Origin of the sequence: Nostoc sp. NOS(2021), assembly GCF_017115025.1 — a bacterium.
In the GTDB taxonomy this organism is placed as follows: Bacteria; Cyanobacteriota; Cyanobacteriia; order Cyanobacteriales; family Nostocaceae; genus Nostoc.
In genome coordinates this window covers 1-44,485 of sequence record NZ_JABXKM010000141.1, presented here as the reverse complement: position 1 = coordinate 44,485, position 44,485 = coordinate 1, and the positions used below count along the sequence as shown (strand labels likewise).

Below are 44,485 nucleotides of genomic sequence, written 5' to 3'. Positions count from 1 at the left end.
GACTCTCAGTGTCCACCCACTACTGTTAACAGAAATCCTGGCTACAATTGTCCTCCCGGTTATCTTCCTCTGAATCCTTCTGATTCAACTGGTGGTGAGGTTTCCTCCGTTTGTTATCTTATACCCCCAGAAGACGTGCAATTTACCTCAATCTCAGTCCCAGTTTTTGCTAGATGTAACGTTAATGGCTTTCCTGAAAATGACCCGGAAATTGTCAGCGTCATTGCCGGTACCGAAGCCTGTGAATTATTAAAATTTTTCCAATTAGCCGAAATTCAAGGAAACGCAACTTGTAATCAAGATGTCGCTGCTATTCCTGATAGTTGGCTGATTCGGCCGGAATATCACCGCCCTCAAGTAATTTATCAATTTGCTGAAGTTGATCAATCTGGAAATATCACAGGCGCTCCAAAATATCCAATCACGGTACCGCATCACCTTGCAGCTAAACCCACTGTGGCGCTACCAAATTATAAACGTGGAAATTGGGAAATTATCTTTGTCCTTAAAGATAATTCAAAAGTTACGATTCATTCCCTAGATGAAGAGAATGGAATGTCTATTTTGAATGCAATTAAATTGAGAATAATTCCAAGTTATTTAGTGGGTGCATATTTAAGTAAATCATGCCTAGTTGTCACCGATACTTCAATTTCTCAGATAACCGTTAAAAATCGCATGGCGAAATACTATTCAACTGGAACCAAGAATGTCCTACCTAATTGGATTGCCAAATGGTAATCTTTTGATTCCCAAGAAATGCTGGCAGATTCCCGATGATCTGTCTACCGCAATCTCACTTAAAGAAGCTTGCAAAGTTTATTTTTATTCTCGCAATAGTTTAATCAGGCAGATTAAAAAGGGTTATCTTCAGGGTTTTAAAATGAATCATCGATGGTATTTATTGCCGGCTGGCTTAAAAAAGCGAAAAAAGGTACTAGGGACTAGCACTTAATCGAGGGTTAAGGCTCGACATACAAAATGTATTGAAAAGCTTGTGGTAAACGAAGTCGTAAGCGTATATTTGGAGGATATCTTGACCTAAACTCAGCGTTAAAATGCCTACACAAATTCCCAAGGCTAGTTTCGTGGTTGGTACCAACAAAATTGTAACTCTAGAGGATGTCTACGACGAGATTGGTGATGTTTGTGGAGTGGTGAAGGCTGACGCCGCCGCCCTTCCCGACGATAGCGAATCTATTTCTGTCCGCCAATTAGTTTCATCTGGCGTTGGTCGCAGAGCGCTTGTAAGACTTAAGGATAAGACAACGAAGACAGTTTATTTCGCTGCCGCGAATTGTACAAAGATAGGTGCATTGGTCGGATTGGACTATGTTCCTGGGAATGTAATCCTAAGCGCAAGGTTTCCTCAGCACATCAAAATGTATTAAGGCTTTGTCACTGGTATTTTTTAGCTTTCTTATCCCTTAAACAACTTTTTTTAAATAGGAAATATGCCACCAAAACTTGATAGATGCAAACTGACTATTGCAGCTGTAGCTGCGGCTGGATCGACTCCCGCAACCCCAGCGCAGGATTTTTATTTTCTTACTAGTTATGGGGTCTACACAGGAGATTTAGAAAGTGATACAGACATTGCAGGCGTAACTGAAATACTAGCAGAAGTACCCGGTACAACGGACTATTCACCTTTTACGTTCTCCGCAATCAAGGAGCTAGTGCGGTCTGGAATAATTACCACAAGGGTGGTTATCGTTACTGATACAAGTGGTACGACCATAAAGAAATATCGGAAGACATTACACGTCAGCAGAGACGCAAAAGATGATTTCGATGACCTGATCACCCAATGTACTTGGCCTATCGGCAAGGGTGCCGGACAGCCGATTACTAACGCGACTAATGTCCGACATATCAAGAGCCGCCAGTAATCGATAACGACATGGACTTATCTCTTTCAAGTAATTGGAGCCTGATATTTGAGCAAAATTTATCAGGCTCCAATCTTTCTAATTTTTTGATTCCTGATACTTTTTCTAGCGGAGTTTTGGGAATTTATATCATCACTCCAGGCGCTAAAAAGACTTAGTACACAGGCGGATATGTAAACCAACTTGTTGAGACGAATTTAGTTGACGATTCAACCCAGTGGACTAGCTTCTCTCAGCGTCTTTCTTTGGGTGGAAATGTTTTGATATTCCCAGTATCTTTTGCTTCATATCAGTTACGATTTTCTTTTCCAGTTTGGTTCCCAAATGCCTTTATTAGCATTTGGACTTATACAGGAGCCATTGATGAATCACCTACTGGTGAGCTAGCAAAAACTGTATCTGATGTGGCATCAATAATTAGTGATGTTGCCACTATTGCCGAGCAACTTAATAATTTGATGACCATCGTCAATACTATCAGACTATTGGTTGGTGGTTAAAAATAATCTAAAAAAATGCAATTCAAAAAAATAAAGTTGACCAGGCGCACTTTATATGACCTGGCGATGACTTGGTTTGTAATTGCAGATATTGTATGTTTTGGCATGTTTTGGCATGTCGAAAAATACAACTCGAATTCCCAGTTACAAAATTCTTTAGGACTTTTGAACAAAATTGAGCAGAATATTAAAGCTCAAAGCAAGCAGTTTCAATCCTTATCAAGCGAACTGGATAAGTTAAAAAAAGATGTCCAGAATCTTAATCAAAAACTATCTAAGGAGCTAGTTTTTCGAGAGGGGTTGAAATTTATCCTGGCTGCTGAAGGCGGAACTTCTAACGATAAAGATGATAAAGGTGGGTTGACTAGTTTAGGAATTACGCATACTGAGTATGCTGTTTACCGCGCTCAGAGGGGACTACCGCCCCGCTCTGTTAGAGAAATTTCTTCAACAGAGGCTACGGACATTTACAAGCATTTTTATTGGCTAAATTCTGGCTGCGATTATCCACCGCGACGAATTGCAATTGCTTGCCTGGATTGGCAAGTTAATAGCGGGCGTGGCTTTGGGACTCTTCAAGAAGCGTTAGGAATTAATGTTGATGGGATTCCCGGACATGAGACTTTTAACGAGCTTAATTACTGGCTTGCTAAGGGCAATGAGAATAAATTATTATCAAACTATTTTGATATTAGAGAGGCTGATTATCGGCGTTGGGGAGTGGGGAATCAAAGAATATTTCTTCAAGGCTGGATGAATCGATTAAGAGCTTTGAAGAAATATCTTCAGGCTTCTTAGATGTCTTTAATAATCGTTGGCGTTGAAGTTGGATAAAGAAACGTCGAAATCAATTGCAATACTATCTCTTTTGAAAAAAGTCACGTTCCCCTCGCCATCGACTCTAGGAACTACCCCCGTAGCTGGGGGATTGATTGCTACTTGTTGATCTCCGTTGGGGTCAATTTCGTCATCGTCCCCGTCTCGATGCGTGGTATCAAGCCCCAGCGCGGCGGCTTGAATCACGACGGCTGCTAGCACCGCCTCTCCATCAATTTCCTCAGCAAAGGTTAACCCCGCATTGTCGGTTAAATCCTGTTTCCAAAGTGTAATCGTTGAGCCGTCTTGGATTGCGTTCGCTCCAAAGACTGCTTGCAGTGAGAAACCTGACATATTTTATTCCTGTTTAACAGTGCCTCAATCATACGAGCCGCGATCGCTATCGGCCCAAATATCTCTCTGGGGATTCAATCAAGAGATTAAAGGTAGATATGACTGCGATCGTCTAGATAATGCAGATTATACTATTGACTAATAACTGCATGTAGGGTTTTCAATAATTCTTGTGTTGTGTAGGGTTTGGTTAAAAAGGCTGTATGTTCATCTGTTTTGTCAACTTGATAGCTCATTGAAGTCACGATCAGATTATTTAAATAACTGAGCAAGCATATAGCTTGATGACTTTAATTATACTAATCTCCTTTAAGAGGATGTTTTAAAAGTTGTTTGTGATGTATCAAAGACTTATAGCTCCTCCTAAATCCCTCTTAAAAAGGGGGACTTTGATTCCGGTTCCCCCCTTTTTTAAGGGGGGTTAGGGGGGATCTTTATACAACTTGATACTTTTCAAACATCGTCTAAGAAGGATGATCGAGAATTTTGGTTATTTTAAGTAAATTTTAGAAGGTCTGCACCCTGATAATTTTTTGGTAACAGATAAAATTATCAACCTAAAAAATCCTGGTTTTGCCCAAAAGCATTAGTAAGAGCAACTAAATATACACCAGCAGTGTTTTGTTCAGAGACAATAGAAAAAGCCCACATAATACCAACGCAGTTATGACGACTACACTTGCCTCTGCTGTTAAACCAAGAGCCGAAGATAGTTTTGCCATTAGCTTTGCACCATTGTCTCTTGAAGAAATCTATGCCAAGTCTGACGATCCAGCCAACGGTGCTGTGGTTGTGATGAGTGGCGTGGTTCGCAATCAAACTGATGGTAAACCTGTAATTGCCCTAGAGTATCAAGCTTACGAACCTATGGCATTGCGGATATTTTATCAAATTGCTGCTGATATTCGCTTATCTATGTCTGATGTGAATCGGGTAGTGATTCATCATCGCACCGGACGTTTACAAGTTGGAGAAATTAGCGTTTTAGTAGCAGTGGGTTGTCCTCATCGGAGGGAGGCGTTTGAAGCTTGCCAGTATGCTATTGATACCCTCAAACACAATGCCCCTATATGGAAGAAAGAACATTGGGAAGATGGTTCTAGCCGCTGGGTGAGTATTGGTGCTTGTGAAACATCAGGAGAAAATTGTTAATATTTATGAGCTATGCGTAATTTGTAATTTGAAATTCCTATACCGCAAGCGTTTCATTGATTTGGAATGGCTAGGCATCGTACTCTAACTGTCTCTCAATTTGAGAAATCGCCAACTTGATCACTGCCTGAACTGCTGCTTCCCCTTCTTGGGTCAATGCGGCTTGCAGGGGTTCTAAGGAAGTGCGATCGCCAATTTTCATCAATGCCAGAGCCGCCGCTTTTCGAGTTTCCCAATCGCTATGATGCAGTAACTTAACGAGGTTAGGAATTGCTGGTTGATAGCTTAGGCTGCCCAAAGCTGCTGCTGCTTCACACCGCACAATTTCAGATGGATCGGTGAGGGCGTTAACTAAAATATTAAATGCTCCTTCTTCGGTGTCTTCTTGAGCAATTTTAGCGATCGCACCCACTACCGCAGCCCGAACTTCAGCCGAGTCGGAGTTAATCTCTCGATATAAATGCTCCTTCGCTTCTGCCCCAATAAATCCCAACGCCCATACCGCATGTCCTTTGGCACTTTCTGGATACTCCGTTGACGCTAAGATTTTCAGCAATGCTGGCACAGCTGCCTCACCTATTTTGGCAAGCGCTCCCACCGACGAGCCTTTTACCACAGTATCTTGATCATTTAACAGGGCGTTGACCAAGGTTGGAACTGCGATCGGGTCAGCGATCAGTGTCAGGGTTTTAGCGCTAGCTCTGCGTACAACTGGGTTTGGGTGATTTGCCACAGCTTCCATCAATAAAGGGGTCGCTGGTTTACCGATTTTACCCAAAGCCTCTGCAAAACTCAACCTAACCATGCCCCGTGAATCCCCCATACTCTCAACCATCCGATTGAGTAGCTCTTGGTCATTGGGGTTGAAGGTGTTTAAGCCTAATTGCTCACTCACCACTTTAAATAAAGCATCGGTTTCAGCATGGGACAGATTTAACGAATCTGCCCCGGATTGAGTTTCGGAGTTGAGCATATAACTTACAGCTAAATTATCAAGATAAATGACTAGTTGCTGACACTCAGGGCAGCCTGTTGATCGCGGAGTTCCTGTAGAGCAGAATCAATCTTGGCAAGCTCAGGCTCCAGTTTTGCCATGACGCTTACTTTCATCAACTTAGCCCGTTTTGCTGTTTCTGTAGTTTCTTGAACTAGACGTTCCCGATATTGCTCAAGTTCTGCAATCACTTCTGCTACATCTTGAGGGGTTACGTTATTGGTTGTTGTGAGTTCTGAGGTTTCATCCATAACTTTTGTTTCCTAAATGCGTGTTTATATGAATAATGTGTGGTCAGTGTTCGACTATCGTTTGTATTTAGTTTCTCGCTAAAAACCAGCACTTAGCTGTTACATATAACTGAACAATTGGCAAGAGGCAACTAACTAATAGCTGACAAATGCATATATTCCGATCTTCTCAGATCGCGTGACCACTGGTAAAGCTTTTTCACGAAAATCTTCAAAAGTCGAACCCTGCTACAGCCTTAGATCCAAGTTCTGATACAGCAAATTGCAACTTGGTGATGTACAGATAATCGTAGGGGCACAACATGTTCATACGTGTCAACTTAAGCTGAAACTCCTTTAAAACCTCTAGGACTTACGCATTGACAATAAATACCAAATGTGAATAAGTTTAAAAACCACATCTTTCGTAAGGGCACAGCATTGCTGTGCCCCTACATTCTGGTCTATTGACGTAGTTTACCGCCGTAGGCATCGCAGGATAATTAAGAAAAGCCTGAAAACTTCCGGGAGCATCGTTAATTCACATCACGAGGCATTTGTATAGTGCGTAAGTCCTAACCTCGTTTCTAGCCTCTGGCTGGAAATGCTGCTCCTGGCGGCTCTGCCGCCAGCAAGAGAGGCGGAGCCTCAAGAACGAGCATTCCCAGTCGGAGACTGGGAACGAGGCAATCTAAAAGCTAGTTCTAGACTTGCTTTCACGTTAAGTTGACACCAATGCAACATGTTGTGCCCCTACCCGTGTACTTCATTTACCTGAAATACGCTGTAAGTCTTTTAGGCTTTTTAGATTGAAAGTGCGTAGGCGTAGCCCGTCGTAGACATCACGCAGCATGATTTAGCACCGTGCAAAAACCGCTCAAGAGGTTTCCTCAAGTGGGAAAATATCTCCCCGTAAGTAGGACTCAAAGTTTTTCTTAAAGTATTGAATGCTCGTCACATTCGGCTCATCACTTTCCGTCGGCGTGAATTCATAAATTGGTACTTTTTCCCTTACCAGCTTGACCAAGCTAGGATGAAGCTGCTCAAAAGAATCTACTCTAAATATTGTGGTTTCAAATCTTAATTTAGCTGGATGAGCATATCCTAACTTCATCCAGGGCAACCAAGGACAGTCCCTTGCCCACTTAGCAGGAGGGACTTCAGTTGCATCAGGTCGGCAAGTATTTGAGATAAAGTACTCAACTCCCTTAAACTTTTCTCCAGGGCAATAATCTGAATATTTGCGATCTCCTGCTAAGGGATGCGGGTATTCTAAAGGAATTTCCATGACAGAGGTAATATATCCGCTGCCTTTGGGGATGACAAATTTCTTTGGTTTGACTGAGCCTTGGACAATGCGGTTAGCAATGTGTACTACTGGTACTGCTTGACTTGCTGTTGGTGACTTCCAAAAATGGAGAATCTCTTGCGTGTCTGGGTCACAAAATAAACCCAACTCTCTATTGATGCGATACCCGACTTCGCCATACTCAGGATCGGGTTTGAGAAATACTTTGGTAGCATTCATGCCAATAATAGAGAACAATTTTTCCTTTGGCAAGTCTGGTGTTTCTTGCCACCAAATTTCCCCAGACCAGTTGTAATAAAGCTGTAACCCATGATTTTTTCGGTAAAAATCGAGGTTGTTAAATTCGTAGTCATCTAAGTAATCACTCATATTTGTTACTCTCATCCTCAAATGGCTGCGTAGACGCTTTTGGTGGTTCAATCCCCAAATAGAATTTACCGCTATTTCCAAATCCCCAGTACCCAGTCCCCAGTCCCTAGTACGATAGTAAACGTGACAATTATCCAAAAGCCATTTACAGATCAATGGATAAACGTTTTTTTAAAATGTTTGGGCTAACAGAAGAACAAGCGATCGCAATTATCGATACACCATTAGAACAACTCGAAGACGCTTCTGATAAATATATTGCTGTTTCCCATCTGATTAATTATCCCACTGAGCAATCGATCGCGGCTTTGGTACGGGCGATTGAAACCAGTAAACCTGATGAGTTAGACCACCGGATTGTTCGACGCAAGGCTGTAGAAAGTCTGGGGCGATTGCAGGCCGAATCAGCTTTACCTGTAATTCGGCAGTGCCTTAAAGATGATGATATTTATACTGTTGAAAATACCGTGTGGGCGATCGGGGAAATCGGGACTAAAGATCCAGAAATTCTCGAAGAGGTGGCGCAACTGCTCGATAAACCAGGTCAAATCTATCGAGTCATTATTCATACCCTAGCTAACGCTGACTATCAGCCGTCCCTAGAACGTGTACGCAAATTTACCCAAGTTGAGGATGAACCTACCCGTAGTGCTGCGATCGCTACACTTTGTCGTTTCACAGGTGACTACTCCCAAATAATTGAGGTGATGGCGCTGCTGCAAAGTTCCAGCGTCAATGCACGGCGCGGTTCCATTCAAGACCTGATTGATTCCCGCTACTACAAAGCCATCCCAGAAATTGCCCGTTGTCCTGTATCTCTGGTGTTTCGGTTGCGAGGATTGCGGATGCTTTTGGATGCAGGTGTCTCCAGTGGTGAAATTACCTTTACAGAAATTCAACCTTACCTAGAGCAAGTACTCTATGATCATCCCAACGACCTTGATTTAGTACATGAGTATGACCTTACCCCTGTACTAGATTTTGTGATTAACGAACTCTACGAAACCGATTTTGGACGCTGCTATTTAGCGACAAAAACCTTACTCGATATCTATGCACAAGAAGCACCAGCAGCACTCCTAGCAACTTATTCGGACAAGGCATATAACGATTATGGCGCTCATTATCATGTCATGAAACTTTTCGGCTGGCTGAAATATGCTCCCGCCTACGATTTGTTAGTAGAAAACCTGCACAACCGCGAACCTCAGTTTCAGAAATCTCGTGCAGCTTGTGCGATCGCTCTTGGTGAATTGGGTGATTCACGAGCAATTCCTGAACTCAAAATTTGCCTAAATACGCCGATTTGGGATTTGAAATATGCTTGTTTATTAGCGCTAGACCGCTTAGGAGACTCGTCTGGTCGGGAAATTTGCGATGTCTACGACGGGCTACGCCTACGCGATGCTGACTGGTTAATTAGGGCGAAAGCGACGAGTACTCAATAGTTAGGAGTTATAAGTTAGAAGTCATTAATCTAAAATTCAAAATTCAACTAAGGAAATGACCGAATTTTAGATTTTAAATTTTGGATAATGGAATTGAAGACTCAAAATCCGTCTTGGAAAGTTTGCCCAAGTCAAGCCACTCCGTTGCGGTGAGGTAGTCGCTCAGAGGGGGTTTCCCCCATGAGGAACTGCCGTTCGCCCTTGGCGTGCCGGAGGCATCACCCGAAGAGGGGTTCCCCCCGTTGTAGGAAGTAGCCCCGCGACTGATTGAAGACCACCAAAAATTCTAGTTTTGTGGGGGTGCAAAAACGCCGATTATTCATCCGCTTTTTCGTTCAGAATACCTTTCCTGTATTCTGACGACTGGCGCCAATATTGCTGTTCGATAATTTTCAACCTATTACCCCACTATTGAGAATGACCACCCTTTCAGCGATCGCGACAAAGCAATGCAAATAAGTATACACAACCAAACCAAGGTCACTAGCGCTGTTTTCTAGCAGTTCCCGCAATTCATCCTCAGCATTCTTTTTGGCGATAATTATTTTAGACTTTTATTAAAACCCCAACTAGGCAGTAGATATATACTTAGGTTAATTATTTTAGACTTTTATTAAAACCCCAACTAGGTAGTAGATATTCGTTGTACATAATATTTATATATCTCGTAATAATACTAGATATATAACTACTTTTACAATCAAATTACTCATACCCTCAGTAAGAGACCATTTATAAAGTAAATCTTAAGTAGGATGTGTTACGGCTTTAGCCTAAAGCACCGCTTATAACATGGTGCGTTAGGCGCTCATGTCATGTTTTTCGTGACAAATCATATCCAAACATGGGCTTAACACACCCTACAGTAATTTAATTTTTACTTTGTAGATGACCTCTAAGTAGGATAGCTCCTAATACTGCTCGGTTAAGGAAAAAAGTAGGCTGAAACTCTTGAAATATCCTTGTCTATAATGCCCAAAATAGGCTGAACCGAGAAGTATTGCGATAGCTCCCTTAAAGGAAAAGTTGTAATTTGAATCAAAAATTTAGGAGATAAAAGATGAATGCTTCAAAATTACACACTTATTTATTACGCAGCAGCTTTACATTAAGCTTGTTGTTTGGAGGACTGATAATTTTTGCCGCGTCGGCAAAAGCACAGGTAGCTGGTAAAAGCTACGATGTCACAATTACTTTACTGAGTACAGGCAATACAGAGCAAGCCTGTTTTCAGTTCGATAATGTTAACACTCTGACCGTTACAGAGCCGGGTGGAAATGTGATTCTCTTCACCTTTGCTCCTAGAACACCTAATACGACTAGTACAAATGAATCTAGGTGGCAAGCTGTCTCAAGAACTCAGAATTTTGGAGTGAGTGGCTTAGAAAAGGTCTCAGGTATTCTCGTTCCGATATCTAACTTGTTAGACGGTAATATTGTTAGTCAAGGGGGCGCAACTTTAACATTCCAGGGACAGGCAAAAGCCGTTTGCACACCATTTAATGCTAATGCAATTAATGGACTTAATGGAGCTAATCCAAATAGTCAAGCTGATATTTTGCAGCAGTTGTAAATCTGTTGCTCAACTTCTATACTCACGCGGAGGATTGCGGAGGTATTGTCAACTAGAGGAAGTGCTGAACTCAAGTTGTTAGTTAGATAAGCCAGCAGAGAAGGAAGAAAATAAAATCCCCTCCGAAGAGAACGTAGTTAAAATCTTGCTTTGAGGTGTGTAGGAGTAGCAGCGATCGCAGTCCATAAGCGAAGCCTGAATTAATTAATTATGACTTCCAGGCTTCGGTTATGCTTGCTGTGCTTTTACCGAACTGTAGTGAGAAAATAAGCTCAAAATTCCCACTACAAAAAATCCTTAACGTCACGAACTCAAACCAGTGGCAGTTTTTAGTCTAAAACAGAGAACAGCGATCGCTCTTGATATATGAAATTTGACAAACTTAAAGAATTTCGTCAAGCTGCTTACAAGCATCTGGGCAAAGCTCACGATGCAACTTTTGAACTGACTGACGCCTTATTGAGGTATAGTACCATGTACATGATCTGCCGCGTCAGGCAATATACAGATAATTATGGACTCACGGAGCGAATATAGTCCTGAGAAATAAACCCTTGAGTTGACAAGTTTCTGAAACAAAAAAACTCATGAGTAGCATCTTCAGGTTAATCTGAATAATGCTCTCACGAGTCACAAAAAGTAGTTATTTAGGCGGCTCAGGGCTTGCTGCTGGTGACTGCTTCGTTTAACACTAACTCTGGTTCTGGTGTCTTCTCTTCTTCTTCTGGCAATCCGTAAATTGACCTATACAATTTCACGTATTGCTTGGCAGATTGATACCAACTAAAATCTTGACTCATGCCGCGTTTTTGTAGTTCTTGCCATTGCGGTTTGAAACGGAAGCCTTCCCAAGCGCGGATCATACAGGTGAAAAGGTCTAGCGGTTCATAGCGGTCAAAGCAATAACCCGTACCTGCGGCATTTTCGGGATCATGATGGGTTACGGTGTCAACTAATCCACCTGTGCGACGGACAATCGGTACAGAACCGTAGCGCAAAGCCATCATTTGGCTAATACCGCATGGTTCAAAACGACTAGGCATCAAGAAGGCATCAGTACCAGCGTAGATGCGGCGAGACAGGGCATCGTTATATAGTAAGTAAGTTGCCATGCGTCCGGGAAAGCGGGATGCTAATTGCCACATCTGAGTTTCATAGTAGCGATCGCCTGTTCCTAACAGCACAAACTGTGCATCTGTATAAGATAGGAAGCGATCGAGGATTTGTAATATCAAATCAATGCCTTTTTGTTCCACTAATCGCGTCACAATCCCAATAAAAAAGGCTTTGGAGTTGACTTCTAACCCTAGTTCTTCTTGCAAAGCAATTTTGTTAGCCTTGCGTTTATCTAAAGTAGCAGTATTGAAGGTTTGGGTAATATATTTGTCATTTTCTGGATTATAAACTTCGGTATCAATACCGTTGATAATCCCAGATAATTTCCCGCTAATAAAGGACAGCAAACCTTCTAATGTTTCACCGTAAGTAGGTGTCTTGATTTGTTCGGCATAGGTGGGCGAAACTGTATTTACCTTATTAGCAAATTGCACTGCCGCTGCCATTACGTTGTGTCCTTGCATATACCAGGGACACCAAGTAATTCTTTCTAAATACCAACGCCACGGCCCTTGATAAGCCAGATTATGAATGGTAAACACTGTGCTGATATCAGGATCTTGGTGCATCCACACGGGAATCATCCCCGTGTGCCAATCGTGGCAATGGATAATTTCTGGCTTCCAGTAATTCCAGGCAAATTCGGCTGCACCATTAGCAAACAAAGTGAACCGCCAGTCTTCATCTTCTCCAGAATAAATGCGGCGGGGCATGAAGGCGGGATGTCCAAATAAATACAAGGGAACATCAGTACCAGGCAGAACACTTTCGTATACTGCAAAGTGCTGGAACATGGCATCTCCCCACCAGATGGGTTCATAGGGAATTTCCATTTTGTCTGGCAGGAAGCCGTAGTAAGGCAAGAATATCCGCACATCATGCCCCATTTCTCTCAGGAATTTGGGTAATGCCCCGACAACATCACCCATTCCTCCTACTTTGGCAATGGGTGCTGCCTCTGCTGCAACAAATAGAATCCGCATGGTAATTTTTGCTTCCCTGAGTCTATATTGTCAAATTAACTCTTTGATCCCGACCAACGCGATTTGTCGCGTCTGGCACATCTTTGGTGCAACGGCGATCAATTCTTATCTAATCATATCGGCTTGCCCAATTGCTTAGGAACCGCGCTGAATCACCGCAAAAATTTCTGACAAAATTTCTTGCGCTCCCTGTTGCCGCAACAATTCTGCTAGTTCTATGCCTAATGCTTCGGCGTTGTTGGCTTTTCCTGTGACGGTATCTTTTACGAACTTTTGACCATCTACACTGGCAACTATCCCTGTTAAGGTCAAATTTTCACCAGATATTTCTGTATTTACACCGATAGGTACTTGACAGCCGCCCTCTAGAGAGCGTAGAAAAGATCGTTCGGCGAGACAGCGATCGCGTGTTTCGGGATGTTCGATCGCTTTGAGTAGAGATAGTAATTCACTATCATCAGCACGGCATTCTATCCCTAAAGCACCTTGTCCAACGGCGTGGAGGGAGATTTCTTTGGGGAGAATTTGATGGACGCGATCGCTCATTCCCAATCTCTCTAACCCTGCTGCTGCCAAAATCAAAGCATCGTATTCGCCGGCATCCAGTTTTGCTAACCGTGTAATCAAGTTTCCCCGGACATCCTTAAAGCTAAAGTGGGGGAAGTGGTGGCGTAACTGTGCTAACCGCCGCAGCGAAGATGTACCGATTACTGCACCCTCTGGCAATGTATCGATTTGTTTATCTTTGTGCTTTTCATGCACCACTAATGCATCTGCTGGGTTTTCCCGTTCCGTAATTGCTGCTAGTGTTAACCCTTCTGGTAAGTGAGTCGGCAGATCCTTGAGGGAATGAACCGCAAAGTCAATCTCCTGATTGAGCATTCCGACTTCAAGTTCTTTAGTAAAAAGTCCTTTATCGCCAATCTTAGCTAATGCTACATCCAAGATTTTATCACCTTGGGTAGACATGGTGTGAACTTCAAAAGTGATATCAGGAAAGCTTTTCTGGAGTTGCTCTTGTACCCAGTAGGTCTGAACCAGAGCAAGTTGGCTTTTGCGTGAACCAATCCGAATAGTGCGTGGGGGACTAGAAACTACTGTAGTCATAAAACAATATATCAAACGAGGCGATAAATTCACTCTCATCTAGACTACCGTAGTCAGGGACTCATACGAATTTTGGATTTTCGATTTGGGATTTTAGATTACAATTCTTTACCAAAAGCTGGTTTCAGGAATTCGCAACCTGGGTAGCAAGTTGCTTCATCAACTCAATTTCCCCAGATTTTCAGATGCGGGTGCGATCGTATCTAAGTCATAAGAAGAATTCAGCTTGTTCAAGATTAGCGATCGCGCGGGTTTTCCCCGATGACATTCTGCGTCACAATATTGAGTAGTTAGTCTCCTTAAGTGGGCTTTATCCATGAATGCTAACTCTGATTATGGTTGGGATTTGTCAGTTTACAACCGTAATGGTCAACTTACTCTTGTCGTCGAGGTTAAAAGTAAACTTAATGCATCACCAGAATGGGCAGCGAGATTTCGACGCAATATTCTTGTACACGGAAGCTTAACTTTTCCAATGGCTCCTTATTTTCTAATGGTGTTTCCTGATCGATTTTATTTATGGACTGATGCTAATGTCCGACTAGATCAGAGTGAGCCAACTTATACCATTGATGCACAACCTATTCTTGATCGTTACTTTGAACAGGCTGGAGTTAAGGCTGATCAAATCAGTGGACAAAGCCTTGAGTTAATTGTTGCATCCTGGCTTGGAGAAATTATTCATTCTGAAAAATCCCCCGAAGATATAAATGAATCTCAGCAGTGGTTAATTGATTCAGGATTATACGCTGCCTTAGCTGGAGGCAAATTTTTGACCATATCATAAGGCGGTTGCGTGAATATTTACGTTGAAACTAACTTCGTCTTAGAATTAGTCTTTGAGCAAGAACAGTGCGTCAGCTGTGAGCAGATTCTGCAATCTTGTGAAATAGGGCAGGCAAAACTTATTATTCCAGCTTATAGCCTTGCTGAACCTCATGAGAAACTAAGTCGTCAGGCAAAGAGTCGCCGGGATTTGCAGCAATTGCTCAATGCTGAGTTGCGGCAGCTTTCACGTACATCATCTTATGTAAGTCGTATCAGAAGTATCCAAGATATTGCTAGTTTAATGGTGCAGAGCAATGAAGAGGAACGGCAACGTTTTGTTAATTATCGAGAGCGGCTTTTTAACATTGCAGAAGTTATTGCACTCACAGCCGATATCTTAATTGAGGCAGCGTCCTGCGAAGCTACTTATGATTTAAGACCGCAAGATGCTTTTGTCTATGCATCGGTCATCAACCATCTGCGTCAGTATCAACCACAATTAGCATGTTTTCTTAACCGAAACTCAAAAGACTTTGATAGTCCTGATATTGTTGATGAACTAAATCGATTTAATTGCAGAATGATCCCACGATTTGATCACGGCTATAGTTTTCTTGAATCTCAAGTTCTTCCGTAGTATTTAGCAGTATAATTGTAAGTTTACTCCATCTTTTAGTAAGAAGAGTACACTAATATTATCATGTTATTTGTCAGTGTTCAACATCAATTTCCTACGGGGTTGTTGCAAAAACAGTACTTTGAAGTTATGACTGAAGCGTTCTTGAGTTATTGTTGTCTATAGGCGATCGCCTTGTTGTATCCAGCCAGTGCCGAACCTTGATAAACTGAATCTAGTACTTTCGGAGTGTCAGAAGTTATGAGTGTTGCAAAATCTGCATTCCTAACCTTAGAGGAGTTTCTGAAGTTACCAGAAACAAAACCTGCAAGTATTTATATTGATGGTGAGATTATCCAGAAACCAATGCCGAAAACCCGCCACTCCCGACTTCAGGCTAAGTTGATTAATGGGATTAATGAAGTTACAGAGAAAAGGCAAATCGCTTATGCTTTTCCAGAGTTGCGTTGTACTTTTGGTGGTCGTTCAATTGTTCCAGATGTGGCGGTTATTCGTTGGCAACAAATTGAGTTTGACCATAACGGAGAACCTGTAGATGATGTGCTAATTACTCCGAACTGGACAATTGAAATTCTTTCTCCAAATCAGAGTTCCAATCGAGTTACAAGCAATATTTTGCACTGCTTAAAATATGGTTGTCAGTTGGGATGGTTAATTGATCCTGATGACCGCTCAGTTCTTGTATTCAAACCACATCAACAACCAGAATTTTGTCATAGAGAAGATAGCTTGACTGTTCTAGATGGTGTTGATTTAGAGTTGACAGTTGAACAGGTATTTGGCTGGTTAAAGATGAAAGCAGAGTGATCAAGCTCTTAAAAGGTTGTTTGCAAAGTGGTAAAGTATACTAAAAATCCCGCTTCCATTCCTCTCCTCCACTCCTGAGAGGCTTTTAAACCCCCACGCTCTTAATTCTGAATTCTGACTTCTTCTTCAAATCTCACCAATTAATGCCACTGCAAAAGAAGCTTATATTAGTCCGAACTTGTCCAACAGTTGATAACCTTTGATAAACTTTAACAAAATCACTGTTAAAAAATCTAAAAATTTTAGATAAATATAGTTTTTTAGATATTTGCAAAGTGTCGGGGAGTATAGTAGATGAAGATATTGGTACTGAGTTGGGAGTTTCCGCCAAGGATTGTTGGGGGAATTGCACGGCATGTAGCGGAGTTGTACCCAGAACTGGTAAAGCTAGGGCATGAAGTCCACCTGATTACGGCGGAGTTTGGTCAGGCATCGATGTATGAGGTAGTTGAGGGAGTAAACGTACATCGGGTGCCAGTCGGCCATAGTAACGACTTTTTCCACTGGATAGTCAATCTCAACCTGAGTATGGGAGATCACGGTGGTAAGTTAATCTTAGAGGAAGGGCCTTTTGATTTAATTCATGCCCATGATTGGTTAGTCGGAGATGCTGCGATCGCTCTCAAGCATAATTTTAAAATACCCCTAATTGCCACAATTCACGCTACGGAATACGGACGCTATAACGGTATTAACACAGACATCCAAGGCTATATAAATGGCAAAGAAAACTTGCTGGCTTTCAACGCTTGGCGGATTATCGTTTGTAGCGACTATATGCGCCAAGAAGTAGAACGAGCGCTACACAGTCCTTGGAACAAAATCGATGTCATTTATAACGGTATCCGAGCCGAAAAGAAACAGCATCACGTAGATTTTCATGCTCTGGATTTTCGCCGCCAATTTGCCACAGACGACGAGAAAATCGTTTACTACCTCGGTCGCATGACCTACGAAAAAGGTGTACCTATATTGCTCAATGCCGCACCCAAGATCCTTTCTCAAATGGGAGGTAAGGTTAAATTTGTCATCGTTGGTGGCGGCAATACTGACCATCTCAAGCGCCAAGCCTGGAATTTGGGAATTTGGCATCATTGCTATTTCACAGGTTTTGTCTCCGATGAATACTTAGATAAATTCCAAACTGTCGCTGACTGTGCCGTTTTTCCCAGTCTTTACGAACCCTTTGGGATTGTGGCTTTAGAAAGCTTTGCTTCTCGTGTTCCTGTAGTAGTTTCTGATACTGGTGGTTTCCCAGAAGTGGTGCAACATACCAAAACAGGTATTGTGACTTGGGTGAACAATCCCGATTCTTTAGCTTGGGGAATTTTGGAAATTTTAAAAAATCCAGGTTATCGGCAATGGCTGGTGGATAACGCTTATGAGGATTTAGAGCGACGCTTTAGCTGGCCGAAATTAGCCAAGCAAACCGAGGAAGTTTATCAGCGAGTTGTGCAAGAGCGATCGCAAATTGCTTGGTAAGACAGCTCCCCGACTTTTTCAAGAAGTCGGGGATAATTTTAATCTCAAGGTGTCAACTTAAGAGGATAAAGCCCATATTCCCTATGTTCATAACATCCTCTAACTCTGATACCATTTTCTGTAATTTCCTGCTTACTAACAAAATTAGTCGAATAGAAGTTAAGTACTTAGATAAGGAAGAGTGAAATGGGACTTAGCGACGGACTTTTGAACCCGACCAAAAAGGCTATGGTCATAGATGACTGTTGCAAGATGATAGAAGGACAGCTTGCATCCAAATCAGGTATAAGCGGCATCGCTTTGAAAACTGCCTTCGCCGCCCTGAAGGGGGTTAAGCCAGGGTATATCCCCTACGTCGTTGAGCAAATCCTGCCGCAGTGCTTCACGGCACTTGATCCCATCTGGAGTCAAGGCGTAGAAAAAGGCGATCCAATTGAACACCTGAGTGCGAATCGCTCTCAGACGGCAGACGCGCTACTGGGTGTCACCGATGCGAGAGTCAAGAACGCAAAGCGCCAAATCGTGCGAGGAACCTATGAAAAACTTCGCGGTTCAGCCAAAAAGCACGTAGAAGAAGCAGTGCCAGACTTAGCAAAAGTAATCGATAATTACACTAAGGTCTAAACCAGAAGGGAAAAATTATAATAAACGTATGCCGCCGTTCGATGCGTCGGTGGCTGGCATACGGGGTAGATATGATATCGTGTCCGGTTAAAAACTTATCAATTTAATTTCCTGATATATACCGAGTAAGTTGGAAACAACAAATAATCAGAAACCATCTGAATTATTGTTTTAATCAGCTTACAAATTATGAAAAAAGTTACCGTTTCTCGATACCGTACTTATGGACTAATTGGGTTAATATCCTTAACCGCCGTATTAAGTACAACTACATCCGCTCTAACACAGTTAGCAGGCGATTCCCCAATTGGGCAAACTTCTATCCCTGCTTCTAACTTAATCTGGCCGACACAAGGGTTTATTTCTCAAGGCTTCCGCAAATATCAACATGAAGGAATTGATATTGCAGGGGCCGCTGGAACTCCTATTGTTGCTGCTGCATCCGGCACAGTTGTAAAAGCAGGTTGGGATGATTGGGGATTAGGCAATGCTATAACTATTAAACATCCCGACGGCAGCCTTACTGTTTATGGTCACAATCGCCGCTTGTTGGTGAGCAAAGGTCAAGAGGTCATTCAAGGTCAAATTATTGCTGAGATGGGATCTACAGGCAATAGTACAGCACCTCATCTGCACTTTGAAGTTCATCCAAATGGTCGAATAGCCGTTGACCCCCTTCGTCTGTTGACATCCTTAACTGCAAGTGTTGGTTCTGGTTCTATTCAGCAAGTGGATAACCCGAACCGCCCAGTCTCGCCACCCCCATTAGCAAAGCAAGTTTCACCTTCACAGCCAATTCCAATAGGTTTTGCACCTATTAGCAGTGATACTAAATGCAATGGAGTTACCATTATTGAAGGTGAGACTGCAAGTATTCGTGTAAAAGTCTGTGAAGAAAATGGTCAGTTATTTTATATTGGGCAGTTAAAGCAAAACCCAAGTAAGCCTATAAAAATAGCAGCTTTGAATATTGGTAAAGGCAGATATCGAGCAGATAATGGTAGTTTTTATTATTTAGTCAGCCCTGAAAAAGTGGAAGTTTGGCGAAATGGCAGTCAGATACGTTCTGACAGTTTTTATAGTTTAACGAAATCGCCATAAAGTCCTCAATTACAGCAGGAGTTAGCAGTCAGTAATGAAAAAGGCTTTTTATCTGTCTTGTAGACCAAAACAGTGTATTTCACTAATTTGCAATCCGCTATATTTATGCATTTTATCCATTGTTTTAATCCATAATAGGGATTTTAGTTGATTGCAATCCATGCGATCGCTAATTCCCAAATTGGGAATATATTTAAAAAACTGGACGTATACGGCAACGCGATAATCTAGTGGTTAATTTTACAGGTTGCAAAGATAATTTACTTAAGTTACCCTAAATCATCAGCAGCGTCCCCCACAGTTATAATAGTGTTTCCCATCAGGGAAGCTTCGCTATTAAGGATTTGAAATCGGAAGTTCTACCCCATTCATCAAGTTAGACTACCAATGCAAACCAACAAAAAATCAAATCCAAGCGATTCACCGCAAGTATCGTGTCAAACACATCGTCAAAACATTCTGCCCACTGCCCCATTACCGGAATCTATTAGTAAAAATATTGAGACTATCATCGCATTGCACAGACGTCACGAAAAAGACATACCAGAACACCAGCGGGTTGTAGAAACGGTAACTGCCTTTTTTGGTCGTCCTACATTCCTATATAGCATCCTGCTTGGGATTATTCTGTGGGTAACACCCAATGTTTTACCACGACGTTTAGCCATACCAAGATTTGATCCTCTCCCATTTCCTTGGTTACAATTTTCACTGACTGCGGGTTCATTGTTGGTGACAACAGGGGTGTTGATTAAACAAGAGCGACAAGAAAAGTTAGCAGAACAACGGGCGCAACTTAGTCTTCAACTCAACCTGCTCTCTGAGCAGAAAATCGCTAAACTCATCAGTTTGGTTGAGGAATTACGCCAGGATATTCCTAATGTCAAAAATCGCTCTGACCCCGAGGCTGAAATGATGAAGTCCCCTACTGACCCGCACGCAATTATAGATGTATTAGAAGAGACTTTAGCAACGGAGTTAGCAAGTTTCTCGAACGAAAAAACATCAATTGAAGAATAATAAAGCAAGGGTACTCAAAGAAGAAGTACTAAAAGAAGCAACTTCTTGATCGCACCTGCTACTCATTCCAATTAACCAGTTCTCCATCCACAAGCGCAATCCCCCACTGTGGAAACTTCACTTCTCTGTTTCTTGACAACTATCACCGAAGCTCGGTCATCTGACCAGCACTGTTGCAAGAAGTCGAAACTTGAATACTGTCCTGAAATCCCTGCTATCATCAATCTTGCCAATGTCCTGGTTTCAATCCCTAATAGGGATTTTAGTTGATTGCGATCAGACCATTGATATTTTCTCAATGTTGGAGAAATGTTTCAATCCCTAATAGGGATTTTAGTTGATTGCGATTAGGTAATGCAGCCATTGCGGTAATGTATGCCGCGTTTCAATCCCTAATAGGGATTTTAGTTGATTGCGATATTCAAAGAAGGCTCAAAATATTCAATCAACAATGTTTCAATCCCTAATAGGGATTTTAGTTGATTGCGATATTGTAATTACTCCGTTTAATTATGAGAATAATCGCCGTTTCAATCCCTAATAGGGATTTTAGTTGATTGCGATATGAACGTATCTGAATTGGCTCATCACCAGCGTCAAACAGTTTCAATCCCTAATAGGGATTTTAGTTGATTGCGATGGTCTACTTCGACTCCTTGCGTTTTCATGTAATTGTTTCAATCCCTAATAGGGATTTTAGTTGATTGCGATCTTGGATCACCTCATGATCACCTTGCGATCGCCTTGTTTCAATCCCTAATAGGGATTTTAGTTGATTGCGATCGCAGGCGTGTGAAAGCCCTGTGTTATTTGATTTTCAAGGTTCAGTAGCGCGAATGCAAGAATTATAACATCAGGAGTGGCAATTGTGCAAGCTGTAAATAGCTGAAAGTCAGTCTACATAAGGTGCGCGGATGCTTTAAAGATGCTACAGCCCTCAAGTCCTTGCATATAGGGCAATCTAGCCATTTCTGTAGTCACCCGTTCACCAACACCTACCCATTCGCGCACTTGGCAAAAAACTAGTATGATTACTTAAAATTTTCCTTAGCAGCTAACATCTGTAAAATCTTTTCTACATGCTCCAACTCTCCAACGATTCGCCGAATTGGGTGAGGCCAAACCTTGACAAGGGTCGGAGTTGCAGAAACCTGATTGAGTTCTGCTTGTTCTGGATGAGTTAAAACATCAATCACCTTCAGAGTATAAGGATGTCCGAGCGATCGCTCTAATAATTCGTGTAAATTTTGGAGAATGCGTTCGGTGGTACTGCTATGTCCTGCAACAAACAAGCGGAGAACATAGCCTTGTGTAATGACTTCCTTTTTTTGGACTATTACTGGTTGGTTGTATTTTGGCACAGGTTCAGAAAGGTCTAGACGTACAATTAAATCGTGATCTTCCCAAAGCTGCCCAAATGAGGAACGATAAGTTGTTAACACCATGCGATCGCACAACCCCTCCTGCCAAGGAGCTGCTTGCCATACTAACTCCCCTGTGCCAAAAATGGCATTAAGCAAAGCTTGATGTCTAATTACAGCCGGATAAGCTTCAGCAAAAGTTCGCACTTGTTGAGTGCGCGGATCTAACCAGTGGTCAATAGTCGCAGTATAACAAGGCACTAAAAAGTGCGGCGGCTCTGGCAAATCTAGGATTTCTTGCAAAGCCGAGCACAAATGCAAGTGCCATCGACCTTGCTTGCTAGGGTCGATGCAGTAAATTAAATCTCCTCCAGGTGTAAATAGCGCAATGCCTTTAAACAACTGGGGTGTAGATAGTTTGTTTGTCGTCAAGTTATTCACAGAGGCTAGGAAGCTAAAAGTAAAAAATTCTCTCTTTTACCTTTTACCTTAGCTATAACCACAACCAGGAAGACAAAGATATTTGGGATTGGGTACTGGAGGACAAGGGGACAACGAGAATAACCCATGCCCAATGCCCAATGCCCAATGCCCAATGCCCAATCTTAAACTCGACCTCGGAGAAACTGCGCCATTTCGTTAGGAGTTGGTGACATTTCCAAAGCAGTTTCTTCAGTGATGCGACCTTCTTGATAGAGATTGAGCAACGACTGATTCATCGTAATCATGCCATCAAAGCCAGCTTGTTTCATCAACTCGCCAATTTCATCATACTTACCGTCTTTGATCCATTCTTTAATAGCCTCGGTATTGATCAGCACATCGTGGAAAGCAGCCCGCTTGCCGTCAGTTGTGCGACACAAACCTTGAGCAATTATTGCCACTAAAGACTCAGAAATTGCCACCCGCATTGCATCCTGTTCGTCACCAGAGAAGAGATTGAGAATCCGCTCAATGGTTTTAACAGCGCTATTGGTGTGCAGAGTTCCCATAACTAAGTGACCAGTCTGAGCGGCTTTTAGGGCGGTATTAACCGTTTCCTTATCCCGCATTTCCCCCACCAGAATCAAATCTGGGTCTTCCCGCAAAGCTGCTTTCAAAGCATTGTCAAATTTCCGGGTGTGCATTCCGACTTCGCGCTGTTTAACTAAAGACTTGCGGCTTTGATGGACAAATTCTATCGGGTCTTCAATGGTGATGATATGCTTGGCCATCTCTTTATTGATGTGGTCAACCATCGCTGCCATTGTGGTGGACTTACCAGAACCAGTAGGCCCAGTCACCAAAATTAAACCTTTGTGGTAATGACAAATATCCCGGAAAATTGGGGGTAAATTCAACTGTTCCATAGTTAAGATTTTCAGTGGAATCAACCGCAACACCATTGCAGGCCCTTTGAGGGAGCCAAAAACATTAATCCGCACGCGAGCAAAGTCATACTGAGTTGCTCCGTCAAATTCTAAGCTCTCTTCAAAGCGCTGAATTTCTCCCTCAGTCATCACCTCCCGCAACCAATTCATGAAAGTTTCTTTATCTGTTTCTGGATAATCCAGTGATTGAATTTCTCCTCGGCTGCGGAAGCGGGGTACTTCACCTACACCCAAGTGCAAGTCAGAATATCCCTCATCGTAAGCTACCCTGATTAACTTCGCTAAAGTGATTTGTGGAATGCTGTTTTGAGGGCGAACTGAACTAGGTATTGGCGGTGGACTACCTGGACGATGACCTGCAACAGGTGCGTTGGTGCTTCTATCCATTGACATATCCAATGTTTGTGTCATCTGCCGCTGCGTACTAGAGGTCGGGGGTGGTGGCGGCGGCATTGGTGGCAGGTTACGTCCGGGAGCAGAGTTAGAATTTAATGGAGAAGCTGATTCTGTCATATATCTTAAAATTTGGCAGTTAAAAAGTTGAATTAGCGAGAAGTCAAGTCACTTGTTTCGATGACTTTTGGAGGGTGCTTGCGTGAAAGCCCCGGCGCGGATGGGAGGCGATTGAAACTCTAGAACCACGGTCAATCCATTTTATCTCCCTCAATTTGTATCTTTTTTTACTAAAATTCTACTACTCAGAAGATTTAGAGAAATTATTTAACCTATCTAACCTGGTTTAACACACGCAATGACTTAAAACAAACCAGTAAAAATACTTAGATTTTTTAGTAATTTACAATACTATTATTTCAACGTAAATATTCTCAGGACTTAAATGAGAAATTTATCCCAGGCATGGACACGAATTGCTAGCAATTAACAGCACAAACACTAGCAGATCATTTATTCAGCCCATCGATGAATTATGAGAACTACTACTCATTTTTATAAGAAATGTTAAGTTGAATAGGAGCAATATCTGGGGATCAAGGTTAAAAGCTCATACCTTTTAGCTTCTATACCTGAAGACAGATGCATAAAACAAGTTGTTTAAATAGATATAAACTTGACTTTACATTCATAATTACAAAAAATTAACTGTAAACTTTAGTAAATAAATGCTCATTTTCCCGATTAGTTTTTATATACTGAATTTCACTGAGAAAGGAAATCAGTTGACTCGCCAAAAGCGAGATATGACTGAAATTAAAATTTGCCGTATATTTTTGGGAGGAAAAGTCATGGTTTCTGCTCAAAGCTCTAATCTAGGAAAGACCTACTCCTTGTTGATGATTAAAAGCTTTTTGATATGGACTTTTACATTGGCAGTATGCTTGTTGGTAGTCGGTTTTCCACTAGTTGTCTTGATGGCTACGGTCGGATGTCTGTTGTCGATTATCTTGCAGTCTGTGATGCCTGTTAGTGCTGTTTTGCTTGTAGCAGGCGCTTTAATCATGTTTAATGTCATGGCAGTTGTATTGGCTGCGGGTGTGCTAACTCTTAAGGGAGTTCATCCGAATGAAGTTAAATGGTTAAGCTGGCTGCATGGAGAGGCAGACCAAATGCAGACTACTGTTTACGCTGCTTGCCCTCTAACTTGTGAGATTAAGTAGTCATTGCAGGTGAATTAGACAAACAGTGCGTCTGCCCGGTTAAGCCGGGTTTTTTCATTTGTGAGATCAAGGTGTGGTCATTACAGTTGAATTCGAGAAACAGTGCATTTGCCCGGTTAAGCCGGGTTTTTTATATTTTGTGTGATTTCTCCTTTTATATTTATGGTTTTTGTGATGATTGACCGCCAACTATTGACTATTGACCATAGACCATTGACTATAACCATTGGCAAATGACAGATGACTAATCACAAATGACTAATCAAAAACGGGTTTGCATTATCTTGGGTACTCGTCCAGAAGCGATTAAACTAGCTCCAGTGATTCAAGTTTTCCAGAAGTTTTCAGGTTTGGAGTTGCAAGTAATTCTAACTGGACAGCATCGGGAGATGGTTGAGCAAGTTATGCAACTGTTTAATATCAAGTCAGATTATAACTTGGAAATTATGCAGGTTCAGCAATCTCTAAATGATATTACCTGCCGCAGTTTACAAGGGTTAGAAGCATTATTCCAGGTGAAAAAGCCAGATTTAGTGCTGGTGCAGGGAGACACTACCACGGCTTTTGCCGCAGCTTTGGCAGCTTTTTATCAAAAAATCCCTATTGGTCATGTAGAAGCAGGGTTAAGAACTGATGATATATTCAATCCTTACCCAGAAGAAGCTAATCGGCGGTTGATTTCTCAAATTACTCAGTTGCACTTTGCGCCGACTCCTTGGGCTGTGGAAAACTTGCATCGTTCTGGTGTTTTGGGTGAAATTCACATGACGGGTAACACGGTAATTGATGCATTGTTGAATGTAGCTGCAACCCAAGTAGTTTGTAATATACCAGGCTTAAACTGGGATTCATATCGGGTTTTGTTAGCAACAGTTCATCGTCGGGAGAATTGGGGAGAACCTTTGCTAGCGATCGCTCAGGGCTTTTTACAAATTTTAGCCAAGTTTCCTGATACAGCAATGCTCTTACCATTGCACCGCAATCCGACAGTGCGAATCCCATTACAAGAACTTTTAGGGAATCATCCCCGAATTTTCTTGACAGAACCTCTAGATTATGGCGAATTAGTGGGAGCAATTGGGCGATCGCATCTTTTGCTCACTGACTCTGGTGGCTTGCAAGAAGAAGCCCCCAGTTTGGGAAAACCAGTACTGGTTTTGAGAGACACCACCGAAAGACCAGAGGCTGTTACAGCCGGTACAGCCAAACTTGTAGGCACTACGAGTGAGAACATTTTTGCAGCCGCTGCTGAGTTACTTAGTGATCCAGATGCTTATGAAGCAATGGCAAATGCAATTAATCCCTTTGGGGATGGTCATGCAGCAGAGCGCATTTTGCAGATTGTGCAAAATTACTTGGGTCTTTCATCAGAAACATCAACTTAGGAATTTAGATTAAACAAAGTGCAAAATTTCTGTTTTTTAGGATGCATAAAACCGGCTTTTATCGGGGTATTTCATTTTTTTGGTGATTTTACCAGTTATTCTGCGGTGATCCCATTGACAAAAATCTTTGCAACACATAAATCAGCCGTAGGAGCGTACAGCTGTACGCCCTTACCTATGTATCTCTCTATTTCACAAGAAAACAGGTAGAACTTGAAAACGAGATTTTCAAAGAGTGGCTTCTGGCTAAATACCCAAAGCTGATCGAGTTTCGGGGCCTACAACACCATCTACAAGTAGACCTTTACTTGCCTGAAAGCTGCGGACTCGGCTAACAGTTTCTTGACCGTAAATTCCATCAACCGTGAGATTACCTAAAGCTGTTTGAACGTCTCTCACAAGCTGACCTTTAGAATTAGGGGTAAGAATTATTGAGCCGCCAACACCACCAGGTGTAGTCACAGCAGGATTGTTAGGTTTATCACCAATCCATCGGGCAAAAACGTATCTACCCGTAGAAAGCCTAGCAAAACCGTTTTCATATCTTTCAATCGCTGGAAGTGTTGCGCCATTTGGTACACAGTCCACATATGAGTAGTTGCTGCTTGGGCCTGTACGGATACGTAAACAACTGCCGTTAGTCTTTACATATGCAGCCGAACTCATTTCAATTTGGGTGACAGCAACAAGTAATACACCGATGCCAGCTAAAGCTAACCAAGCTGAAGATTTAAGCAGTTTTTTCCAATTGAATTGAGGTTTGGTGATTCCAGATGGCTCTTCTTTAGTAATAACTATGTCGGAAGATTTAAAAAGTTTTTTCCAATTCCATTGAGATTTAGGGAGATTGTATCCGGTGTTTCCAGATGCCTCTTCTTGGGCAATAAACATGTGGGAATAAGCAAGATATTCCATAATGCGCTCCTTTATATGAAAAAATGAGTACTCACAGAGAACTACTTGGTCGTTCTCTGTATTTATTCTTAGTATATTTTATATCCCGACCCTTTCAAAAGGTTTTTACTGGTAGCGAAATTAAGAAAAAATAAAATTAGTCACCTGAGAAAATGCGATCGCGATCGCCTGGAGTTGCAAGTGCATCAATATGAACATTTATTAAGTTTTAATTCTCGAAGAATCTTAAGAATTTTTGCCATATTACTGTAAGTCAGTCTGATTACAGTAGATTTAGGTTAACAAAGTCGGTATCACAAAAACTCAATAAAAGCAAGTATTTTGTACTACAATTTTAGATTTTTTATTACTCCAAACTAGCTTATTTATCTGGTTCATCTATGCAATTTATATTGGCTTATTGGGGCACGTGTGCAAAGGGATTCCTGGATGCAAATGGTAAACCAGAAGTAATAACACGCCAGGGGCGAAACTCGAAAAAGCCTACCAAACGTCACCTTTCACTGAGAAGATTTCAGAAAGCTCTCGGCGCTGCCCCCAGTTTGGAGTCATCTGGTGATCGCAAAAAATCCCAGGTTGTCGGTGGCTCGGACTTGTGCCGTAAATCTTTGTGGCAGTGGATTTACACCCCCCGCATTGAACCCAAGCGATCGCGTTGCGGCTCAAAAATGAAATTGGTAAAACTTTGGGGGAACAGTTAAATACTGAAAATAGCACAGGGCCGCCCGGCGAGACTTGTTAGGAATCGGATTGCAGCCAAAGGAGGGCGGATGTTATTTAGAGAATTGGTAAAAGTTCACCAATAGATAAATTTACTAGAGTGAACGATAAATTGCGCTAGCGATCTAAAATGACACTGTTAATCGGTAAACAAAAAGCAATTAAGTTCAATGTATGGTGCGTCAACGCTCGATTTTTTCCTTTTTCCTAGTATTATTGGCCACATTCCTCATTAGTTGTGGTGGCCCTGGTGTCGCGGTGGCACCTCCGACTTACACAGCAGTACAACTTGAAAAAATTCAGGCATACGTTCCTGAAATTCAGGCTGTGCGCGATCGCTCAGAAGAATTGAAAACCCTAATTAAACAAGGTGATTGGATCAATGTGCGTAACTTTATACATGGCCCGATAACAGAAGCAAAGCTGAATCTGACTTATGTCACTCCCAACCTTCTACCCAAAGACCAACCCAAAGCACGTCAAATAACGCGAGATTTTTTTAAAGACCTGGTTAAACTCGATAAAGCTACTAGTGCTGGCAATCCTCTAATTGCCTTGAATCAATCCCAAGCTGCTTTCGCAGAGATTGACAAATTCCTCCAACTGCTTCCTAAGACCAGCAGTCAATCAGAGGCAAGTTAAGCGCAAGGTTAAGATGATCTGAAGGGGATGAGGAGGATGAGGGAGAGTAAAAATTCCTCTCCTTTGTCCCCCGACTCTCCCATCTCCGCCATTTCAGCTTCAAAACAGCAATGAGTCATGTAGTTATTATCGGTTGTGGTGTAGTTGGGGCTGCGATCGCCTATGAACTGAGTCAAGTAAAAGGGCTGAAAATCACAGTTTGCGATCGGCAACCACCAGCACAAGCCTCTACAGGCGCTGCACTTGGCGTTTTGATGGGCGCAATCAGCCAAAAAATCAAGGGCAAAGCTTGGCAGATGCGAGAAACTAGCATCCAACGTTATGAAACCTTGATTCCTGAACTAGAAGCTTTAACAGGTTGCAAAATTCCTTTTAATCGCCAGGGAATTCTCATGCTTTTGTCTGATTCCTCCCCTTCCCTAGAGGCGATCGATGCATGGAAAAAACTTGTAGAAATTCGTCACTCTCAAGGCTGGCATTTAGAAATATGGGACACGGCTAAACTCCAAAATATCTGTCCTCAAGTTGATGTCTACGACGGGCTGCGCCTACACGAAAAAATTACTGGCGCTGTCTATTCTCCCCAAGACCGTCAACTTGATCCAACTGCCCTCACGTTAGCTTTAGTTGAGGCTGCCCAGCAAAACGGTGTGACTTTCAAATTTGGCGTGACTGTTTTGGATGCCCAAACCTCAACACCTGAATCTTCCCCCCAATTTTGCAATCAACTTGAGACTACAGAAGGAAAAATAGCCGCTGATTGGTTTGTAGTCGCAGCAGGGCTAGGTTCAACGCTACTTACAGCCCAATTAAACCAACTGATTGATATCCGCCCTGTACTTGGGCAAGCCTTGCAATTACGTGTAGGACATCCATTAGGCAATCCAGACTTCCAACCGGCGATTACAGGTAACGATGTCCATATTGTTCCTGTGGGCGGCGGAGATTATTGGGTGGGTGCAACAGTGGAATTTCCCAGCAACGGAAATGAGATACCGCCAAATCAAGAACTGCTGGAATCTGTTAGAGAACAAGCGATCGCATTTTGCCCAGAGTTAGCCACAGCAACGATTCTCCGCACTTGGTCGGGGTTACGTCCCCGTCCTGAAGGACGCCCAGCCCCAGTTATTGGTAAGTTGCCAGGGTTTAGTAATGTCCTCCTAGCTACCGGACACTATCGCAACGGTGTTTTACTAGCACCGGCTACAGCTTATGCGATTCGTGAGATGATTATTTCTCAGGGAGTGGGGAGTAAGAATTTTAGATTTTAGATTTTGGATTTTAGATTGAAATTTAATCCAAAATCTAAAATCCAAAATCCAAAATTGAATTGCCCAATGCCCAATATAGGAAAATAGCGTGTCAATAACAGAACATAAAATCAATGTAGATTCACTGGAATGGTTTTATCGTGAATCTTTACCAATCGGCAGAACTGACTTAGCGCCTGTGTTGTTGCTACACGGCTTAGTTTCACAAAGTTACAGTTGGCGTCATATTATACCTGCTTTGGCAAATCAGGGTACAAGAGCGATCGCTCCAGATTGGATTGGTTATGGCTTTTCTGCAAAACCAGAAAAACGAGATTTTGCTTACACTCCCGATGCTTTTATCACAGCTTTAGAAGGATTTATCAAAGCGCTAGAACTTGAACATTTTTCTTTAGTTGTACAAGGTTTTTTAGGTTCTGTAGGACTACAATATGCTTTGCGTCACCCAGAAAAAATTGCTAATTTAGCTATTTTAAATACACCAATTTCAACTGCTGCCAAATTACCCTGGAAAATTAAACAAATGGGTTTACCTTTGGCTGGTGAAGTAATGACCCAAGACCCCTTATTAGTTGATCGGACACTAGAAGGTGGAAGCCGTTATCGCATAGGAGATAAAGATTTAGATATTTATCGAAAACCATTTTTGACCGCTTCTACATCTGGTCGAAGTCTCTTAGCAAGTATTCGCAATCTACAGCTTGATTCAGCCATGACAGAAATACAAACTGGCTTTAAAGAATGGCAACAGCCAATTCTAATTCAATGGGGTATGATTGACCCTTGGCTACCTGTAGATATTGCCGAAAACTTTGCAAATGCCGTACCAAATACCGAATTAATAAAACTTAATAACGTCGGACATTATCCTCAAGAACACTACCACGAAGCGATTTTAGAAGACCTTTTACCCTTTGTGCGTCGTAAAGATGCTCATTGACAATATATAGGAGGGAACAGGGAACAGGCTTGAAAGTCTCTTGGTGTCAGTGTTTTCTGATTAGCTGATGTCAACCGCTACCTGGCAACTGCTATACCTCTGGCAAAAATCGATATTATAAAAATGAATCCACAGATTAACACAGATAAATAAATCATCGATATTTATCTGTGGTCAAAAATGAATTCGGGATTTTTGTTAGATTGATAAATGTTGTCCCCGCCTGCATTTGTGAACTTTTTATTACCATTAAAAATGCATCACAACCACAAGTAAAGGAGATTATAACTCATGGCTTATTCATGGTTTAAAGCATTTCATATTGTCGGATTTGTAGTTTGGTTCGCTGGTTTGTTCTACTTAGTACGTCTTTTTATCTATCACGTTGAAGCGAACCAAGAAGCTGAACCAGCGCGAACGATACTGAAAAATCAGTATCAAATTATGGAAAAGCGGCTCTACTATATCATCACTAACCCCGGAATGTTCGTGACGATCGCAATGGCCATCGGTTTAGTAAGCACTGAACCGGATATTTTAAAAGAGGGTTGGTTGCATATCAAACTGCTGTTTGTTGCTATTTTAATTGGCTATCATCATTACTGCGCTCGGCTGATGAAGAAATTAGCAGTAGATGAATGTGGCTGGAATAGTCAGCAATTACGTGCTTTAAATGAAGCACCTACAGTTATGTTAGTAGCGATCGTCCTGCTGGCTGTGTTTAAAAGTAATCTACCTACAGATATCGCTGCCTGGGCTATTTTCGCCATGATTATTTTGATGGCAGTCACTATTCAACTTTACGCCAAAAAACGCAGGCAGGATAAAGAGAAGCTGACGGCACAGATAGGGCAACCACAAGAACAAGGTTAGACATTGAGTTCATTCACTTACGGTTACTCACCGCATCACCCCACCCCGGTTTTGTCTAAAGCCAAAACCGGGGTGGGGTGATGCGTATGTGGGACAAGCGTTTGAGCTTAAGTTTACACCAATGAATTGTGCGCCCCTACTACACGTTGCATCACAACAACAAATACTACCAATTAACTATTACTTCATCCTGGAAACGTTTACAGTAAATCATCCCCAGGAATCACGGTAGTGTAGAAAGCATATTTGCGATTAGCGACATAACGACGGTCTTGTTTAATAATCGCCATAAACTCTCTATGTCCCTCACGGGTACGTCCCACTAAACAACCCGCACTGGCAAGACGAATATCATTTTGGGGAAAATCAAACCCGTAGTGTTGATTTACATGAAAATCATCACCTGTATCAAGTTTGTCCCCAGTCCGTTTAAAATCTTTGTTGAAATCTCTACAAACAGTTATATCTCCAACTTGCACTAATGCCTCGTGAGGCTCTGCTGTGCCGTGGATGCCAACAGCCCAAGCTTTGTATTGTCCAAACTGAATCCTAGCTGCTCCTTTGGGATTCATCGGATTATAAGTGTAGTAGTTCCCTGGTTCTGTAGTAGCTTCCCAGTGATCTACGATTTTGGGAACACCATTTACTACTTCAATGACAATTCGCCGATCATTAAATTGATTGGGTGTATCACTATTGAGACTCCAGTCTCCATTTATACCCTCTATATAAACAATGTTGTATTCTTTTGGATTGGTGAATAACTGATAATCTTTAGATAGCAAGTATTTCACAATCTTGCTGGCAATGTCATTACCAAGTTTTAAGGGCGGTTTAGGAAGATCATCTGGTTTGGTTTCAATTAGTTTCTTGGCTGTGATTGCTCCTAAAAAGTCACTCTCTCCAGTCTTTGTTAATTCTTGAAATTTTTTGAGAGATATCACAGAAACAGGGCCAAATTTGCCATCGGCTGGAGGTTCTAGTAAACCTAAGCCAATTAGCAATATCTGAATCTGACGAGCCAAGTCTGCGTCATCAGCGATCGCCTCGAATCCCCATTTCTCCCCTGTTCCCAAGAAATCTTGTAGTTTCATTATGCACCTGCTTTCTTTTACTTACTTCTAAGTATAAACATCATTTTAAAAATTGATGTTGTTTGAAACTATACTCTAGCGTGAAGTATGATATTACAAATGTTACGATTAATTTATGATTCAGCACACAAAAATTCACAGAATTATACTGAATAAAAAACTATTTATTGGGAATATATTAAATCCAGAATGGGTCACGAACGGAGTTTACAAGATCCTCAACGACAATCGGCTAATGACTGAATTTCGGGCACTTGTCAAAAGCGATCAGGAAGACCGCAAAATCTTTATCACCATCAGCGCCCTCCCAGAATCGCAAAAAGCCAGCCTTTCACCTCCAAGGTCATTGAAGGGCTAGCGAGTCACCAATGACCATGAAAATTGCAAATCCCTCAAAGCGTGGGCTAGAGAGGGATTTTGGGTATTGGGTATTGGGTTTTTTGACTGCTAGGTTAAATTACTTGCTTTCTCAACTGCTTCCTTTAACTCTTCAAAGGTAATACTACCGTCTTTGTCTGTATCATATCGTACTAGTAACTCCTGGGGGCTACTGGTATTTGTTTCTGATGAGATGATTGCACTTAAGCCAGGACTTAAAAAAAGCTCATTAATGGACACTTTGCCGTCTTGATCGCGATCTAAGGTCTTAAAAAGAGATTGAAGCTCTTGCTCGGTTGCCATAAGTTTCTATCTGAATTAATTTTTCAATTTAATATCTCATTAATATATCAAAATTAAACAAACTTATATCCTTAGACGTAGAAACGGGTATCGCTGGGGCTTAGATCAGGTGTAGGCTGTGATACAGGGTCTACAGTTGGGACAATGAAAATCAATCGGCACGGTCGAGCCAAAGTTCTCACTCAACAAGAGATACAGCTAATTTTCCGCTATACCTGCCCCACGACCGCCGCCAAAATTTACCATTCTTGATTCTTGGCATCACCGTGCCGAAACGGGAAAATTGTACGCGCTTGGAATTGATGCTACAGCACTTCCGGCAGCTATGAGGTACATCCTCATAGCTGAAAGCTTTGCTAGGAGAGGGGCAAGGAGAAAAACTGTATTGCATAATAGCGGGAAGCGCTGTAACCTCAACGCTAGCGATCGCCTCGAATCCCCATTTCTCCCCTGTTCCCAAGAAATCTTGTAGTTTCATTATGCACCTGCTTTCATTTACTTATTTCTAAGTATAAACATCATTTTCAAGATTGATGTTGTTTGAAAGTATACTCATATCTGAAATATGATGTTACAATTTTTACTATTAATTTATGATTCAGCACACAAAAATTCACGGATACTATACTGAATAAAAAATATTTATTGGCAACTTGCATTTACATGATTTACGTAATAATACTTATGTTTACAGAAAGATATAAATTCATAACACGCTTATTTGTAGAGGATATGATATCAATAAGCTGTCTGTTATAAAAATTAAACTTTATGTCAAATGAAGATTGGTACAACATAAAGAGTGCTTACCAGTATGCATTACAAACAAGATTAAGGCATACTTATTTAGTTCATATGCCTTGGTTAATTGACCAAATTATTGAATCCAGGTTTACTTCATTTTTCGCAACAGTGTCGCATATGAATCTCATTGTACACCCAACTATTGACTTAAATCCTAAGCATCATCGTATTGCAATTTACCCAAAATATAGTTGGTTCACACTCCACTATAGCTACTTAGACTTAGAAGATATATATACATATGATGAGTATAAAGTTGTACTGGAAGATGTGAAAAACATTCTCTGGCAGCTAATGGAACGTCTTGATAAATGGAGAGTAAAAAATCTGCGGTGAGGAAAAAACGTGGTGATCGGGTGACGCGGTGAGGGAAATTGTCCCCGCGTCCCCGTTTACCTTTAGGACTTACGCAAAACTACACGCTGTAGGGGCAATTCATGAATTGCCCCTACCTGAAAATCATTCTTTTCGGCTATTGTTTGCGTAAGTCCTGACCTTGATAGGCTACTACTTGATTCGCGGATAGGCATCTTGTCCATCCCTACAGACTAAGGTAGGTGTAGCTATGGTTTTAGTCTGGTAAGCGTTTTTGACACCAATCCAGTTACTAGCAATTGGCATTCGCCAACCAGTTCCAAAAGCGCGATCGGTTATTTTTAAGCCGGGGGGTGCTTGTCGCCGTTTAAATTCAGCCCGCGCCACCATTTGGATTACTCGGTCTACAATCACCGGATCGTGACCGGCTGCAATAATTTGCGTTGCTGATTGGTGATTATGAATCAGGCGTTGCAAAATATCGTCCAAAATTTCGTAGGGCGGGAGAGAGTCTTGATCCACTTGACCCGGTTTGAGTTCAGCGCTGGGTGCTTTAGTCAAGACATTTTGCGGGATGATTTCATGATTGCGATTTAACCATTGGCAAAGTGAATACACACGAGTTTTAGGAACATCTGCAATCACTGCTAACCCGCCATTCATATCGCCGTAGAGGGTACAGTAACCAACTGCCATTTCTGACTTATTACCGGTAGATAAAAGTAGATAGCCAAATTTATTAGCGATCGCCATTAATAAATTACCGCGAATCCGAGATTGGATATTCTCTTCAGCCAGTCCAAACTCTGTACCCGCAAACAAATCACCTAAAGTTTGATCGAAGCCTTGCATTAACTCGCCAATTGGTAAAAGATTAGTCTTAATCCCCAAATTTTCGGCTAATGCCACAGCATCACTGATGGAATGCTCAGAACTATAAGGCGAAGGCATGAGTACACCAAGGACATTTTCTTTACCAAGTGCAGCAGCTGCGATCGCACCTACTATTGCAGAGTCAATCCCGCCACTTAAACCCAACACTACTTTAGAAAAGCGACACTTGCGAGCATAATCTCGCACTCCCAAAACCAAAGCTTGCCAAATTTCTTCATCTTCTGACTCATATACAGGTGCTACAGAACCCAACTGCAAATCTCGTTGCGCCTCATCAAATTCGACTACCACTAAATCGGTGTCAAAGCCACGGGCACGACACATAATTTCACCTTGACGATTCAAAGCAAAACTACGCCCATCAAAAATTAGGTCATCATTTCCGCCAACCTGATTAGCATAAATAATCGGTTGTTGAAAACGTACTGCACTATGCCTGAGTATTATTTCTCGAAACTGCTGTTTGCCGACAGTGTAGGGGGAAGCAGACAAATTTACAATCAAATCTACACCCAAAATTGCTAAGTCAGCAATCGGATTCACTGTATAACTACGTTTGCCCCAAAATTCCTCATCATTCCATAAATCTTCGCAAATAGTTACGCCAATATGGATATTATCTAAAGTGAAATAATTAGCTTCCAAGCCTGGTTCAAAATAGCGACGTTCATCAAATACATCGTAAGTAGGCAAAAGTCGCTTGTGAAAAAGTTGCTTGACCTTGCCATTTTCTAACAAAGCTATGCTGTTAAATAAAGTTTTACCGCCAGTAATAGAGGCTTTGAGGTTCTGTTCAACAGTTCCTACCAATACAGCTAAATTTGGTGGTAAATCCTGGGCCAAGTTTTGTAAAGTGATGCCCATCGCTTCCACAAAACTAGGATTTAGTAATAAATCTCTTGGTGGATAGCCACACAAAGAAAGTTCTGGTGTCAATAACAAACGCGCACCGCTAGATGCTGCTCGTTGTGCCGCCTCCAGGATTTTTTGGGCATTTAAAAGCAAATCCCCAATTGTCGGATTAATTTGAGCGATCGCAATCTTCATTTTTGGTTAGTTAGGAGTTAGGAGTTAGGAGTTAGGAGTTAGGAGTCAAGGGTTAAAATTAATTGCCTTGACTTTGAACTTTCAACTCTATGTAGCGGTTCATTAAATAAACACCAAAGGTTTATCCTTTAAGGGAGCAAAAGCTTCGGCGTCAAACTTATACAAACTAGCTGGACGACCAGCACCGCGTGATACCTTAATTCTGGTATCGCATAAAAAACCTAACTTGAGTAGACGCGCCCGAAAATTAGAATAATCGGAAAAATTGTCACCTAAAACTGTGGCGTATAACTGATATAAATCATTCAAGGTGAACATTTCTGGCAAGACTTCAAAAGCCACTGGGCTATACTCTAATTTATTTCGCAACCGCCTATGCCCATAAGCCAGAATTTCATTATGGTCAAAAGCTAATTGCGGCACTTCTTTTACCGGATACCAAGCTATGCCAGTCATGCGATCGGCAACCAATTCCGCTTCTTCAAATCGCACTAGGGCAAAGTAACTAACTGATAGATAACGCACACCATAACTATCGGTTGCTTCCCGTGGATCGCGATTCGGCCCGCCAAATGTATACAGTTGTTCTAAATAGAGATTGTTGACCTTAATTTTCTCTGCCATAATGCGATAGGCGGCATCTTCTAAAGACTCTCCTGGACGCACCAAAGTACCGGGAAGACTCCAATGATTTAAAAATGGTTCTTGCTGTCGCATTACTAATAGAACTAACAGCCGATTTTGGGCAGTATCTACAGAAAAAATTACATTATCAACACCAACCTTGAAATCAGCCAAAGGTTGTTGGTTTAACGGAGTTGGAATCTTTTTTTGGGAACGTCCTGGCATTTGTACAAATGCTCTCGATTAATATAGGCAACTACAGGGGCTGTGAGGGCTTCAGAATCTCCATGTTCGCGGTACGCTGTTGAGGAAACATCTAGACCGGTCAGACTAGCGATCGCAATCTTCCCTCCCAGCTTTTGCACTACCTCTGAACTAGATTCATCTATTGCATATCCCGGTCGCGGCACGATCAGTAGTTGCACTTCCTGTAACAAATCTTCAATGTGATACCAACGTGGTAACTGACTCAGTAAATCTGAACCAACGATCAACGTCAATTCCGCGTCCTCACCCCAAGTAAGCTTCGCTTTTTCCACTGTTTCCAGTGTTCTGAAGCTACTCAATTCCTGTTCCAAAGCAATATTGTGACGTGGTGCGTCTATATCCGCAATCAACAGTTGCAGCATTGCCGCCCGATGTTCTAAGGGTGTTTGATGAGACTTAAATGGATTATCCGCTGCCCAAACCGCTACCCAATCATAACGCTTAGACAACCAACTCAGAATTTCTTGATGTCCAGCAGTTGGTGGATCGGCACTAGTACCAAACAAAGCAATTCTCATAGTAATTCGTAATTCGTAATTAAGACAGACTGAAAGAGTACTTTTACCTCTGTGTCGCGCCAGGTGCTACAACGGGGGGAACCCCCGCAACGCACTGGCTTCTCTGCGCCTCTGCGGTTCGTTTCTTAGTTTCCTCCGTCAACACCCGTAACCCCTGAGAAATTTCCACTTGCACCGAGATAGGATGATCCAAACGCCGTGTCTGTTCTGGCAAACTGGCAACTGAGGCGGCGGTACGCTGACGAATTGTTGCCAACGACTCCAACGGCTGCACTCGTTCACCTTCTTGCACTACCAACTCCAACAAAGGTTCTTCTTCCAAAGGAATTTCACCTAAAAGTCCCAACCTGTCTGCTTTTACCTTACCTCCCGTAAACGAGCGAAAAATCTGCTTGCGCCCTGGATAAGTAACCTTACCACTTGACTGCTTCATCACTGGGATGCCATCAATGTCTACAAGTTTATAAACTCCATTTACAGGCGAACCCGTAACTAGTCGCGTTCCCAGTCCGTAACCATCAATTTCGGCCCCAGCAGCTTTTAATCTGGCAATTTCCCACTCATCTAAGTCGCCACTGGCAAAAATTGGCACACCAGGAAGGAGCGATCGCACCTGTTTTGATAAGGTAACTAAATCTCCTGAGTCCAATCTCACTCCTGTTAATTCCATTTCCCCGGAATTTACTTTTTGGGCCAAGCGCTGGGCAGCAGCAACGGTATCATAAGTATCAATCAGCAATGGCGCACCCGGAAAATATCGATGAAATGCACTAAAAGCTTGTTCTTCAGTGCCTTCTATTGCTGAGAACGCCATCACTAAGGCGTGTGCCATCGTACCACTTGGCTTTTCTCCCAGTTGTAGCGCCGCTAACACATTGGAAGTGGCATCTAACCCACCTGCCAACGCCGCCCGCGCTGCCCACAAAGCAGCCTGGGGACTAAATGCTCGTCTTGTCCCAAATTCTAAAAGTGTTGCTGACTCCCCCGCTACATCCCGCAACCGTGCTGCTTTTGTGGCAATCAAAGTCTGATAATTAATCGTATTCAGGAGGTAAGTTTCCACTAGTTGCGCTTGCCAAAGAGGTGCTTCTACGCGCAACAGTGGCTGATTGGCAAAGACGGCTGTCCCTTCTGGTACTGCCCAAACATCACCCGTAAACTTTCCCTCAGCTAGTAGTGACCAAAAGCGATCGCCTGCGTGAGCAAAAATTCCCGTTGCCTGTAATGCCGCGATTTGCGAGGCACTAAAGCGGATTTTGGCCAAATATTCCAATGCCTGCGTCAGCCCCATTGCAATTAAATAACCAAAACCCTCTGGCAATCGCCTGACAGATAACTCAAAGCTTGCCCGTCGTTGTTCTATACCTTCGCCTGTGTAACAAGCTGCCATCGTCAACTGATAAAGGTCGGTCAGTAAGCTGTAGTCATCCACAGAGAGGTTTAGTTCCTGGTTCTGCTGACTTTGCTGTTTATGTACATAGTCCAAATCTGGCAAAAAAGTTGTCATGCAAGAGCTTCCTTAAAAGATGCTTCTCCTATTTATGGTAGTATTTACCATAAATAATGTCAACTCCCGACGAATATATTTTAGAGATTGCCGTAGAACAGTAAATTTATAGGTAAATTAATACTAACTTTATCAAAAATTTAATATTTTTTAATAGTAATAGCTAGTAATAATGTTAATTGGACAGGCGGCTAATGAAAGAAAATTTCTCCACCCTTAAATATCCATGAAAAGCTTTGCACTCTGTAGTAAATTTCAGGTGCATGATAATAATTAGTAGCGATGAATTATGCTCAATATAAGAGCAAAGAGCGGAGTTAATTAGAGATTGGTAGCCTTTTCCTTTGCTTTTAAACCAATCCAGAATATCTTGATCTAGTTGAATTAATGTGGCTTCTTGGCTAACACCTATTCCCTATTCGCAAGTAAATTCAGGAATCAAACCGGATTCCTATAGAGTCAAGTGTAATAAATAAGATAAAGGCGTGAGTTTTTTCCTCACGCCTTTTTATTTAAACTTTTTTCCCACGGGCTGCTAAGAGTTCCAAAACAACTCCATTTGTCCACCCGAAACCAACTTCGTTAGAACTATATCCAAAGGAGATATCGTCGGAAACGTTGGCAGAACAGCGTTCAACATCATATTTCTCAACTATGGTGTTGTGACGCTCGAATTCTTTAATTACCATAGCCAGGAATTTGTTAGCAATGCGATCGCCTTCTGGATGGTACCCATAACGGTGAAGTCCCTGAACAGCAATTAACGTCAATGGTGCCCAGCCAAAAGGCGCATCCCACTGGTTTCCGGTGACATGAGTACTGGTAAAGATTCCGCCTGGGGCTTCAAATAAAGAAAGATTTTCCACTACGCGCTGGGCTTGGGCAACAGAAGCAATTCCCAGCCACAGGGGATAGAATGTGGTAGCAAATTCGTAGCGGCGGCGTTCTCCACTCTGGAAGTTATAGTCGAGATATAGTCCCTGTTCTTCATCCCAGAGACACTGATCGATGCGATCGCGGCGGATATCTGCACGATCGCGCCATTGTTGTTGCAATTCTTCGTTCCCCAAAATATCGTTAATTTGGGCTAAGTCTTGTTCCATCTGATACAGCAAACTGTTGAGGCACACAGGAGCGTAGTGGAGGATATCAGCACTGAAAGGGCCAAATCGGTTGGTGATATCAAAACCGGACTCGCGCATGGTGCGATCGCCCTTGTAAAATAGGTTGGTCAGTTCGTCATTTTCGCGATCGTAGTAAAGATTTACATCATAATCTTCAACCTCAGAAGTTTGGTAATACTCCTTGACGCGATCGTAGTGGCTTTTTCCCTCCTCATCCCGCTCGGAGAACAAAACTTCTGGCGCGGCTCCTTCCCCAAAGGCATAGAATCTAGATAAGCCTGTTGCGGGATTCAGGTGGGGCGCTACTACCCAGTAATAGTAAAATTGCTCTAAAAGTGGTACGGCTGACTTTAACCACTCTTCATCCTGGGTGTGCTGGAATAGCGCCAAAACCATCATGCTGAGGACTGGAGGCTGCGATCGCGACAGCATATAAGTTCGGTTGGAATTGAGGATGGTGCCATAATGCTGCACCTGGTACAGCAATTGATCTACCTGGCTTTGGGCTAAATCCCATTCTTCATCGCGCAAAAGTCCCAGTAATATAAAGTAGCTGTCCCAGCCATACATTTCGTTAAAGCGGCCACCGGGTACGACATAAGGCCCTGGCAGGTATAATAATCCATGCTCTTTAATTGCTTCGACTTCCGAGGGTAAAGTGCGAATTTCAATTCTTTGCATATCCTTGGGAGATAGCGATCGCTCCAACACAGTCTGAACGTTGGGACAATCTTCTTGGGGGGAAATGTAGACGAGCCAGGGAGTCTCGGTTTTGTGGTCTAGTTTAGTATCCTTTGCAGATTGTAATAAATGTTCGTGCGATCGCGTTAAGGTTTTCCACGTTTTTTTGATATGGGCCCGCACGGTGTCAATCTGCGCGGTGGTGAGTGTTGGTGGAGTGGTCATAATTTCAATTTGACGGGGTGAGGAACGCAGAGTTTTTACGGGGTTCTCTCTGCGTGGGACAGATTTATCTTTTCACTCAGCACTACTAACTAACAAAGCAACTGGAAAATGGGCGAGGGCTGCTGCGATAGATAATGTTTCTGTAACTTGTAAGGGTTGCTGAGTTATGACGTTTTTCCAGGTGAGGGAAGTTCCAGGGGGTAATTGCAGATGCGTATCTTGCCAAACTGACTCGCCCAAGGGGTTGTCTCCAGGCTGGATGAGGCTAGTTAAAAAGCGAGGCGCGATCGCGATCGCTGTTTGATTCCCCTCCCGTCGCGCAAAGGCGATAATGTGATTGGCGTAGGTTCCCTGAACTTCTAACGGCAGATAGTCGCCGTCCTGGAATAATGAAACATAGTTTGTTCTAGCTTGGAGTAACTGAGCCGTTAAAAACAGTTTGATTCTGCCGTCTGTTTTCTGGTTCAGTAACTTCTGAATCAGTCCCAGAATATCTGTTTTTACCTGCTCGCGGATGGCACTTAAGTAAGTACGTCGCTGTTCAAAATCCACGGGACGGCGATTGTCTGGATCAACTAGACTCAGTTCCCAAAGTTCTGTTCCCTGGTAAAAGTCGGGTACGCCGGGGGCGGTAATCTTCAGTAGAGTTTGGGAAAGGGAATTGAATATACCATAGTCAGCAATTCGCTGTTGAAAAGGGCGAAAAACTTCTAAAAATTCCCCAGAGATGGAAGGGTCAAGTACCTTCTCAATAAAGGAGGTACAAGCTTCTTCGTACTCGCTATCAGGTCGCAACCATGCTGTATGCACTTTTGCTTCTCGAATTGCCTTAATTATATAGTCCTTCACCCGTTCCACGAAGGATGTATGTTCATCTTCGGCAAAGGGAAACGCCCCCACCAGCGTTTGATAGATAAAATACTCATCGTTGCGATCGGGCATAGCGAACCCGTGGCGATGGCTCCGATGTCCTCGATTAATGGCGCTCCAAGTATTTACCTGCTGCTCCCATTCCTCTGGGATTTCTGAGAGGACATTCAACCTGGCCCGCACATCTTCGCCGCGTTTGGTGTCGTGGGTGGCGGTGGTGTTCATTGTGTGAGGCCAAGTTGCTTGGTGCTGTTGGTTAAAGGCATGAAATTTGGTTACTGAAATCCCAAAATGACCGGGATTACCCCCCACTTCATTCAGCGACAGCAACCGATTGTAAACATATAAAGTGGTGTCTTCTACGCCTTTCGCCATTAGCGGGCCGCTGTATTGCTGCATTCGCAAGACAAAATATATCCACTGCTCGCGTTCTGTTTGAGTCAGAGAATTATCAAACTCTAGTAGCATTAACTTTTCAATAAAGGTCAGTTCGTGCTGCAACAGGGGCGTTTCTTCTTTGGCTTGATGAATTACTTTCTCAATGGTAGCGCGATCGCTTTCTCCAATTCCATCGGGGGTAATATAGGTGCGGTAAATCGGGAACAGTGTCAAAACTTCGGCGATCGCTCTTTTTAATCCATTCAGTGTAAAATCATTGCCATAGCGATATTTGCTGGAAACGTTCTTTAACAAAAGTGCCAGATTGTCAATATCACCTGCTAAATTCTTTTCCAAAATCAGGTGCTTTTTCTCCTTGACAATGGTTGAATAATCTACTCTGGAACCGATAAAGTTATGGTAGATTTTATCGAACTGTGATTGATTTTCTGTTTGACAAAATACCCCATTTACATAGTTTAAAAAGTCATATCCTGATGTTCCTTCAATTTCCCAATTCTCCGGCAGGTCTTCTGTAAGTTCTAAAATCTTTTCCACAGTGATATAAACATCACCCGTTTTTTCCCGCAGCCTTTCGAGATACTGGATTGGATTATAAAGTCCATCAATATGATCAATTCGTAAACCTGTAAATTTGCCCTCCTCTACTAACTTCTGAATGAAGCTGTGGGTGTTATTAAAAACCCGCAGTTCTTCAACTTTCACTGAAATCAGTTCATTGACTGTAAAGAAACGGCGGTAGTTCATTTCCTCCGCCCCAACTTTCCAGAAGGCGAGACGATAAAACTGGTCATTCAGTAAATCATCTAGGAGGTTAAAGCTTTCGGAATTACCCGCTTCTCCATTGAAAGTTTTGATATTTTCATCAATGAACTCGCGGATGGCATCATTTGTGGTGTAGATTTCCCAAACCAATCCTTTAATAAATGCGATTTGGTCTTGTCGCTGTTTTCCCGCCACCTCTGAAGGCACATTTTTGAGAATGTAGAGAATCCCCAATAGTTTAATAAAATCGGGGTGATTGCGTCCCAGTGTGCGCGTCAGTTTACCCAGATTATGAATGATAACTTTTGTGTAAGACTCTAACCGCAGTGGCAGTTTCAAGCTGTAATAGTTTACAGTTAAACCGTTTTCTTCATATTGTAGTTGAATGTGTCCGTTTTCCAAGGATACGCCGTAGAAGTCTCCCAGCAGCGGTGCTAGGATTCGCTCTTGGCGATCGCCAAAAGGAGCATTCCAAGAAAGGTCGAAGTAGTCGGTATAACTTGAATCTGGCCCGTGTTCCAATACGTCCATTAAGTAAGGGTTTTCGCTGGTATAGGACATGTGGTTGGGCACAATATCTTGTAACCAGCCCATACCAAGGGATTGAACTTGATCAACTAATGCATCAAAGGATTCATTAGTTCCCAGTTCTGGGTTTAGTTGAGTGGCATCTACTATATCGTAGCCGTGTGTACTCCCGGTTTTGGCTTTGAAAATCGGGGAAGCATACAAATCGGAAATACCTAAATCTGCCAGATAAGTTGCGATCGCTCTAGCGTTGTCAAAGCCAAACTGAGGTGTAAACTGAATTCGATAAGTTGCGGTGGGAATTCGCATATTTTTTTGTAGTGGGGAGTGAGGGGGCATTGGTGTCAACTTAAGGTTAAAAGGGCGGTTATAAACCGCGTCTACACAGACAAAACCCACCTCCGTGGGTTAAGAATCCTTGATTTTGTATTAGTCGACGTTCGCGTAGCGTCTCGTTGGCGCAGCCTCTCGTAGAAAAGAGAAGGTGGACTTCGTTTGTGTAGCCGCGAATTCCATTCACCAGGGCTTAAGTTGACACGCATGGTAAGGGGGATGATGGAGATGAGAGGGATGAGGCGGATGATATCATGTCCGCTTGATTACTTATTAAACCCGAAGAACCCCAAAGAGCCAACGCTGCGCTTTGTCTCCCCTAAGAACCGGCGGGGCTATGGTGTATACACAAGTCTGAAATAGCTGATTCACCAAGGTTTTACCCCACCCTAACCCTCCCCTTATAAAGGGGAGGGAACTAAATTTCCTGTTTC

General features: G+C 42.4%; 46 protein-coding genes and 1 CRISPR repeat array. Of the genes, 26 read left to right on the top strand and 20 right to left on the bottom strand.

All coding sequences use genetic code 11. From position 1 onward, the window contains the following. The 5 genes from HWQ41_RS18640 to HWQ41_RS18620 all read left to right on the top strand — a co-directional run. Nucleotides 1–741, top strand: a 741-nt coding sequence (locus tag HWQ41_RS18640) for a hypothetical protein (RefSeq protein WP_292765860.1), incomplete at its 5' end; no start/stop codon positions are given. A 317-nt stretch (nt 742–1,058) separates the two neighbouring features. Continuing rightward, nucleotides 1,059–1,391: a hypothetical protein gene (locus HWQ41_RS18635; protein ID WP_292765857.1), complete on the top strand. Its 333-nt coding sequence runs from the start codon at nt 1,059–1,061 to the stop codon at nt 1,389–1,391. Nucleotides 1,392–1,454: 63 nt separating this feature from the next. Then, nucleotides 1,455–1,892 carry a hypothetical protein gene (locus HWQ41_RS18630; protein ID WP_292765854.1) on the top strand — a complete coding sequence of 146 codons (438 nt, stop codon included), beginning with the start codon at nt 1,455–1,457 and terminating at the stop codon, nt 1,890–1,892. A 260-nt stretch (nt 1,893–2,152) separates the two neighbouring features. Beyond that, nucleotides 2,153–2,392, top strand: coding sequence for a hypothetical protein (locus HWQ41_RS18625; RefSeq protein WP_292765851.1), 240 nt, complete (start codon nt 2,153–2,155; stop codon nt 2,390–2,392). A 15-nt stretch (nt 2,393–2,407) separates the two neighbouring features. Further along, nucleotides 2,408–3,190 (top strand): glycosyl hydrolase 108 family protein, encoded by a 783-nt coding sequence (locus HWQ41_RS18620; RefSeq protein ID WP_292765849.1) that lies wholly within the window; start codon nt 2,408–2,410, stop codon nt 3,188–3,190. Nucleotides 3,191–3,196: 6 nt separating this feature from the next. Here the strand turns inward: HWQ41_RS18620 and HWQ41_RS18615 are convergent, their stop codons facing one another. Next, on the bottom strand, nt 3,197–3,562 hold the full coding sequence (locus HWQ41_RS18615; RefSeq protein ID WP_292765847.1) for a hypothetical protein: 366 nt from the start codon (nt 3,560–3,562) through the stop codon (nt 3,197–3,199). A gap of 19 nt (nt 3,563–3,581) precedes the next feature. On the opposite strand from HWQ41_RS18615, the gene HWQ41_RS18610 reads away from it, so the two are divergent. Beyond that, nucleotides 3,582–3,704, top strand: a complete 123-nt coding sequence (locus HWQ41_RS18610; RefSeq protein ID WP_292765844.1) for a hypothetical protein — start codon at nt 3,582–3,584, stop codon at nt 3,702–3,704. A gap of 524 nt (nt 3,705–4,228) precedes the next feature. Then, nucleotides 4,229–4,714 carry a molybdenum cofactor biosynthesis protein MoaE gene (locus tag HWQ41_RS18605; RefSeq protein ID WP_292765841.1) on the top strand — a complete coding sequence of 162 codons (486 nt, stop codon included), beginning with the start codon at nt 4,229–4,231 and terminating at the stop codon, nt 4,712–4,714. Nucleotides 4,715–4,784: 70 nt separating this feature from the next. Here the strand turns inward: HWQ41_RS18605 and HWQ41_RS18600 are convergent, their stop codons facing one another. From HWQ41_RS18600 to HWQ41_RS18590, 3 genes are all read right to left on the bottom strand, one after another. Then, complete coding sequence (locus HWQ41_RS18600; protein WP_292765838.1) at nt 4,785–5,687, bottom strand: HEAT repeat domain-containing protein; 903 nt, start codon at nt 5,685–5,687, stop codon at nt 4,785–4,787. A gap of 32 nt (nt 5,688–5,719) precedes the next feature. Beyond that, nucleotides 5,720–5,959, bottom strand: coding sequence for a hypothetical protein (locus HWQ41_RS18595; protein WP_292765835.1), 240 nt, complete (start codon nt 5,957–5,959; stop codon nt 5,720–5,722). Between the two features lie 856 nt (nt 5,960–6,815). Further along, entirely contained in the window at nt 6,816–7,616 is an 801-nt protein-coding gene (locus tag HWQ41_RS18590; RefSeq protein WP_292765832.1) for a DUF1838 family protein, read from the bottom strand. A gap of 155 nt (nt 7,617–7,771) precedes the next feature. Here HWQ41_RS18590 and HWQ41_RS18585 point away from each other — a divergent pair, with 155 nt between their 5' ends. From HWQ41_RS18585 to HWQ41_RS18575, 3 genes are all read left to right on the top strand, one after another. Next, the gene (locus tag HWQ41_RS18585; protein ID WP_292765829.1) at nt 7,772–9,064 is read left to right on the top strand and encodes a HEAT repeat domain-containing protein; all 1,293 of its coding nucleotides are present in this window, start codon (nt 7,772–7,774) and stop codon (nt 9,062–9,064) included. A 1,060-nt stretch (nt 9,065–10,124) separates the two neighbouring features. Next, nucleotides 10,125–10,637: a hypothetical protein gene (locus tag HWQ41_RS18580; RefSeq protein WP_292765824.1), complete on the top strand. Its 513-nt coding sequence runs from the start codon at nt 10,125–10,127 to the stop codon at nt 10,635–10,637. A 366-nt stretch (nt 10,638–11,003) separates the two neighbouring features. Continuing rightward, nucleotides 11,004–11,174 carry a hypothetical protein gene (locus HWQ41_RS18575; protein ID WP_292765821.1) on the top strand — a complete coding sequence of 57 codons (171 nt, stop codon included), beginning with the start codon at nt 11,004–11,006 and terminating at the stop codon, nt 11,172–11,174. 119 nt (nt 11,175–11,293) lie between these two features. On the opposite strand, the gene glgA is transcribed toward HWQ41_RS18575, so the two are convergent. The 3 genes from glgA to HWQ41_RS18560 form a co-directional block, all read right to left on the bottom strand. Further along, nucleotides 11,294–12,736, bottom strand: a complete 1,443-nt coding sequence (gene glgA / locus HWQ41_RS18570) for a glycogen synthase GlgA (protein ID WP_292765818.1) — start codon at nt 12,734–12,736, stop codon at nt 11,294–11,296. 135 nt (nt 12,737–12,871) lie between these two features. After that, on the bottom strand, nt 12,872–13,843 hold the full coding sequence (gene hemC, locus HWQ41_RS18565; protein WP_292765816.1) for a hydroxymethylbilane synthase: 972 nt from the start codon (nt 13,841–13,843) through the stop codon (nt 12,872–12,874). A gap of 159 nt (nt 13,844–14,002) precedes the next feature. Continuing rightward, nucleotides 14,003–14,161 (bottom strand): hypothetical protein, encoded by a 159-nt coding sequence (locus HWQ41_RS18560; protein WP_292765814.1) that lies wholly within the window; start codon nt 14,159–14,161, stop codon nt 14,003–14,005. Here HWQ41_RS18560 and HWQ41_RS18555 point away from each other — a divergent pair. The 7 genes from HWQ41_RS18555 (at nt 14,160) to HWQ41_RS18525 (ending at nt 20,282) form a co-directional block, all read left to right on the top strand. Continuing rightward, nucleotides 14,160–14,630: a hypothetical protein gene (locus tag HWQ41_RS18555; RefSeq protein ID WP_292765812.1), complete on the top strand. Its 471-nt coding sequence runs from the start codon at nt 14,160–14,162 to the stop codon at nt 14,628–14,630. The genes HWQ41_RS18560 and HWQ41_RS18555 overlap by 2 nt on opposite strands. A 9-nt stretch (nt 14,631–14,639) precedes the next feature. Beyond that, the gene (locus HWQ41_RS18550) at nt 14,640–15,248 is read left to right on the top strand and encodes a PIN domain-containing protein (protein WP_292765809.1); all 609 of its coding nucleotides are present in this window, start codon (nt 14,640–14,642) and stop codon (nt 15,246–15,248) included. 240 nt (nt 15,249–15,488) lie between these two features. Next, on the top strand, nt 15,489–16,055 hold the full coding sequence (locus HWQ41_RS18545; protein WP_292765806.1) for a Uma2 family endonuclease: 567 nt from the start codon (nt 15,489–15,491) through the stop codon (nt 16,053–16,055). 294 nt (nt 16,056–16,349) lie between these two features. Further along, nucleotides 16,350–17,537 (top strand): glycosyltransferase family 4 protein, encoded by a 1,188-nt coding sequence (locus tag HWQ41_RS18540; protein WP_292765803.1) that lies wholly within the window; start codon nt 16,350–16,352, stop codon nt 17,535–17,537. A 186-nt stretch (nt 17,538–17,723) separates the two neighbouring features. After that, the gene (locus HWQ41_RS18535) at nt 17,724–18,161 is read left to right on the top strand and encodes a hypothetical protein (RefSeq protein ID WP_292765800.1); all 438 of its coding nucleotides are present in this window, start codon (nt 17,724–17,726) and stop codon (nt 18,159–18,161) included. Nucleotides 18,162–18,350: 189 nt separating this feature from the next. Continuing rightward, on the top strand, nt 18,351–19,262 hold the full coding sequence (locus HWQ41_RS18530) for a M23 family metallopeptidase (RefSeq protein ID WP_292765798.1): 912 nt from the start codon (nt 18,351–18,353) through the stop codon (nt 19,260–19,262). Between the two features lie 387 nt (nt 19,263–19,649). Further along, a complete protein-coding gene (locus HWQ41_RS18525; RefSeq protein ID WP_292765795.1) occupies nt 19,650–20,282 on the top strand; it encodes a DUF1003 domain-containing protein in 633 nt (210 codons plus the stop codon). 240 nt (nt 20,283–20,522) lie between these two features. Then, a CRISPR array of direct repeats spans nt 20,523–21,065; the repeat unit is 37 nt; unit sequence GTTTCAATCCCTAATAGGGATTTTAGTTGATTGCGAT. A 248-nt stretch (nt 21,066–21,313) separates the two neighbouring features. Here the strand turns inward: HWQ41_RS18525 and HWQ41_RS18520 are convergent. Together HWQ41_RS18520 and HWQ41_RS18515 are read right to left on the bottom strand one after the other, a co-directional pair. Beyond that, nucleotides 21,314–22,084 carry a circadian clock KaiB family protein gene (locus tag HWQ41_RS18520; protein WP_292765793.1) on the bottom strand — a complete coding sequence of 257 codons (771 nt, stop codon included), beginning with the start codon at nt 22,082–22,084 and terminating at the stop codon, nt 21,314–21,316. A gap of 164 nt (nt 22,085–22,248) precedes the next feature. Next, nucleotides 22,249–23,526, bottom strand: a complete 1,278-nt coding sequence (locus HWQ41_RS18515) for a type IV pilus twitching motility protein PilT (protein ID WP_292765790.1) — start codon at nt 23,524–23,526, stop codon at nt 22,249–22,251. A gap of 731 nt (nt 23,527–24,257) precedes the next feature. Here HWQ41_RS18515 and HWQ41_RS18510 point away from each other — a divergent pair. Together HWQ41_RS18510 and wecB are read left to right on the top strand one after the other, a co-directional pair. Next, nucleotides 24,258–24,629: a hypothetical protein gene (locus HWQ41_RS18510; RefSeq protein WP_292765862.1), complete on the top strand. Its 372-nt coding sequence runs from the start codon at nt 24,258–24,260 to the stop codon at nt 24,627–24,629. Between the two features lie 254 nt (nt 24,630–24,883). Next, nucleotides 24,884–26,014, top strand: a complete 1,131-nt coding sequence (wecB, locus tag HWQ41_RS18505) for a non-hydrolyzing UDP-N-acetylglucosamine 2-epimerase (RefSeq protein WP_292765788.1) — start codon at nt 24,884–24,886, stop codon at nt 26,012–26,014. Nucleotides 26,015–26,260: 246 nt separating this feature from the next. On the opposite strand, the gene HWQ41_RS18500 is transcribed toward wecB, so the two are convergent. Further along, a complete protein-coding gene (locus HWQ41_RS18500) occupies nt 26,261–26,929 on the bottom strand; it encodes a peptidoglycan-binding domain-containing protein (protein ID WP_292765785.1) in 669 nt (222 codons plus the stop codon). A 380-nt stretch (nt 26,930–27,309) separates the two neighbouring features. Here HWQ41_RS18500 and HWQ41_RS18495 point away from each other — a divergent pair, with 380 nt between their 5' ends. The 5 genes from HWQ41_RS18495 to hemJ all read left to right on the top strand — a co-directional run bounded on the left by HWQ41_RS18495 (nt 27,310) and on the right by hemJ (nt 31,375). Further along, nucleotides 27,310–27,630, top strand: a complete 321-nt coding sequence (locus tag HWQ41_RS18495) for a hypothetical protein (protein WP_292765782.1) — start codon at nt 27,310–27,312, stop codon at nt 27,628–27,630. A 193-nt stretch (nt 27,631–27,823) separates the two neighbouring features. Next, nucleotides 27,824–28,291: a photosystem II protein PsbQ gene (psbQ, locus tag HWQ41_RS18490; protein ID WP_292765779.1), complete on the top strand. Its 468-nt coding sequence runs from the start codon at nt 27,824–27,826 to the stop codon at nt 28,289–28,291. 110 nt (nt 28,292–28,401) lie between these two features. Next, nucleotides 28,402–29,562 (top strand): FAD-dependent oxidoreductase, encoded by a 1,161-nt coding sequence (locus HWQ41_RS18485; protein ID WP_292765776.1) that lies wholly within the window; start codon nt 28,402–28,404, stop codon nt 29,560–29,562. Nucleotides 29,563–29,650: 88 nt separating this feature from the next. Further along, nucleotides 29,651–30,502, top strand: a complete 852-nt coding sequence (locus tag HWQ41_RS18480) for an alpha/beta fold hydrolase (protein ID WP_292765773.1) — start codon at nt 29,651–29,653, stop codon at nt 30,500–30,502. A 291-nt stretch (nt 30,503–30,793) separates the two neighbouring features. Continuing rightward, nucleotides 30,794–31,375, top strand: coding sequence for a protoporphyrinogen oxidase HemJ (gene hemJ, locus HWQ41_RS18475; protein ID WP_292765771.1), 582 nt, complete (start codon nt 30,794–30,796; stop codon nt 31,373–31,375). Between the two features lie 200 nt (nt 31,376–31,575). On the opposite strand, the gene HWQ41_RS18470 is transcribed toward hemJ, so the two are convergent. Further along, nucleotides 31,576–32,469: a peptidoglycan-binding protein gene (locus tag HWQ41_RS18470; protein ID WP_292765768.1), complete on the bottom strand. Its 894-nt coding sequence runs from the start codon at nt 32,467–32,469 to the stop codon at nt 31,576–31,578. Between the two features lie 235 nt (nt 32,470–32,704). On the opposite strand from HWQ41_RS18470, the gene HWQ41_RS18465 reads away from it, so the two are divergent. Further along, complete coding sequence (locus HWQ41_RS18465) at nt 32,705–32,827, top strand: hypothetical protein (RefSeq protein ID WP_292765765.1); 123 nt, start codon at nt 32,705–32,707, stop codon at nt 32,825–32,827. 89 nt (nt 32,828–32,916) lie between these two features. On the opposite strand, the gene HWQ41_RS18460 is transcribed toward HWQ41_RS18465, so the two are convergent. After that, nucleotides 32,917–33,150: an EF-hand domain-containing protein gene (locus tag HWQ41_RS18460; RefSeq protein WP_292765762.1), complete on the bottom strand. Its 234-nt coding sequence runs from the start codon at nt 33,148–33,150 to the stop codon at nt 32,917–32,919. Nucleotides 33,151–33,328: 178 nt separating this feature from the next. Then, nucleotides 33,329–33,628, bottom strand: coding sequence for a hypothetical protein (locus HWQ41_RS18455; protein ID WP_292765759.1), 300 nt, complete (start codon nt 33,626–33,628; stop codon nt 33,329–33,331). A gap of 293 nt (nt 33,629–33,921) precedes the next feature. Between HWQ41_RS18455 and HWQ41_RS18450 the strand changes: the two genes are divergently transcribed. Further along, nucleotides 33,922–34,290 (top strand): hypothetical protein, encoded by a 369-nt coding sequence (locus HWQ41_RS18450; RefSeq protein ID WP_292765757.1) that lies wholly within the window; start codon nt 33,922–33,924, stop codon nt 34,288–34,290. Between the two features lie 171 nt (nt 34,291–34,461). On the opposite strand, the gene HWQ41_RS18445 is transcribed toward HWQ41_RS18450, so the two are convergent. From HWQ41_RS18445 to treY, 7 genes are all read right to left on the bottom strand, one after another. Further along, nucleotides 34,462–36,210: an NAD+ synthase gene (locus HWQ41_RS18445; protein ID WP_292765754.1), complete on the bottom strand. Its 1,749-nt coding sequence runs from the start codon at nt 36,208–36,210 to the stop codon at nt 34,462–34,464. A 102-nt stretch (nt 36,211–36,312) separates the two neighbouring features. Beyond that, nucleotides 36,313–37,059 carry an NUDIX domain-containing protein gene (locus HWQ41_RS18440; RefSeq protein WP_292765751.1) on the bottom strand — a complete coding sequence of 249 codons (747 nt, stop codon included), beginning with the start codon at nt 37,057–37,059 and terminating at the stop codon, nt 36,313–36,315. Further along, on the bottom strand, nt 37,020–37,619 hold the full coding sequence (locus HWQ41_RS18435) for a nicotinate-nucleotide adenylyltransferase (RefSeq protein WP_292765749.1): 600 nt from the start codon (nt 37,617–37,619) through the stop codon (nt 37,020–37,022). Before HWQ41_RS18435 ends, HWQ41_RS18440 begins: the two co-directional genes overlap by 40 nt. Before the next feature lie 43 nt (nt 37,620–37,662). Then, on the bottom strand, nt 37,663–39,126 hold the full coding sequence (locus tag HWQ41_RS18430; protein WP_292765747.1) for a nicotinate phosphoribosyltransferase: 1,464 nt from the start codon (nt 39,124–39,126) through the stop codon (nt 37,663–37,665). Between the two features lie 175 nt (nt 39,127–39,301). Continuing rightward, nucleotides 39,302–39,538, bottom strand: coding sequence for a BrnA antitoxin family protein (locus HWQ41_RS34310; RefSeq protein WP_366931683.1), 237 nt, complete (start codon nt 39,536–39,538; stop codon nt 39,302–39,304). 100 nt (nt 39,539–39,638) lie between these two features. Beyond that, entirely contained in the window at nt 39,639–41,156 is a 1,518-nt protein-coding gene (locus HWQ41_RS18425) for a trehalase family glycosidase (RefSeq protein WP_292765745.1), read from the bottom strand. A 72-nt stretch (nt 41,157–41,228) separates the two neighbouring features. Further along, on the bottom strand, nt 41,229–44,027 hold the full coding sequence (treY, locus tag HWQ41_RS18420) for a malto-oligosyltrehalose synthase (protein ID WP_292765742.1): 2,799 nt from the start codon (nt 44,025–44,027) through the stop codon (nt 41,229–41,231). Nucleotides 44,028–44,485 lie beyond the last annotated feature (458 nt).

Coding starts and splice junctions, on each gene's coding strand:
- HWQ41_RS18445 (WP_292765754.1), bottom strand. CDS start 36,210: ATGAAGATTGCGATCGCTCAAATTAATCCGACAATTGGGGATTTGCTT.
- HWQ41_RS18635 (WP_292765857.1), top strand. CDS start 1,059: ATGCCTACACAAATTCCCAAGGCTAGTTTCGTGGTTGGTACCAACAAA.
- HWQ41_RS18590 (WP_292765832.1), bottom strand. CDS start 7,616: ATGAGTGATTACTTAGATGACTACGAATTTAACAACCTCGATTTTTAC.
- HWQ41_RS18575 (WP_292765821.1), top strand. CDS start 11,004: ATGAAATTTGACAAACTTAAAGAATTTCGTCAAGCTGCTTACAAGCAT.
- HWQ41_RS18605 (WP_292765841.1), top strand. CDS start 4,229: ATGACGACTACACTTGCCTCTGCTGTTAAACCAAGAGCCGAAGATAGT.
- HWQ41_RS18430 (WP_292765747.1), bottom strand. CDS start 39,126: ATGACAACTTTTTTGCCAGATTTGGACTATGTACATAAACAGCAAAGT.
- HWQ41_RS18510 (WP_292765862.1), top strand. CDS start 24,258: ATGGTTTCTGCTCAAAGCTCTAATCTAGGAAAGACCTACTCCTTGTTG.
- HWQ41_RS18440 (WP_292765751.1), bottom strand. CDS start 37,059: ATGCCAGGACGTTCCCAAAAAAAGATTCCAACTCCGTTAAACCAACAA.
- HWQ41_RS18425 (WP_292765745.1), bottom strand. CDS start 41,156: ATGACCACTCCACCAACACTCACCACCGCGCAGATTGACACCGTGCGG.
- HWQ41_RS18465 (WP_292765765.1), top strand. CDS start 32,705: ATGACTGAATTTCGGGCACTTGTCAAAAGCGATCAGGAAGACCGCAAA.
- HWQ41_RS18585 (WP_292765829.1), top strand. CDS start 7,772: ATGGATAAACGTTTTTTTAAAATGTTTGGGCTAACAGAAGAACAAGCG.
- glgA (WP_292765818.1), bottom strand. CDS start 12,736: ATGCGGATTCTATTTGTTGCAGCAGAGGCAGCACCCATTGCCAAAGTA.
- HWQ41_RS18540 (WP_292765803.1), top strand. CDS start 16,350: ATGAAGATATTGGTACTGAGTTGGGAGTTTCCGCCAAGGATTGTTGGG.
- HWQ41_RS18530 (WP_292765798.1), top strand. CDS start 18,351: ATGAAAAAAGTTACCGTTTCTCGATACCGTACTTATGGACTAATTGGG.
- hemJ (WP_292765771.1), top strand. CDS start 30,794: ATGGCTTATTCATGGTTTAAAGCATTTCATATTGTCGGATTTGTAGTT.
- HWQ41_RS18545 (WP_292765806.1), top strand. CDS start 15,489: ATGAGTGTTGCAAAATCTGCATTCCTAACCTTAGAGGAGTTTCTGAAG.
- HWQ41_RS18580 (WP_292765824.1), top strand. CDS start 10,125: ATGAATGCTTCAAAATTACACACTTATTTATTACGCAGCAGCTTTACA.
- HWQ41_RS18620 (WP_292765849.1), top strand. CDS start 2,408: ATGCAATTCAAAAAAATAAAGTTGACCAGGCGCACTTTATATGACCTG.
- HWQ41_RS18460 (WP_292765762.1), bottom strand. CDS start 33,150: ATGGCAACCGAGCAAGAGCTTCAATCTCTTTTTAAGACCTTAGATCGC.
- HWQ41_RS18455 (WP_292765759.1), bottom strand. CDS start 33,628: ATGAAACTACAAGATTTCTTGGGAACAGGGGAGAAATGGGGATTCGAG.
- HWQ41_RS18515 (WP_292765790.1), bottom strand. CDS start 23,526: ATGACAGAATCAGCTTCTCCATTAAATTCTAACTCTGCTCCCGGACGT.
- HWQ41_RS18555 (WP_292765812.1), top strand. CDS start 14,160: ATGAATGCTAACTCTGATTATGGTTGGGATTTGTCAGTTTACAACCGT.
- HWQ41_RS18450 (WP_292765757.1), top strand. CDS start 33,922: ATGTCAAATGAAGATTGGTACAACATAAAGAGTGCTTACCAGTATGCA.
- HWQ41_RS18615 (WP_292765847.1), bottom strand. CDS start 3,562: ATGTCAGGTTTCTCACTGCAAGCAGTCTTTGGAGCGAACGCAATCCAA.
- HWQ41_RS18535 (WP_292765800.1), top strand. CDS start 17,724: ATGGGACTTAGCGACGGACTTTTGAACCCGACCAAAAAGGCTATGGTC.
- treY (WP_292765742.1), bottom strand. CDS start 44,027: ATGCGAATTCCCACCGCAACTTATCGAATTCAGTTTACACCTCAGTTT.
- HWQ41_RS18435 (WP_292765749.1), bottom strand. CDS start 37,619: ATGAGAATTGCTTTGTTTGGTACTAGTGCCGATCCACCAACTGCTGGA.
- HWQ41_RS18600 (WP_292765838.1), bottom strand. CDS start 5,687: ATGCTCAACTCCGAAACTCAATCCGGGGCAGATTCGTTAAATCTGTCC.
- wecB (WP_292765788.1), top strand. CDS start 24,884: ATGACTAATCAAAAACGGGTTTGCATTATCTTGGGTACTCGTCCAGAA.
- HWQ41_RS18525 (WP_292765795.1), top strand. CDS start 19,650: ATGCAAACCAACAAAAAATCAAATCCAAGCGATTCACCGCAAGTATCG.
- psbQ (WP_292765779.1), top strand. CDS start 27,824: ATGGTGCGTCAACGCTCGATTTTTTCCTTTTTCCTAGTATTATTGGCC.
- HWQ41_RS18595 (WP_292765835.1), bottom strand. CDS start 5,959: ATGGATGAAACCTCAGAACTCACAACAACCAATAACGTAACCCCTCAA.
- HWQ41_RS18500 (WP_292765785.1), bottom strand. CDS start 26,929: ATGGAATATCTTGCTTATTCCCACATGTTTATTGCCCAAGAAGAGGCA.
- HWQ41_RS18485 (WP_292765776.1), top strand. CDS start 28,402: ATGAGTCATGTAGTTATTATCGGTTGTGGTGTAGTTGGGGCTGCGATC.
- HWQ41_RS18495 (WP_292765782.1), top strand. CDS start 27,310: ATGCAATTTATATTGGCTTATTGGGGCACGTGTGCAAAGGGATTCCTG.
- hemC (WP_292765816.1), bottom strand. CDS start 13,843: ATGACTACAGTAGTTTCTAGTCCCCCACGCACTATTCGGATTGGTTCA.
- HWQ41_RS18630 (WP_292765854.1), top strand. CDS start 1,455: ATGCCACCAAAACTTGATAGATGCAAACTGACTATTGCAGCTGTAGCT.
- HWQ41_RS18470 (WP_292765768.1), bottom strand. CDS start 32,469: ATGAAACTACAAGATTTCTTGGGAACAGGGGAGAAATGGGGATTCGAG.
- HWQ41_RS18560 (WP_292765814.1), bottom strand. CDS start 14,161: ATGGATAAAGCCCACTTAAGGAGACTAACTACTCAATATTGTGACGCA.